This is a genomic window from Moritella sp. F3 (assembly GCF_015082335.1).
Taxonomy (GTDB): domain Bacteria; phylum Pseudomonadota; class Gammaproteobacteria; order Enterobacterales; family Moritellaceae; genus Moritella.
The window spans coordinates 288356-346026 of record NZ_BLRL01000004.1 but is presented as its reverse complement, the minus strand read 5'-3'; the positions used below and the strand labels follow the sequence as shown (position 1 = coordinate 346026).

52 protein-coding genes (2 of these 52 running past the window's edge) are annotated in these 57671 nt (G+C 41.0%); 22 read left to right on the top strand and 30 right to left on the bottom strand.

Going from position 1 to position 57671, the window contains the following annotated elements:
• On the bottom strand, nt 1-1544 hold the 5' portion of the coding sequence (locus JFU56_RS10075; protein WP_198437152.1) for a DNA translocase FtsK. Its footprint begins 1111 nt before the window's first position; 1544 of the gene's 2655 nt are visible here — the first part of the coding sequence; its start codon is at nt 1542-1544; its stop codon lies beyond the left edge, outside the window.
• Between the two features lie 168 nt (nt 1545-1712).
• Nucleotides 1713-2207 carry a leucine-responsive transcriptional regulator Lrp gene (lrp, locus tag JFU56_RS10070; protein WP_019440948.1) on the bottom strand — a complete coding sequence of 165 codons (495 nt, stop codon included), beginning with the start codon at nt 2205-2207 and terminating at the stop codon, nt 1713-1715.
• Between the two features lie 450 nt (nt 2208-2657).
• On the opposite strand from lrp, the gene trxB reads away from it, so the two are divergent.
• From trxB to infA, 4 genes are all read left to right on the top strand, one after another.
• A complete protein-coding gene (trxB, locus tag JFU56_RS10065; protein WP_067040162.1) occupies nt 2658-3614 on the top strand; it encodes a thioredoxin-disulfide reductase in 957 nt (318 codons plus the stop codon).
• A gap of 71 nt (nt 3615-3685) precedes the next feature.
• Nucleotides 3686-4429, top strand: a complete 744-nt coding sequence (gene aat / locus JFU56_RS10060) for a leucyl/phenylalanyl-tRNA--protein transferase (RefSeq protein ID WP_198437151.1) — start codon at nt 3686-3688, stop codon at nt 4427-4429.
• Nucleotides 4426-5109, top strand: a complete 684-nt coding sequence (locus JFU56_RS10055; RefSeq protein WP_198437150.1) for an arginyltransferase — start codon at nt 4426-4428, stop codon at nt 5107-5109. Before aat ends, JFU56_RS10055 begins: the two co-directional genes overlap by 4 nt.
• Before the next feature lie 134 nt (nt 5110-5243).
• The gene (gene infA / locus JFU56_RS10050; RefSeq protein ID WP_006032603.1) at nt 5244-5462 is read left to right on the top strand and encodes a translation initiation factor IF-1; all 219 of its coding nucleotides are present in this window, start codon (nt 5244-5246) and stop codon (nt 5460-5462) included.
• 285 nt (nt 5463-5747) lie between these two features.
• Here the strand turns inward: infA and JFU56_RS10045 are convergent, their stop codons facing one another.
• Nucleotides 5748-6038, bottom strand: coding sequence for a YeaC family protein (locus tag JFU56_RS10045; protein ID WP_019440944.1), 291 nt, complete (start codon nt 6036-6038; stop codon nt 5748-5750).
• A 280-nt stretch (nt 6039-6318) separates the two neighbouring features.
• Nucleotides 6319-7746: a glyceraldehyde-3-phosphate dehydrogenase gene (locus tag JFU56_RS10040; RefSeq protein ID WP_198437149.1), complete on the bottom strand. Its 1428-nt coding sequence runs from the start codon at nt 7744-7746 to the stop codon at nt 6319-6321.
• A gap of 419 nt (nt 7747-8165) precedes the next feature.
• Here JFU56_RS10040 and JFU56_RS10035 point away from each other — a divergent pair, with 419 nt between their 5' ends.
• Entirely contained in the window at nt 8166-9047 is an 882-nt protein-coding gene (locus JFU56_RS10035) for a DUF2989 domain-containing protein (protein WP_198437148.1), read from the top strand.
• Between the two features lie 15 nt (nt 9048-9062).
• Here the strand turns inward: JFU56_RS10035 and JFU56_RS10030 are convergent, their stop codons facing one another.
• Complete coding sequence (locus JFU56_RS10030; RefSeq protein WP_198437147.1) at nt 9063-10367, bottom strand: hypothetical protein; 1305 nt, start codon at nt 10365-10367, stop codon at nt 9063-9065.
• Between the two features lie 544 nt (nt 10368-10911).
• On the opposite strand from JFU56_RS10030, the gene gap reads away from it, so the two are divergent.
• Together gap and JFU56_RS10020 are read left to right on the top strand one after the other, a co-directional pair.
• Nucleotides 10912-11925 (top strand): type I glyceraldehyde-3-phosphate dehydrogenase, encoded by a 1014-nt coding sequence (gene gap / locus JFU56_RS10025; protein ID WP_198437146.1) that lies wholly within the window; start codon nt 10912-10914, stop codon nt 11923-11925.
• Between the two features lie 84 nt (nt 11926-12009).
• Entirely contained in the window at nt 12010-12897 is an 888-nt protein-coding gene (locus JFU56_RS10020; protein ID WP_198437145.1) for a D-hexose-6-phosphate mutarotase, read from the top strand.
• A gap of 90 nt (nt 12898-12987) precedes the next feature.
• On the opposite strand, the gene JFU56_RS10015 is transcribed toward JFU56_RS10020, so the two are convergent.
• On the bottom strand, nt 12988-14193 hold the full coding sequence (locus JFU56_RS10015) for a hypothetical protein (protein WP_198437144.1): 1206 nt from the start codon (nt 14191-14193) through the stop codon (nt 12988-12990).
• A 192-nt stretch (nt 14194-14385) separates the two neighbouring features.
• Complete coding sequence (locus tag JFU56_RS10010; protein ID WP_198437172.1) at nt 14386-17475, bottom strand: FAD-binding and (Fe-S)-binding domain-containing protein; 3090 nt, start codon at nt 17473-17475, stop codon at nt 14386-14388.
• 312 nt (nt 17476-17787) lie between these two features.
• Between JFU56_RS10010 and JFU56_RS10005 the strand changes: the two genes are divergently transcribed.
• Nucleotides 17788-19611, top strand: coding sequence for a formylglycine-generating enzyme family protein (locus JFU56_RS10005; protein ID WP_198437143.1), 1824 nt, complete (start codon nt 17788-17790; stop codon nt 19609-19611).
• Nucleotides 19612-19887: 276 nt separating this feature from the next.
• Nucleotides 19888-20736: a nitrate- and nitrite sensing domain-containing protein gene (locus JFU56_RS10000; protein ID WP_198437142.1), complete on the top strand. Its 849-nt coding sequence runs from the start codon at nt 19888-19890 to the stop codon at nt 20734-20736.
• A gap of 102 nt (nt 20737-20838) precedes the next feature.
• On the opposite strand, the gene ppsA is transcribed toward JFU56_RS10000, so the two are convergent.
• Nucleotides 20839-23214, bottom strand: coding sequence for a phosphoenolpyruvate synthase (gene ppsA / locus JFU56_RS09995; RefSeq protein ID WP_198437141.1), 2376 nt, complete (start codon nt 23212-23214; stop codon nt 20839-20841).
• Between the two features lie 190 nt (nt 23215-23404).
• Here ppsA and JFU56_RS09990 point away from each other — a divergent pair, with 190 nt between their 5' ends.
• Nucleotides 23405-24214: a pyruvate, water dikinase regulatory protein gene (locus JFU56_RS09990; RefSeq protein ID WP_198437140.1), complete on the top strand. Its 810-nt coding sequence runs from the start codon at nt 23405-23407 to the stop codon at nt 24212-24214.
• 80 nt (nt 24215-24294) lie between these two features.
• Here the strand turns inward: JFU56_RS09990 and pabC are convergent, their stop codons facing one another.
• Genes pabC through JFU56_RS09970 form a run of 4 tightly spaced genes read right to left on the bottom strand, consistent with a single transcriptional unit; the run spans nt 24295 to nt 27130 of the window.
• Entirely contained in the window at nt 24295-25194 is a 900-nt protein-coding gene (pabC, locus tag JFU56_RS09985) for an aminodeoxychorismate lyase (protein ID WP_242065934.1), read from the bottom strand.
• Complete coding sequence (locus tag JFU56_RS09980; protein ID WP_242065933.1) at nt 25194-25847, bottom strand: hypothetical protein; 654 nt, start codon at nt 25845-25847, stop codon at nt 25194-25196. The genes pabC and JFU56_RS09980 overlap by 1 nt, the downstream gene beginning before the upstream one ends.
• A complete protein-coding gene (locus JFU56_RS09975) occupies nt 25847-26650 on the bottom strand; it encodes a glycerophosphoryl diester phosphodiesterase (RefSeq protein WP_198437139.1) in 804 nt (267 codons plus the stop codon). Before JFU56_RS09975 ends, JFU56_RS09980 begins: the two co-directional genes overlap by 1 nt.
• 27 nt (nt 26651-26677) lie before the next feature.
• A complete protein-coding gene (locus tag JFU56_RS09970; RefSeq protein WP_198437138.1) occupies nt 26678-27130 on the bottom strand; it encodes a PaaI family thioesterase in 453 nt (150 codons plus the stop codon).
• 237 nt (nt 27131-27367) lie between these two features.
• Here JFU56_RS09970 and JFU56_RS09965 point away from each other — a divergent pair, with 237 nt between their 5' ends.
• A complete protein-coding gene (locus tag JFU56_RS09965) occupies nt 27368-28585 on the top strand; it encodes a pyridoxal phosphate-dependent aminotransferase (RefSeq protein WP_198437137.1) in 1218 nt (405 codons plus the stop codon).
• Nucleotides 28586-28789: 204 nt separating this feature from the next.
• Nucleotides 28790-29368, top strand: coding sequence for a 5'-deoxynucleotidase (gene yfbR, locus JFU56_RS09960; protein ID WP_198437136.1), 579 nt, complete (start codon nt 28790-28792; stop codon nt 29366-29368).
• A gap of 79 nt (nt 29369-29447) precedes the next feature.
• Here the strand turns inward: yfbR and JFU56_RS09955 are convergent, their stop codons facing one another.
• The 6 genes from JFU56_RS09955 to JFU56_RS09930 all read right to left on the bottom strand — a co-directional run bounded on the left by JFU56_RS09955 (nt 29448) and on the right by JFU56_RS09930 (nt 35446).
• Nucleotides 29448-30236, bottom strand: coding sequence for a metal ABC transporter permease (locus JFU56_RS09955; protein ID WP_198437135.1), 789 nt, complete (start codon nt 30234-30236; stop codon nt 29448-29450).
• A 3-nt stretch (nt 30237-30239) separates the two neighbouring features.
• Nucleotides 30240-31151, bottom strand: coding sequence for a metal ABC transporter solute-binding protein, Zn/Mn family (locus JFU56_RS09950; protein WP_198437134.1), 912 nt, complete (start codon nt 31149-31151; stop codon nt 30240-30242).
• Nucleotides 31141-32289: a hypothetical protein gene (locus JFU56_RS09945; RefSeq protein WP_198437133.1), complete on the bottom strand. Its 1149-nt coding sequence runs from the start codon at nt 32287-32289 to the stop codon at nt 31141-31143. Before JFU56_RS09945 ends, JFU56_RS09950 begins: the two co-directional genes overlap by 11 nt.
• Before the next feature lie 221 nt (nt 32290-32510).
• Nucleotides 32511-33341, bottom strand: coding sequence for a DUF4344 domain-containing metallopeptidase (locus JFU56_RS09940; protein WP_242065932.1), 831 nt, complete (start codon nt 33339-33341; stop codon nt 32511-32513).
• Between the two features lie 63 nt (nt 33342-33404).
• A complete protein-coding gene (locus tag JFU56_RS09935) occupies nt 33405-34043 on the bottom strand; it encodes a hypothetical protein (RefSeq protein WP_198437132.1) in 639 nt (212 codons plus the stop codon).
• Between the two features lie 56 nt (nt 34044-34099).
• Nucleotides 34100-35446 (bottom strand): PLP-dependent aminotransferase family protein, encoded by a 1347-nt coding sequence (locus tag JFU56_RS09930; RefSeq protein WP_198437131.1) that lies wholly within the window; start codon nt 35444-35446, stop codon nt 34100-34102.
• A 298-nt stretch (nt 35447-35744) separates the two neighbouring features.
• On the opposite strand from JFU56_RS09930, the gene JFU56_RS09925 reads away from it, so the two are divergent.
• The 3 genes from JFU56_RS09925 to JFU56_RS09915 all read left to right on the top strand — a co-directional run bounded on the left by JFU56_RS09925 (nt 35745) and on the right by JFU56_RS09915 (nt 38028).
• Nucleotides 35745-36527, top strand: a complete 783-nt coding sequence (locus tag JFU56_RS09925) for a TSUP family transporter (RefSeq protein WP_198437130.1) — start codon at nt 35745-35747, stop codon at nt 36525-36527.
• A 73-nt stretch (nt 36528-36600) separates the two neighbouring features.
• Entirely contained in the window at nt 36601-37149 is a 549-nt protein-coding gene (locus JFU56_RS09920; RefSeq protein ID WP_198437129.1) for a hypothetical protein, read from the top strand.
• A 54-nt stretch (nt 37150-37203) separates the two neighbouring features.
• On the top strand, nt 37204-38028 hold the full coding sequence (locus JFU56_RS09915; protein ID WP_198437128.1) for a 4'-phosphopantetheinyl transferase superfamily protein: 825 nt from the start codon (nt 37204-37206) through the stop codon (nt 38026-38028).
• Between the two features lie 2 nt (nt 38029-38030).
• On the opposite strand, the gene JFU56_RS09910 is transcribed toward JFU56_RS09915, so the two are convergent.
• The 4 genes from JFU56_RS09910 to pssA all read right to left on the bottom strand — a co-directional run bounded on the left by JFU56_RS09910 (nt 38031) and on the right by pssA (nt 41279).
• Entirely contained in the window at nt 38031-38672 is a 642-nt protein-coding gene (locus tag JFU56_RS09910; RefSeq protein ID WP_198437127.1) for a M50 family metallopeptidase, read from the bottom strand.
• Nucleotides 38673-38674: 2 nt separating this feature from the next.
• The gene (gene msrA, locus JFU56_RS09905) at nt 38675-39316 is read right to left on the bottom strand and encodes a peptide-methionine (S)-S-oxide reductase MsrA (RefSeq protein WP_198437126.1); all 642 of its coding nucleotides are present in this window, start codon (nt 39314-39316) and stop codon (nt 38675-38677) included.
• Nucleotides 39317-39352: 36 nt separating this feature from the next.
• A complete protein-coding gene (locus JFU56_RS09900) occupies nt 39353-39664 on the bottom strand; it encodes an HlyU family transcriptional regulator (RefSeq protein ID WP_198437125.1) in 312 nt (103 codons plus the stop codon).
• A 265-nt stretch (nt 39665-39929) separates the two neighbouring features.
• Complete coding sequence (gene pssA, locus JFU56_RS09895; protein ID WP_198437124.1) at nt 39930-41279, bottom strand: CDP-diacylglycerol--serine O-phosphatidyltransferase; 1350 nt, start codon at nt 41277-41279, stop codon at nt 39930-39932.
• Between the two features lie 313 nt (nt 41280-41592).
• On the opposite strand from pssA, the gene JFU56_RS09890 reads away from it, so the two are divergent.
• Nucleotides 41593-41856, top strand: coding sequence for a GrxA family glutaredoxin (locus JFU56_RS09890; RefSeq protein ID WP_198437123.1), 264 nt, complete (start codon nt 41593-41595; stop codon nt 41854-41856).
• A 9-nt stretch (nt 41857-41865) separates the two neighbouring features.
• Nucleotides 41866-42519: a pyridoxamine 5'-phosphate oxidase gene (pdxH, locus tag JFU56_RS09885; RefSeq protein WP_198437122.1), complete on the top strand. Its 654-nt coding sequence runs from the start codon at nt 41866-41868 to the stop codon at nt 42517-42519.
• A 73-nt stretch (nt 42520-42592) separates the two neighbouring features.
• On the opposite strand, the gene JFU56_RS09880 is transcribed toward pdxH, so the two are convergent.
• The 3 genes from JFU56_RS09880 to tyrR all read right to left on the bottom strand — a co-directional run bounded on the left by JFU56_RS09880 (nt 42593) and on the right by tyrR (nt 46503).
• Nucleotides 42593-44005, bottom strand: a complete 1413-nt coding sequence (locus JFU56_RS09880; protein WP_198437121.1) for a cobyric acid synthase — start codon at nt 44003-44005, stop codon at nt 42593-42595.
• A gap of 35 nt (nt 44006-44040) precedes the next feature.
• Nucleotides 44041-44748: a DUF3108 domain-containing protein gene (locus JFU56_RS09875; RefSeq protein ID WP_198437120.1), complete on the bottom strand. Its 708-nt coding sequence runs from the start codon at nt 44746-44748 to the stop codon at nt 44041-44043.
• Between the two features lie 186 nt (nt 44749-44934).
• Nucleotides 44935-46503 carry a transcriptional regulator TyrR gene (tyrR, locus tag JFU56_RS09870; RefSeq protein ID WP_198437119.1) on the bottom strand — a complete coding sequence of 523 codons (1569 nt, stop codon included), beginning with the start codon at nt 46501-46503 and terminating at the stop codon, nt 44935-44937.
• A gap of 288 nt (nt 46504-46791) precedes the next feature.
• Here tyrR and sapA point away from each other — a divergent pair, with 288 nt between their 5' ends.
• Genes sapA through JFU56_RS09845 form a run of 5 tightly spaced genes read left to right on the top strand, consistent with a single transcriptional unit; the run spans nt 46792 to nt 52076 of the window.
• Nucleotides 46792-48405 (top strand): ABC transporter substrate-binding protein SapA, encoded by a 1614-nt coding sequence (sapA, locus tag JFU56_RS09865; RefSeq protein WP_198437118.1) that lies wholly within the window; start codon nt 46792-46794, stop codon nt 48403-48405.
• 3 nt (nt 48406-48408) lie between these two features.
• Nucleotides 48409-49374, top strand: coding sequence for an ABC transporter permease subunit (locus JFU56_RS09860; protein ID WP_198437117.1), 966 nt, complete (start codon nt 48409-48411; stop codon nt 49372-49374).
• A complete protein-coding gene (locus JFU56_RS09855) occupies nt 49361-50251 on the top strand; it encodes an ABC transporter permease subunit (protein WP_198437116.1) in 891 nt (296 codons plus the stop codon). Before JFU56_RS09860 ends, JFU56_RS09855 begins: the two co-directional genes overlap by 14 nt.
• On the top strand, nt 50251-51264 hold the full coding sequence (locus tag JFU56_RS09850) for an oligopeptide/dipeptide ABC transporter ATP-binding protein (protein ID WP_198437115.1): 1014 nt from the start codon (nt 50251-50253) through the stop codon (nt 51262-51264). The genes JFU56_RS09855 and JFU56_RS09850 overlap by 1 nt, the downstream gene beginning before the upstream one ends.
• Entirely contained in the window at nt 51249-52076 is an 828-nt protein-coding gene (locus JFU56_RS09845) for an ATP-binding cassette domain-containing protein (RefSeq protein ID WP_198437114.1), read from the top strand. The genes JFU56_RS09850 and JFU56_RS09845 overlap by 16 nt, the downstream gene beginning before the upstream one ends.
• Before the next feature lie 71 nt (nt 52077-52147).
• On the opposite strand, the gene JFU56_RS09840 is transcribed toward JFU56_RS09845, so the two are convergent.
• The 5 genes from JFU56_RS09840 to clpX all read right to left on the bottom strand — a co-directional run.
• Complete coding sequence (locus JFU56_RS09840) at nt 52148-52564, bottom strand: hypothetical protein (RefSeq protein WP_242065939.1); 417 nt, start codon at nt 52562-52564, stop codon at nt 52148-52150.
• A 74-nt stretch (nt 52565-52638) separates the two neighbouring features.
• Nucleotides 52639-54543: a SurA N-terminal domain-containing protein gene (locus JFU56_RS09835; protein WP_198437113.1), complete on the bottom strand. Its 1905-nt coding sequence runs from the start codon at nt 54541-54543 to the stop codon at nt 52639-52641.
• A 91-nt stretch (nt 54544-54634) separates the two neighbouring features.
• Entirely contained in the window at nt 54635-54910 is a 276-nt protein-coding gene (locus JFU56_RS09830; RefSeq protein WP_198437112.1) for an HU family DNA-binding protein, read from the bottom strand.
• A gap of 127 nt (nt 54911-55037) precedes the next feature.
• Complete coding sequence (gene lon, locus JFU56_RS09825; protein WP_198437111.1) at nt 55038-57389, bottom strand: endopeptidase La; 2352 nt, start codon at nt 57387-57389, stop codon at nt 55038-55040.
• A gap of 154 nt (nt 57390-57543) precedes the next feature.
• Nucleotides 57544-57671, bottom strand: the 3' end of a protein-coding gene (gene clpX, locus JFU56_RS09820) for an ATP-dependent protease ATP-binding subunit ClpX (RefSeq protein ID WP_198437110.1). It continues 1147 nt past the right edge of the window; the window shows 128 of its 1275 coding nt (coding positions 1148-1275); the start codon falls outside the window, past its right edge; the stop codon is at nt 57544-57546.

The window sequence follows — 57671 nt, the reverse complement described above, 5'->3', positions numbered from 1 at the left end:
GTTTTTGACTTCGCCTCAGTAAATGAAGGACTCGACATCACATCAGAAAGGAACACTGTTTCTCTGTATTTATTTGGTAATTCCAAACCAATCACCGATTTACCAGGAATCACTTCAACAACACGCACACTCATTGCTGATAATGAACGGGCTAGATCTTTCGATAATGCCGTGATTTTACTGACTTTGATACCCGGCGCTAAATCTAATTCAAAACGCGTAATCACCGGACCTGGATGGACATCAACCACTTTCGCTTTAATATTAAATTCAAGCAGCTTCTCTTCCACTAAATGAGCAACATGATCGAGTTCAGCTTGCGAGATCGGATTGGCTTTTTTATTTGGTTTATCTAATAACTCTAATCCAGGTAACAAGGTCACTGGTTTTTCTTTAAATTGCAGCGGATCTGTTGATACAACTTGGTCACCAACAATTTCAAAACCGCTGCCCGTACCGTTATTATTAATCTTAAATTCAGGTGCGAGTACTGCTGCTGTAGGTTCTGCTACTTGTGTAAGCTCTTGTGTAAAAACGGACGCAGTTTCTTGCATAGGTCCTGCGTCGATTACATCTTCATTTCCGATTGGCTTTTCGATTCGGCTGTTAATTTGTTGAGCGTCATAATCGGCAAGGTAATCGTCATGCAGATTGCTACTGTCTGCCATATCGAAGGTAGATATTGACGGTTCAGATCTTGATGGCACAGAGTCTACAGCTGTAAATGACATATTCATAACGTCATCATGCGCATTAACGCCAGCTACAGCACCATCTACATTTACTTGTTCTTGACTGTCGAATTCACTTGTTAAATGGTTATGCATTTGCTGCATATTGGCTGGTGCGGGACCAGTGGGCTCAGCCTGAGCATCATCATGCTGCGTATCACCTTCCATTTCACTCGTTCGTCTATTTTTAAATTCTGTGGCTTTATCTACACAGTACTGGCAACTATTAATCACTCCGGCGCCAAGCATATCAACGATTGATAACCAAGATATTCCCGTTAACAGGGTAAAACCAATGGCAACAAAACTCAGTAAAATAAGCGTTGAACCGAGTATGCCAAATAATTCACTGATCGCCTGTTCCACAACATCACCGACTAAACCACCCGATGAAAAATGGTAAAGGTCATCAAAGTTAACAGACGCTAAGCCACATACACCGATTAACAGTAATAATGCGCCGATCATACGTAAACCTACGGTGAAAAAGTCAATTTCATCGAGTTGTCTTGGACGCCAAAATATAAACCAAGCTAATGATACAAATGCGAGCGGTATTGCATAAGCATAAAGGCCAAAGGTGAAGAACAAAACATCCCCCATCCACGCACCTAACGAGCCCGCAGCATTCTTAACCGGGCCTTGCCAACTGGTCTGTGACCATGATGGATCGGCGGGATCAAAGCTCACTAATGCGACCATAGCGTAACAAGCGATAAAGGTAGAAAGAATGAATCCGACTTCGAAAACGCGCTGAATACCTGACAATGGTGCAAGGTATTTAGATGGAATGGTTAAATTAAATTTGTTCATCTTGATTTATGACTCTTGAAGGCGACGATGGTACGTTATCTATGAGCTATCAACTTTAAATAAATGCAGGAAACAAAACAAGCGGCAATATGCCGCTTGTTTGATTATTTATCACTTTATTTGCGTTAATCGAGGATTACGCGAAAAGATTATGTGTGTAGAGCTAAATTAACGCGTTTTAATAACTAAACGGTTACTTTGTTTTACTTCTTCCATCACAACATAAGTACGAGTGTCATTCACACCTGGTAAACGTAATAACGTTTCACCTAGTAAACGACGGTAAGCTGACATATCAGATACACGTGTTTTTAATAAATAATCGAAGTCGCCAGATACTAAATGACATTCTTGAATTTCTTCAAGTTCTTGAACAGCTTTGTTGAATTGCTCAAATACATCGGCAGCACCACGGTTAAGTGTGATTTCAACAAAAACAAGCAATGAAGCATCCAGAAACTGTGGATTTAGAATTGCGGTATAGCCTGTAATATATCCTTGGCGTTCTAAGCGTCGTACGCGCTCTAAACATGGCGTAGGGCTTAAGCCTACACGTTTAGACAACTCTACATTGGAAATTCGGCCGTCTTTTTGTAATTCATTAAGAATATTACGGTCGATTCGATCTAGTTCCTTCATTGGTCGAGTTTTTACTTCCATCATTATTTTTTCCGCCCTTTTACGTCCCAGTAAAACTTAGTTTTTCAAATAATCCATTCATTTGAATACGCCATAATTAGGACCCACTTAAAGTGCTAGCTAAATCCTAATCAAAATTATAATAGCCTACAATAATTCAATTTACGAGGCTTATGTTATGTTTCCCCGTCATTCGGGATACATAATATTTACAACAACCCAGCCTGCATAACAATAGGCTAACATCGATGTTTTATCTTACAACCATCGAAATAGACGTTTCGTTGGTTTAAGTAGACACTAACAGAACATTAATTCCATTGAAAGGGCCTATATGCAAAATATATAGCTGAATCGCGGTTTTCATTATTTTTGCATTATTATGCATTTTAAAAATATATTTTTACTCACCTATTTACCCCGCGCCACAAAGTTTTTACAATTGACCACAATTATTGGTATTAAGGAATCGTAATGAGTAATACAAAACACTGCCGTCTACTTATATTAGGCTCAGGTCCAGCAGGATACACCGCAGCGGTTTATGCTGCTCGTGCAAATCTAAACCCAGTAGTAATCACCGGCATGCAGCAAGGTGGTCAGCTGACAACAACAACTGAAGTTGAAAACTGGCCCGGTGATGCTGAAGGTCTAACTGGGCCAGCTCTGATGGAACGTATGAAAGCACACGCTGAACGTTTTGAAGCTGAGATCATTTTTGATCATATCAACGACGTTGATTTATCAGTGCGTCCATTTAAGTTAAAAGGCAATGATGTTGAGTACACGTGCGATGCATTAATCATTTGTACTGGCGCATCAGCAAAATACCTTGGCTTACCTTCAGAAGAAGCATTTAAAGGCCGTGGCGTATCAGCTTGTGCGACCTGTGATGGTTTCTTCTATCGTAACCAGAAAGTGGCGGTTGTTGGTGGTGGTAATACTGCGGTTGAAGAAGCGCTTTACCTATCAAATATCGCGTCTGAAGTGCACTTAATTCACCGCCGTGAAGAATTCCGTAGTGAAAAAATCTTAACGAAGCGCTTACAAGAAAAAGTAGCTAACGGTAATATCACACTACACCTAAACAAAACACTTGATGAAGTATTAGGTGATGAGATGGGTGTAACCGGTGTTCGCATGCGTGATACACGTACTGACGAAACCAACGATCTTGATGTAATGGGCGCCTTTATTGCTATCGGTCATCAGCCAAACACGGATTTATTCACTGATCAATTAACCATGAAAGATGGCTACTTGAAAGTAAATTCAGGCACAGAAGGCTTCGCAACGCAAACCACTATCCCTGGTGTGTTTGCTGCTGGTGACGTATCAGATCACATTTACCGTCAAGCAATCACATCAGCAGGTACAGGCTGTATGGCTGCATTAGATGCTGAACGTTTTCTTGATGGATTAGGCGATTAATCCGTCTATTCTGCTAAGGTGATACGCTCGGTATCACCTTTTTAAGACCTAACTGTTTCAAGACCCCTTATATGCCAATCTACTTACCGACACTAAATCACGACTTAACCGATTTTCCAGCTGTACACAATGCATTAACTGATCCCGACGGCTTACTGGCAATGGGTGGCGATCTTTCTCCACAACGGCTGCTTAACGCCTATCAACGTGGTATCTTTCCTTGGTTTGAAGAGGATCAACCAATACTGTGGTGGTCGCCAAGCCAACGCATGGTATTAAATCCAGGTGATATGCATATATCACGTAGTTTACGTAAGTCTTTTCGTCGCCAAAACTTTACCTTATCGATTAATCATGCTTTTGCAGAAGTCATTGAATCATGTGCACAACCACGGGATTATGCAAGTGATACATGGATAACCGATACCATGCAAGACGCCTATTTACAGTTGCATGATATGGGCTTTGCGCATTCCATTGAAGTATGGCAAGACGGGCTATTAGTGGGAGGGTTATATGGCATATATATTGGTGGTATTTTCTGTGGTGAATCGATGTTTCATACCGTGACTGATGCATCTAAAATCGCCTTCGTCGGCCTGCAGCAACATCTCGGCAGAATTGGCTGTAAATTAATAGATTGCCAATTGCACAATGAGCACCTTGCATCATTAGGGGCAACTGAAATTAGTCGCGAAGCCTTCATCAATCAACTCAACAAACGCAACCCAACAATCAAACCGCAGCAATGGCAGCCTCAAGCGCTTGTATTACACTTAATAAGTAAGGCCAACACACAAGGGACCACTACATGATTAAAGTCGCCTTAACTCCGCCTATGCCTTGCAGTTACTTAGCTGATCAACAAGAACAGATCTTCGTTGTTCAAGATGATGATTTACATAATCAAGCGGGTTATGAAGTATTGCTATTAAACGGTTTTCGTCGCAGTGGCAATGACGTATATCGGCCACACTGTCAACATTGTCAAGCCTGCCAATCAATCCGCATTGATAGTCAGACATTTAAACCCAGTAAAAGCCAAAAACGTTTACTGAATAAAAACAAACACCTTGAAATGCGGGTTAGCCACCAGCCACAAGCGGATTATTATCCCCTATACGAACGTTATATTAATACCCTGCACTGTGACGGCGCGATGTTCCCTGCTAGCCAAACACAGTATGACGGTTTTATTAGTAGCGCATGGTTAACACCGACATTTATTGAATTTTATTCGGAAGATACACTTATTGCCGTCGCAGTAACCGATGTCATGGCAGATAGTATGAGTGCCATGTATTGTTTCTATGATCCCAAGTTCCTCGCCAACTCCTTAGGTACCTATGCGGTCTTGCAGCAACTGGCAATAGCCAAACAAACAGGCAAGAGATGGTTATATCTAGGCTATCAAATAGATCAATGTAGTAAGATGAATTACAAGGTTAAATTTAACCCACATCAGCGCTTGATTGCGGGAGAATGGCAGGCTTAATACCGCCGAAGAGTCAATTATAAAGCGTTTTAAAAATAAAACGTAAATATCTTACCTATAATATATACACACCACCGTAAATCTGGCATCATCTTGCGGTCAAATATAGCTATAATTAAATTTTAAGAGGACTCATGGCAAAAGAAGACAGCATTGAACTACAAGGTACAGTTCTAGATACACTTCCTAACACAATGTTTCGTGTTGAATTAGAAAACGGCCACGTTGTTACTGCGCATATCTCAGGTAAAATGCGTAAAAACTACATCCGAATTCTTACTGGTGATAAAGTAACTGTAGCACTAACACCTTACGATTTATCTAAAGGTCGTATCGTCTTCCGTGCCCGTTAATCACGAGCCTCTAAAAAAACCAGCGTAAGGCTGGTTTTTTTAGGTCTACGATTTACTACATTATCAATGAAAACGTTAATTATTAACGTCCCATATCAGACAGCCTACTATTCGACAACCACTACTCGATAGCCACAAATCAATCACAATAAATCGATAAGTGACTTCTCAATTGCCTAGCGGCTTGAGATACAACTGTATCTGTCCGATATTTTTCTATTTCTATTTCTATTTCTATTTCTATTTCTATTTCTATTTCAGCAAGCATTAAACATCAGCGAATGACTATTCAACATCAACACGTAAGATCTCTTCTTCCTGTGCTGCTTTTTTATCTCTGAACTGTTGTTTTAGTACCGCTTTTTTAAGCATTGCGATCTCGCCATCGGTACCAATTGTAAAATGCTCTGGTTCAGTATTAAAACGCGACTGATACAGCATCACAGCCTGCAGAGAGCTATCTTTTTGTGCTTGTGTCAATACAACACCACTTTCCCACTTACCTAGCTCTACCGCCGTTCTAAGCTTTTCATATACTTCTGGCGTCATGCTTTCAAGTAACTTATCAACTGACATCTTTACGTCCTTGGTTAATGCTCAGGGCATCCCCTGCATAATAATATATACGGCAACACTACTATAAATACGCCGCAATTTAAACTACAACAGCCCTTAGCCATCTTACTGTGCATAGCTTAAGGCTCTTTCTGCGAATAACGTATCGCACTCAAGGTTGCCGATGGATTCATTTTGTTAATAATTGATTGTCATATACAAAGTGCATATACAAAAAAGGAAGCCAATTGGCTTCCTTTTTACAACTATCTTAAATTGATAATTTTAATAAACGCTTAGCTTATGCAAATTCATGCATCTCGATGCCAGCCATTTTTTGCATTACGCGTAATACCTGACAGCTATAACCAAACTCATTATCATACCAAACGTATAAGATTGCACGATTACCTTCAGCAATCGTTGCTAATGAATCCACGATACCAGAGAAACGGCTACCAACCATATCTGTTGATACTAATTCTTTCGATGTACTGAAATCAATTTGGTTGTGCAATGGCGAGCTTAACGACATTTCTTGTAGATAGCTGTTTAGAGATTCTCTTTCAACTTCTTTTTCAAGATTTAAGTTAATGATTGCCATTGATACGTTTGGCGTTGGTACACGGATAGCGTTACCAGTCAGCTTACCTTTTAGTGCAGGTAGTGCTTTTGCTACAGCAGATGCAGCGCCAGTTGACGTTAATACCATGTTCATTGCAGCGCCACGGCCACGACGATCACCTTTGTGGAAGTTATCAATCAAGTTTTGATCATTGGTATATGAATGCACAGTCTCTACGTGACCATTGCTAATACCGTATGCGTCTTGAATTGTTTTTAGTACCGGCGTGATCGCATTCGTTGTACAGCTTGCTGCTGACACGATGTTATCTTCAGGTAAGATATCTGTGTGGTTAACGCCATAAACGATGTTTTTAATATCGCCTTTACCTGGTGCTGTTAATAATACTTTTGCTGCGCCAGGTGCTTTTAAATGCAGACCTAGGCCGTCAGTATCACGCCAAATACCCGTGTTATCGACAACTAATGCATTGTGAATACCGTGTGCAGCGTAATCAATTTGATCAGGACCATTTGAATAAAGGATCTTGATATAAGTACCGTTAGCAATGATTGCATTGTTTTCTTCATCAATATCAATCGTACCATTGAACTGGCCATGTACTGAATCACGACGTAATAGAGATGCGCGTTTCTCAATATCACCAGGACCGCCACGTACAACGATTGCACGTAAACGTAATAAGTTGCTCTCACCTGTTTTATCAACAAGCAGGCGTGCAAGTAGACGACCGATACGACCAAAGCCGTACAGTACAACATCACGAGGTTCAGGTAGAGTATCGCTATTTAATGCAGGTGCTAATTCAGCACGTAAGAATGCGTCGATACCAGTAGAGTCTTCGTTTTCGCCCCAATAGCGAACAGCCAAGCGGCCTATATCAATTTGAGCGTTACTAATCGGTAGTTCACTGATCACTTGTAGTAATGGGAAAGTTTCAGTGAAACGTAAAATACGTCCTTCATGGCGCTTAACTACGCGGTGTGCTTTTTGAAGATCAATTGCTGTTGCATTTTGTAATGGGCGGCCATAAATTAATACCTCAACGCCTTTATTACGATACAGCTTTCCTAACAACGGTAGCATAGACTCTGCGAGTTCTTGGCTCTCTTGCCAATTCAATAAATGACTTTCAGATGGCATCTCTTTTCCCTTTTAATCACAACTACATGTAAGAAACATTTAAACAACAGCCGTATAACCAACAGCTGACATTTAATCAATTTGATAGCTTAATCATACAAAAATAACCGCAAATTTACCAATTAATCATGTGAATTAGGTCTTTTTTTACTTTCCGACTTTCATTCAAAACACAAATATTTAACAATGAAATAGGAACACTTTCACTTTTTGCGCTTGCTCACTTTATAACCGAGGTATTGACTTGCTCAACCGCAAACCAATATTTCATGAATAGTGAATAAATCATAAAGAAAAAAGGCTGTATTATTAAGTCCAGTCCCAAATTGAAGCTTTTAACTCACCCCTACCCCACTCATTAGACAGTGTGAGTAAATCTATGATAGGGTTTCCTCATCTTCTATTTAAGTCTTAATGTTATGTATCGTGTTCGCTTTATTCGTCGTCTAATTCCGACTGTTATTCTAGCAAGTTTACTCATCGCCTGTGATGCCCCTGACAATGTGGCTACGATTTGTGGAAACGATAAGGCGATCTGCGCAGATTTGAATACCGATGAATGGTGTCAGGCAGAAAGAAACGAACTAATCACTAAACGTTTTGCAGCTAAAGAAAATACCAATGACCAAGCACAATATGGATTATTAACCGCGCTTAATAATTTTCAAGAATGTATCAAAATAGCCGCGCTAATTGAGCCAAGAACACACCCCGAGTTAAAAACCCTGCGGGTATCAGCCATGTTGAGTACTTACGATGAACTTATCGCTTTAGAAAAACAGACTCTCAGTAGTAATAACCCATATATTCTCAACTATCACTGGGTCGCTCACAATAACGAAAATGCCAAACGACGCTTTATCGCCTTATCTAAGCAGGAAAATTTCGATGATCCAGCCCTGTATTTCGCTATTGCAAATATTTACGATAACAATAACGCCAAAGCTATCGCTAATTTACTTAAAGGTATAAGCCTCGTTAACCAGGATAATCAGTTCGACAGCCTTCAATTAGACAACTCTCGATTAAAAAATAGCAGCAACATCAGCACCAAACTGCTCTACGCCATTATCACAGCTTACATGCATGAAAGAGATTACGCGCTGGCTTACCTATGGTCGCAGGTAGCTATAATGTCTGATGTGGAAAATATAAACTTAGATCTGTTTAATAAGCATAAAGTAACGCCAAGCGAACGACGCCGTTTAGATTCATTAGCAATAACAGTGGCAGAACAAATAGAAGAACAAGAGTTTACGACTGACAGCTATGCACATACGCTATCAGTCGTTGGGATTTAATCTAGTTATAACCGACTACAACGCTAACAGTTGCACACCGCGAGCGTCTAGATAAGCCGTTAACTCTTCAGGTAACTCAGCATCCGCTTGATAATAACAAGCGCAAGCATGACGCTCACAACTCAATAAAATCATGCTCAATAATTCATTGAATTCATGATTCTGCCAAATACCAGCATCACCAATCGTTAACCATTGTTGCATAATCGATAACGGTTGATTAAGCACAAGTCCCGCAGATTGCATCGTTGTGAAATCAACTAAAGCGCGGAATGCTGCATAGCCATCTTGGCGTAATTGATAGCTGTTTATAGCGTGACTAACAGCCCCCGCTAATACATTATCTAGCTGGCAATGTGCTAATTGATAGTCAGCTAATAACCAATGGGCAAATGAACCAGCATTAGCTGCATCAATCGCAAAATCCATATCGCGTAATAATGACTTACCAGTCAAAGCATTATTCGCCGTCACAACTAGCCATAAGTAAAATGCATAAGCATCACTCTGCGCATCTTGCCATTCAACTGTTTGTGTTTCTTGACGTGTCGCTGTTAGCCCGTCAGTAGCATAAGCTGTTAAGTATTGTGCCAAATGACTTTGCTGCAGTGAAGCACCTGCAATGACAGTCTTCAACGTCAAGGCAAATTCAGTCTGTTTTTTATCGTTATTAAACTGCTGCTGTAATTGTGCAAGTGGTGTAGATACGCTCATAGCGGTAACCACTAAACCAGGCTGCGCGTAAGTCAATAACTGGCTCAGCACTGATTCTGTTGTTGGTAACGCAGTCACTGCCATCGGTAATGCAGTAACAAGAGTCGGGGTTAAGGTCGCAGGCGGATTAACGATCCAGCTTTCGCCCAACGGCTCTTCACTACCCTGGTCAAGAATCAATAATTGATAAGTACCCACCGCGAGCGGTTGCTCAAGGCTAATTTGATAGCTTTGCATTTCCATATCGTGTAAATGATAAATGCCATTTAACGACCATTCGATTGGCGTAAACTCACCGGTTTCAATAACAGCTTGGTTTGCTCTTACTTCCCAAATTAAATCTTCAGTCACGAATTCAATCGGTAAGTGCAGATCAAATTGTATCATTGCCGATTCATCCGCAATGATAACGGGAGGTAATGCACGTAACCAAAATTGCTTAATTTCCTCTTCTAGTTTTAGACCTAATTCATCTGTAAAACCAAAATCAGCCAATGCTTGTGTAATTAACGTAGTCGGTAACGCTTGCTCATCGCCATTGGCATTTAATTCAGTGCAGCTAAGACCAAGCATTTGGCCTAATTGCAGAATATGTTGTGCTGTCATTTGACACCTTAAATAGTGAACCTAGCGCTATTATACCGAATCAATATCAAGATGCGAGATCACCCGACATCAGAATAGGCTAGTCATGTTGTATGATCTCGATTGCTTGATCGTTTTTACACGTTGTTGATACGCCATGCTTGTCTATACTCCATGAAAGCGAAGATTCGTATTATTCAAACAAATTATCCTGATTTAATTTTGAATTTTAAAAATACGATAAAAATAAGACACTTAGTCAGAACATAAACCATATTCAGATGAAACTAAATAACGTCACAGGGAAATATTCATGCCAACATAGCGGATAATCATCTCAATTTGTGATCTCGGTTATTTAGTTTTTGTAAAAACTCGTAATAAATAGAACAAATAAATAGTTAAAAGTGACCTAAATCAGCTAATTTTCGTAAATTTGCAACATTTTGTGATTCAACGCATACATTTTGGTATTTATTCTTGTCTTTTTATCAAAATCTTGTAAATTTACAACCAAGCAAGATTATTAATTCAAACTTTCATTTAAATTTAATGGGTACAAGTTATGACAATTAAAGTAGCAATCAATGGTTATGGTCGAATCGGCAGAAACGTACTTCGTGCATTCTACGAAGGTGGTAAAGAGCAAGACCTAGAAATCGTTGCAATCAACGACCTAGGTGATTCAAAAATCAATGCTCACCTAACTAAATATGATACTGCACATGGTCGTTTCCCTGGTACTGTTGATTTTGATGCTGAAGCACTAATCATCAACGGCGACCGTATCAAGACTTTCTCTGAACGCAACCCGAAAGACTTACCTTGGGCTGAATTAGAAGTTGACGTAGTACTAGAATGTACTGGTATCTTCGCAAGCAAAACTGCATGTCAAGTTCACCTTGATGCAGGCGCTAAGAAAGTACTTATCTCTGCACCTGGTAAAGATGTAGATGCAACTATCGTTTACGGTGTTAACCAAGACGAAATCACTGCAGACATGACTGTTGTTTCAAACGCTTCATGTACTACTAACTGCCTAGCTCCAATTGCTAAACTATTAAATGATACTGTTGGTATCGAAAACGGCATGATGACTACTATCCATGCTTACACAAATGACCAACGCCTATCTGATGTATATCATTCAGATTTATACCGCGCACGTGCAGCGGCAATGAACATGATCCCAACAAGTACTGGTGCAGCAGCAGCAGTTGGCCTAGTAGTTCCTGAACTACAAGGTAAATTCCAAGGTATGGCGGTACGTGTACCAACAATCAACGTATCTCTAGTTGACCTTACTTTCGAAGCTGGTCGTGATACGACTCCTGAAGAAGTTAACCAAATCATCACTGATGCAGTAGCTGCGGATCCAATCCTAGCGCGTGCACTAGCTGTTAACAACGAACCTCTAGTTTCAATCGACTTCAACCACGATGCACACACATCTAACTTTGATGCGACTCAAACTAAAGTTCAAGGCAAACTTGTTAAAGTTATGTCTTGGTACGACAACGAGTGGGGCTTCTCTAACCGTATGTTAGATAACGCTATCCTACTTATGAGCGCTAAATAATCAAACTAGATTAAATAATCTAAGTTAATTGATTTATAATGCTAAAGGCGACCATCAGGTCGCCTTTCCTATTTTGGGGACTTTATGTCATATCGCGATACAATCACAGATCAAATCAAGTTAACTGAACATATTCAGTTGGTTACAAGCAACGGCCTTAAATACCTGCATATTACGCACCCCAAAGCGGTAGCACGTATCAGTTTATTTGGTGCTCACCTGCTTAGCTTTACCCCCGCAAACTCAGCGCCGGTGATCTGGATGAGTGATAATGCTATTTTTAACGGTGTAAAAGCGATCCGCGGTGGCGTTCCTATCTGTTGGCCTTGGTTTGGTCCAGCAAATGAAAGCCCAACGGTACAACCCCTTGCACAAACTAAAGATTACCCATCTCACGGCTTTGCACGTAACAACCATTGGCAATTACTTGATACTCACAGTGATAGCGACACTTGCACTGTGCGTTTACAACTAACACCAAGTCCTGAAATGAAAAGATTATGGCCGCATGATTTTAATCTCATCGCCGAATTTACGCTCAGTGAGTCGTTAACAATTAACCTCACTACGTTAAATACAGGTGATACCAGCTTTGATTATGGCGGTGCGTTACACAGCTATTTCCAAATTTCACAGCCCGATGCAGTACAAGTACATGGTCTAGATAGCAATAATCCAGTGCCGCGAGTATTAACTGGTGATGTGGATATTATTTGTGACAATCCAGCCGCTACAATTACCTTAGAAGATAATCAGCTTCAGCGTAAGCTTGATATTAATAACGAAGGTAATAACGCGATGGTCGTTTGGAACCCTTGGCAAGTAGGTGCGAAAGCGTTTGTAGATATGCCGGATGACGGTTACCAAACTATGTTTTGTTTAGAACCAGCCATTATAGGTAAGAAAGCGGTAACGGTTGCCCCAGGCACAAGCCATACACTGACAACGAGACTCAGTGTGACAGCGCTGTAATTATTGAGCAAGCCCTGTCATTATAAATAGAATGGTGTCATTTCAAGATGAACATCTGGCTTATATAGCAGCATTCATCTTGAAAAGTCATTATCGTTGCGCCAGTGGTGTATCCACACTTTCATCCACTAGTGAGCGCACAGCAAAAATAAGATTATCGACTTGCTGAGAAATACTATACCTACTCATATCTTGACCCGTTAACAAGCGACCGAGCTCTGCAAGTTGACTACGTAAATGTTGATCTTTACGCATTTTATCTTCATCTTTCTGTGAAATTTTCGAGGCCACCGCATCTTTGATGCCACTCACCTGAGATTGAAAGTCCAACGCGGTTAATTCTTCCGTTCCTAAATAACTATTTAACGAACTTAAGTGGTCACGATAATTGATCACTACGCGTTCTGCCGATGTTTCAATTCTTGATTTAACCCAAACAACTTCTTTGGCAATACTCTCCGCTTGTTTTATTTGGATATAAGTGCCGTTTAAATGTTGTTGAATAAGGGTATTATCACGAGGATCTTTTTCAATTAATCGTTCTAAACTATATAATGCATTTAAAGCTTTATTATAGCTTTCAGGTACAAGCTCCTGATCTAAGGAATTAAACTCAGATGTTGGTAAACGCAGGACTTTACGTTTTATCATATCAACTTCAAGACTATTATAATCACGCTCTAACTTGATTTTTTGATGCTCTAACCCTAATCCAGTACCACGACTCTCAATTAAAGCAGCAAACTTAGTCGTCGAATCACGTAATTTCCCGAAACGCGCTTCAAAACCATCAACATCAACACTTTGAATAAACTCATCATGATCACGGATAACCGCTAATAACGGTTCTGTAAGGAGTTTTGCTTGAAATGCTTTATTCATGCGCTGAACAAATAGTTCGGACTCGATTTCAATTTCTTCACTGCCCGAGCTTGAAAACCAACTACCGCCATTCGGCGTGTAATTCTCATACATACTCAGTAATTTTTCACGGTTATTTAACGCTAGCTCAAAATTACTGGGGGCATAATAAGCAAGATCTTGTTTATTACCACGTTGATACAATATCTCCACGGCATTCATTGCAGCATTCACCGTATTCATTTCTTCTGATGCAGCGGCAGATAGAGTAAAGCTATCGCTGTCACCGGTAAACTCGGATAAGGTGACACAGCCCGAGAATAAACTCGTCACCAGCATTAGCCCTGAAAGTTTAAGCGATAATTTGAATTGTCGTAGCGTTGATAATTGGCGTTGCTTAGATAATTGTCGTTGACCTAGCAATGTAATGAGCATGAACATCATCCTTTTGTTCGAGACAGACTGAAATTAGCAAGAACAGCATACGTGGCTGATATTCCAAATGGAGGTCTGAGTCAGGATAAATGCGACAAGGCGTTACAAAACAGCACTTAGCTCAACACTAAGCAGGAAGGAGGCATGAGTAATATTTTTCACATAGCTAATACTACTCATGCTTAATGACGGTTAACCTAGCGCACTGAGTAGCGCTTTAATAGGATGGTTAAGTCGTACTTTGTCCATCCGTTTCACCTGACTACGGCAAGAATAACCCGTGGCCAAACAACGTGAAGCATCGCGCTGTGATATCGCGTGTTTCCAGCTCTGGCTGTAAATAGACTTGGATGCGTCAACATTTTTTGCATCATGACCAAAACTACCAGCCATACCACAGCAACCCGTTGCTACCGTATCTAACGCTAAACCAAAGCCGTTAAATACCTGTTGCCACTCTTGTTCTGCAGTTGGCTTGTTGGTCTTTTCAGTACAATGTGCAAACAGGTAATACGGTTCCGTTTGCTGATTTCCAGCCTTCTCCGCTTGCCCAACAATAGCGTCACGTAGATGCATTTTAGCATTGTCAGTTAACAACCACTCTTGAATAAGCTGAACGCTAAAGTCACCGCGTTTGTCCGCTAAGATTTGTTTATATTCGTCGCGATAACACAGCACGAGTGCAGGCTCAATACCGACCATCGGCATACCCAACTGCTGCAGTTCATTCAAAAACTCTGCTGCTGTTGCTGCCGTTTTAGCAAATTTAGCTAAGAAACCTTTTACATGCTGCGGTTTACCATTCGGTTTAAACGGTAAGATCACCGGTTTCAAGCCTAGTTTTTCAATCAGTGCCACTAATGTCTGCACCAATTCAGCTTCATAAAAGCTGGTAAATGGGTCTTGAACAACCAATACATGCTTGGCTTTATCTTCCGCACTTAATCGCTGTAAAAAAGCTAAGTCAAAGCTTTGCGCATAATGACCACGTAATGATTCCGATAACGTTGGCACACTTAATAACGGAATATCCACCATGCCTATCGTATGCTTAGTCGCCGCTTGCAACCAATCTTGGCCTAACCAGAAATTAAAGAACTTCGGCATCTTCGCCATCATCGGCGTATAACTTTCAGAATAGCCTACCGCAAAGTCTTTAACCGGACGTAAATAACGACTGTGGTATTGATCAATAAAGCGTGATCTAAACTCAGGTACATCCACTTTAACCGGACATTGCACAGTACAGGCTTTACACGCTAAACAGCCTTGCATTACATCCATCACTTCATGCGAGAAATCATAACGGCCACGGGCTTTGTTCCAGCTGTTTTTTAATAGCGTGGTAAATGTGGCCACGCCACCTTGTTGAATAGTCAATTGCTGACCTAATTCATGCTCCGTCATTTCATGGCAAGATAACTGACGTAACCATTCACGCATTAAACCAGCACGGCCTTTTGGTGAATGGCGGCGATCACCGGTGTGCTTAAACGACGGGCACATCGGGCTTTTGGTATCGTAGTTAAAACACAAGCCATTACCATTACAGTCGATTGCTTGCGGAAAGCTTTCGCGTACTGTAACTGGGATTTGGCGATCATACGCGCCACGTTTCGTCGCATCGACTGATACTAATTGCGCATCGCTGTTGATAGGGGTACAAATTTTACCGGGATTGAGACGGTTATCCGGATCAAAGGCGGCTTTGATCTTACGCAGTTCCGTAAATAGCTCATCACCAAAAAACTCGGGGCCATATTCAGAACGGAAACCGCGGCCGTGTTCGCCCCACATCAAGCCTTTATATTTCGCGGTTAATGCCACGACCTTATCTGATATTTCACGTAAGATAACTTCTTGCTGTGGATCTAACATATCTAGCGCGGGACGCACATGTAACACACCCGCATCGACATGACCAAACATGCCGTAATGTAACTTATAGCTATCTAATAACGCTCTGAACTCAACGATATAATCAGCTAAATGTTCAGGCGGTACAGCCGTGTCTTCAGCAAATGCTAATGGTTTTGCTTGCCCTTTGGTTGCGCCTAACAAACCCACCGCTTTTTTACGCATACCATAGATTTTCAGTACATCACTGAGTTCATCACAAATTTGATAACCAATCACACCGCCCTCTCCCGCAGCCATTAAGCGGTCAAGCTCTGCGGTTAGTCCTGTGATTTTTTGTTGTTGAATGTCACCATCGTCTTCGGCAAATTCAACAAAGTTAATCCCCTGCATGTCTTTATTTGGTACATCGGTGATCAATGATTTAACCGAATGCCAAACGATATCTTGCTTGGCTAGGTTTAATACCACTGAATCAACGGTTTCTACCGACAAGGCATTCGCTTTAATTAAAAAGGGAGCATTACGCAGCGCAGAATCAAAGCTGTCGTATTTCACATTAACCAGGCAACGGAATTTAGGAATTGGCGTTAAGTTCAATTTCGCTTCAGTGATAAATGCCAGCGAGCCTTCAGAACCACAAAGGATACGGCCTAAATCAAATGCTTCGGTGTTTTTATCATAGAGGTGTACAAGATCATAACCAGTCAGAAAGCGGTTTAATGCTGGGAAGGTGTCTGTAATTTGTTGTTGCTTATGAGTGATAGTATCAATCACTTGATGGCACACTTTACCCAGGTAATTATCACGCTGCGTTTGTGCCTGTAACTGCTCACGAGACTGACTTGTCGTGATTAATTCAGAGCCATCCATTAATACCGCAGACACACTTAATACGTGGTCACTGGTTTTTCCGTATTTCAATGAGCCTTGACCCGACGCATCCGTGTTAATCATGCCACCAATAGTGGCGCGATTACTGGTCGATAAATCAGGCGAGAAAAAGAAACCATACGGTTTAAGAAATTCATTGAGCTGATCTTTCACTACGCCCGTTTGTACTTGTACCCAGCCTTCCTCAACATTAATATCAATAATGTTGTTCATGTGGCGCGACATGTCGACAATGATACCGTCGGTCAGCGATTGGCCATTGGTACCAGTACCACCACCACGCGGTGAAAAAGTAACAGTTTTAAATTCAGTCTGTAATGACAACGCCGTCATTATCATCAAATCTTGATGATTACGCGGCAGTACCACAGCTTGCGGTAATAACTGGTAAATACTGTTATCTGTCGCAACGGCTAATCGGCTAGCGTACGACTTTTCAATGTCACCACTAAATTCACTGTTCTCTAACGCGCTTAAAAAAGCGAGATATTCTGATTTTACTGCATCCTGATAACTTAATTCGGGGATCATCATCCATTCCCTTGTGACAATTTTTAACTAACTGCATTATAACATGAGTGATTTAATTCATCGCCTATAGATAAAGGCTAAATTGATCTCACTTATAAGTGAAATGTTAAGGCTGTTAATACACATAATGTACATCTACATAAATTACTCAAACTTAGACCAAATATGTGACCTGTTTGCTTGCGGTTTTAGCCCTGAACAAATAACATGGACGAAAAATAATATACTCATCTGACATGTGGGTAATTACAAGATGTAACACAGAATCCGTGTTTTATAACATCAAATAAGCATCTATTAGGAAATAAACAAATGCGCATTGCTTTAATTGCCCTTGCCACCAGCTGTATTCTACTTGGAAACACAGCTCAAGCTACTGAAATAAAACAACAAAAAAACACTGTAGATAACTTGCAAACCGAGCTTGAAAGTATTCAATCAGAATACAGCACATTCATCACATCACTTGCTGTGGTAAATGACAATATAGCACTCGAAAAAGCCAAATTAGCGCAAACAAGAACGCAAGGAAAAGCACTTGTAGGGCAAACAGCTAAAGCATTGGCAGAAATGAATGAACAATATGCACTAATGATTGATAACCCAACACAAGACATTAGTGCGTCGCAAAATGACTATCGTCAGGCAATTCAGCAACAACAGAAAAATAAACAGCTGATTAAAGATTCAGTTGCGCGCTTAGCCCAGCTAAATAAACAGCTATCAGACAAAAATATTGAACGCGTTAGACTGCTAAATCAACGTGAAACAATCAGTGAAGAAATAAATATTGCACGTATTAATCGTCTGACGAATGAAATGCAGAAAACTCAATCTCACAACGTAAGCCAAAGTGTAAGCTGTGATTTGGAAACTTCATTTTCAAAATGTATTACTCGCAGTAATCTATTGAGTAAGCAAAAAGCGTCAAAGACTTATTTAAACAATCTGTTTAGCTCAGTAACTGAAGCTAAGCTAGTCAATAAGCATAAAGCTAATTCTAACGCTCATGTAAAATTGCTAGGCAACAAGGTACTAACGAGCGAATTCAGTGGCCAAGGTACATATAGCTCAACGATGCAGCTAACAATGCAGGGTGTATTACCAAAAAATGAAGCGTGTAATTTATTAAACATCTCGACTCGTTACTGCGCAGAACAAGCTCCATCAGCTAAAAATAATCTCGTAAAAACGGATAAAGGCACATTATACGAACTAACTATTCGTTCTAACCAATATGATGATGAAGTTTTTATTGATGGCGTTAGCTATGGCTCAACCAAATTATCAGTGATGTTGTCACCGGGTGCTCACCATATCGAGGTCAAAAAACCAAACTACATTAATTTTGAGCAAAGCGTAAAGCTGAGAAGTAATACGATGATAAGAGCTGAGTTAGTCAAAGCCAGCGTGTCGTTAAAAAATGGTCAGGCAGTACAAGACTTTTTAGCGTCAGGTGAACGTGGTCCAGAGTTAATCTCAGTACCAGGTGGTCAATTAGCCGCTAGCGAAAATCAAGCTAACGAGCAAGCGATTAAAGCTTTCTCTGTGGGCACAAATCCGATCACCGTTGCCGACTTCAAACGTTTTGTCGCAGCCAGCAACTACACTACCGCTGCAGAATCAGGTAATGGTTGTGTTGAATATGTTGACGGTAAAGAAACATACAATGCCGACTTAAACTGGCGTCAGCCTGGTTTTACACAAACCGATGAGCACCCAGTGGTGTGTATTAATGCTACCGATACCAATGCTTATTTAACTTGGTTATCAAAAGCAACAGGCCAAAAATACCGTTTGCCAAACAATGGCGAGTGGGAATACTCAGCGCGAGCAGGCAGTAGTTACAGCTACTGGTGGGGTAACGATGCTGGTAACTCAAAAGCCAATTGCGCTTATTGTGGTAGCCAGTGGTCGAACAAAAGTACCGCGCCGGTAAAATCATTTAAAGCCAATAGGTTTGGCCTATACGATACCGTCGGTAACGTTTGGGAGCTGACTAGTGGTAATAATCTAGTCGCACGAGGCGGCGCTTGGAACTTCGCGCCTAAACTTGCTCAAGTTGATGTTCGTCTAGAATTAAAACCCGATTTCCGCGCTAACTATGTTGGTTTTAGAGCTCTACGCGAAAACTAAAATCAGCAATATGATAAACCTCGAAAGATATTGACCTAGATATCACTTCAAACGTCCGGTGTAGCACATCGGACGTTTTGCTTTCTAAGACCCTTGCAGATAAAAATTAAATTAACCTCACCGATAACGCCTCACCAAGATAGGGATTCCCCCCTCATATTTCCCAATGTTGGTGCACAACAAGCTAAATTACCCTACCTATCATTGGTACTATACTTGCTTAGTGTTATATACCCAGAATAGTTATATACCCTAGATGGATATAAGGTATGCATTATGAATCAATTATTAACCTTCATACTTAGTGGCACATTATTATTTTGTACCTTGCTTGGCTTTAGCTTTTTATTACTGCAAATGCAGCAGCAACAGCAAAGTCGTCGACAGCTACAAATCGATGGTCTAATTAAGCTAAATGTAATGCGTAAACTGTTAACTCGTATGCAGCAACACCGCGGCTTATCAAATGGTATTTTACATGGGGAAGAGGATCTTAAACCACGATTAATCGCAGTCACTGAAAAGGTGAATCAGCTTAATATCGAGATAGCTGATATGTACCCAGACCTGTCAGACAATGAGCGTTGGCAAGCAATGCGCGATCACTGGCAGCGTTTAGCGGCTGATTACTTCAACCTTAATATTCGCAATAACCTCGAGCAACATAACAAACTCGTCTTGAATTTACTCTACCTTATCAACGATATTGCATTTGATAACAAGCTGCATCAACTCAACAATAATAATAGCGAATCTATCCAGTTTTTATGGCAGGAATTGTTATTTACAGCAGAAAGCATCGCAAAAATACGCGCTATTGGGACAGGGATTGCAGCAGCCAAAGTCTGTACACGCGCAGAACGGATTCGACTTAGCTACCTGTGTCAGTCATTGGAACAAAGTATTAATATTCAAAAAAATCCGGACTATTTATTAAAAATATCTTATCTACTAAAAGTCATTGATACTGAAATCATGATTAGCCGACCAACCATCAAAGCAGATCGCTTTTTTAATATTGCGACAGAGTCTATTGATATGATTTTAATCAGCTTTGACAAACAACTAAATAGTGTTGAACAGCAGTTATATACATCAACCAGCATCAATAAGCATCCCGCATAAACAAAAAGCCCCAAATCAATGTGAATACACACTAACTTAGGGCTCTTTATTTCAATACCAGCACTTAGAACAAGACTTAAATACTGGTTAGCTCACGCGACTTTATTTAGCGTGTTTGTCAGCTAAGTATAACCAAGTGCTTAATACTGTATCAGGGTTAAGTGATACGCTATCAATACCTTGTTCAACTAACCATGCTGCGAAGTCTTCATGATCCGATGGACCTTGACCACAAATCCCTACGTATTTACCGGCTTTCTTAGCCGCTTGAATCGCCATTGAAAGCAATACTTTAACTGCTTCGTTACGTTCATCAAACAGGTGAGAAATGATGCCTGAATCGCGATCTAGACCTAGTGTTAATTGCGTTAAGTCATTTGAACCGATAGAGAAACCATCGAAGTACTGTAGGAACTTGTCCGCAAGTAATGCATTTGATGGTACTTCACACATCATGATAACGCGTAAACCGTTTTCACCACGTTTCAGGCCATGTTCTGCAAGTAAATCGATTACTGATGCTGCTTCGCTTAGTGTACGTACGAATGGCACCATGATTTCAACGTTAGTCAGACCCATGTCGTTACGAACACGTTTCATCGCTTCAGTTTCCAGTGCGAAACAATCGCGGAAATCTTGAGAGATATAACGTGATGCACCACGGAAACCTAACATTGGGTTTTCTTCTTCTGGTTCGAAGAATTCACCACCAACAAGGTTTGCGTATTCGTTTGACTTAAAGTCAGACATACGCACAATTACTTTTTTCGGGTAGAACGCCGCTGCTAGCGTAGAAATACCTTCTTGTAATTTCGCGATGTAGAATTCAACAGGAGACTCATAACCGACAATCATGTCGTTGATTTCAGCTTGTAGCTCAGGCGATTGCTTATCAAAGTTAAGCAATGCTTTCGGGTGAATACCGATCATGCGGTTAATAATGAATTCAAGACGCGCTAGACCAACACCTTCGTTTGGTAATGCCGCGAAATCGAATGCGCGATCAGGGTTACCGACGTTCATCATTACTTTTACTGGAATTTCCGGTAAGTTATCAACTTTCGATGATGTTTCACGGAACGGTAAGATACCTTCATAGATGAAGCCAGTATCACCTTCAGCACAAGATACTGTTAGTTCTTGGCCGTTTACAATAAGGTCAGTCGCGTTACCACAACCTACAACAGCAGGGATACCCATTTCACGTGCAATAATTGCAGCGTGACAAGTACGGCCACCACGGTTTGTTACGATTGCAGAAGCACGTTTCATGATAGGTTCCCAATCTGGGTCAGTCATGTCTGTTACTAATACATCGCCTTCTTGTACTTCATCCATTTGTGCAATTGATGAGATAACTTTAGCTGGACCTGCGCCAATCTTACCGCCGATTGCACGGCCTTCAGAAATAACTGCAGATTTAGCGTCTAAATGGAAACGTACCATAACTTGCTTATCTTCACGGCTACGTACTGTTTCAGGACGTGCTTGAACGATATAAATTTTGCCGTCGATAGCATCTTTAGCCCATTCGATATCCATCGCATGGCCGTAATGTTTTTCGATGATCACAGCTTGTTTCGCGAGTTCCATTACTTCTGCATCGGTAATAGAGAACTGACGAGACTTGCTTGCTTCAACATCAACGATTTGAACTTGCTTGCCATGACCTTCGTCAGCAGAGTAGATCATTTGGATCTGTTTGCTACCGATGTTACGACGTACAACAGCAGGTTTGCCTTTAGCAAGTGTTGGTTTATGAACATAAAATTCATCAGGGTTAACTGCGCCCTGTACAACCATTTCACCAAGACCGTATGAAGACGTAATGAATACCACGTCTTCAAAACCAGATTCAGTATCAATAGAGAACATCACACCAGATGATGCTTCATCACTACGTACCATGCGTTGAATACCCGCAGATAATGCCACGCCACGGTGGTCATAACCAGAATGCACGCGGTAAGAGATTGCACGGTCATTAAATAGTGATGCGAATACATGTTTAATCGCAACAATGATGTTGTCATAACCACGTACGTTTAAGAATGTTTCTTGCTGACCAGCAAATGATGCATCCGGCATATCTTCTGCTGTCGCCGAAGAACGAACAGCAAACGATGCTTGTTCGCCTGCTTCACCAGCTAATACTGCATAGCTTTCAGCAATAGCGGTTTCTAATTCAGGTTGGAAAGGTGTGTCGATGATCCATTGGCGAATTTTCGCGCCAGCTTCTGTTAACGCTGCAATGTTATCAACATCTAGATTATCTAAAAGTGTATAAATTTGGTCATTTACACCACTTTGCTCTAAAAACTCATTAAACGCATCCGCGGTAGTTGCATAACCACCAGGAACTTGCACGCCTGCGCCTGCTAAATTACTGATCATTTCACCTAATGATGCATTTTTGCCGCCAACGCGTTCAACGTCGTTCATTCCAAGTTTTTCGTAACCAATTACGTACTCTATCACGGCAGTTCTCCAGATTTAATCTATCTCAAAAATGATTTTAATTGTGAGCGATATTCGATATTGCTCACATATTATCAATGCAAAATAATCATCTTGCTTTCCTTAGTGTTTTTAATCATACACAGCTATTAATTTCAATGTAAGATACTTAATTAGAAAATTTCATCTGTTTATGAAAAGGATAGAGTAAATGCAAACTGTTTTTTATGTTTCTGATGGCACCGCGATCACCGCTGAAGTCTTTGGTCACGCGCTTCTAAGCCAATTTCCGATCGAATTTGATCAGCATACTTTTCCCTTTATTGAGACTGAAGAAAAAGCAAAAAACGTTACTCAAAAAATCAACGAACATGTGGCGAAAACAGGACAGAAGCCACTAGTGTTTCATTCGATAGTTTCATCTGAAATAAGGACAATCATCGAATCAAATGAAGGTCATTCTCACGACTTTTTAAGTACATTTGTGGCGCCGCTTTCTGAGCAATTAAATATCAAAGCAGAACCAAAATCGCACCGTACCCACAGCTTGAAACTGGATACTTATGATGCCCGTATTGAAGCCGTGAATTACGCCCTCGCAAATGATGATGGTATTACCTGCAAAGATTACGACGATGCAGACTTAATCTTAGTCGGTGTATCCCGTAGTGGCAAAACGCCGACCAGTTTATATCTGGCATTACAGTTTGGGATCAAGACCGCCAACTACCCATTTATTGCCGATGACATGGATGAATTAAAGTTGCCACCAGCATTAAAACGCAATAAACATAAAATATTTGGTCTCACCATCGATGTAAAACGTCTGCAAGATATCCGTGGTGAACGCCTTGCTAACAGTACTTATGCGTCATTACGTCAATGTAAGTTAGAAATCGGGGAAGTAGAATACTTATACCGTAGCGAAAAAATCCCATTTATTAACAGTACGTCATTCTCGGTTGAAGAGATCGCCACTAAGATCTTGGATAAGAAAGGCTTAAAACGTCGTATTTTTTAACTTTTAATTTAGTGTCCTATGACTTAATTAAACCAATATCCTGCACGCTTACATATCATTTTAAGCGTGCAGGATTGTTATCATTCTTGTCGTAATTCTCGCTGTAACAAACGCCATACCGATGAGTCATTGACGGACAGATCATAATAACTCGCATCATTATCACTGTTACCAACATGCTTTAAAACAGCCTTCACAGGCACCACTTCCATCACTGAATTAGTAATAAAAACTTCATCTGCAGCAAGCACATCCGCAACAGCGTAATCTCCCGATTCCAACGGAAAAACCAGCGTATTCAACAAGTTTAAAATATGGGTTTTCATCACTCCTTCAACACCACTGCGTTTGGTGCTCGGGGTATAAACTTTACCGTCTTTCACCCAAAACACGTTAGCAACCGAGGTTTCGATAACATAACCCTCCGTCGAGCACACTAAACCATCAGCCATGTTATGCGCCTCTAGCTCTTGCTTGATCATCACCTGATCCAATCGGTTTAAGGTTTTTAATCCCGCCAATGCCGGATTCACCGTTTGTTGATAGTCACACAGCATTAATTCAATGCCCGACTTTGCCCATTCACAGTAAGTTACTGGCATAGGACGATGTTGTACATACCAATTAGCACTTGAGCAGCCCATAGTACCGTAAACATAACCGTAACCACGACCGCCCTCGCCTCGGGTGATGGTGACTTTTAAAACACCCTTTTGTAATACCTGCGCTTGCTGGGTGATCACCGTGACTAGTTCACCCCATAATTCAAATTCAATGGCTAACACCGCACACGCTTGTTGTAAGCGTGTTACGTGTAAATCCAGTAGTAAGGCTTGTCCTGCGGCTATTTTGATGGTGGTAAAGTGCCCATCACCAAAATTGAAACCACGATCTGCAATTGCAACATCTTGACTGGGTGAGCCATTAATAATCATATGCTGTGCATCCAAGTTACGTTTTTCATTAAAATAGTAGGCCATTAAGGTTTAAGCACTGATTGTATGTTCACTCTGGCTTGCAGTTCAAACTTTTCGTTAAAATAGTCAGAATAATAAATGCTAGATTGGCGTAAAAACTGCCTAAGTAAACGTTTACGGCCTAATTTATACAGCCATAACGGGATGTGCTGGTACTCAGCGCGAATGGCTTTTTCATAGTTAGCATAAATAGCGTCACACTGGCCTAATACGCTTAAATCAATGTCTAGAAATAACGCTTGGTCATGCTCGCTAACTAAACCGGTAAGTACATGACTTGGTTTACTTGGATGTCGCGTTAACAAAATCAGTTCATATACTTGCTGCACTAACGCAGTCGATACCGCCAAATTAGTTAGCGCTGTCACTGCGTATTGCGCACTTTTCTCTTCATTATCACTGCGTCTCACATCATAAATAATATCGTGAAACCAGATCGCCAACGCCACAGCTAACGGATTATCCAATGTAGCCTGCACCTGATCAAACCAAATAAAGCAGGCGTCAATATGGTGAAGGTCGTGATAATACCGATGTGTTTCTTGATAATGTGGTAACAGTCGTGACCAGGACTGCTGCACTTCTGCCAAGCTCAACGAGGTAAAATGTTGCGTCAATAAAGTCTGCCAACGCAGAGCCAAACGCTCTTCCATCATCAATTCCTGTAACAAGGCGGAAACTGCTGGGGAATATCTGAGCAGATGCCTGTCACCCCCCAGTTATACAACTGATTGGCTCGCGCGAGACTATTAACGGTCCACACGTTGACGCTATAGCCTGCCGTAGTCATGACATGAACTTGTTGCTCGGTCAGTCCTTTATCTTTAGGATGCACGAATTCAGCACCAACATACTGCATCGACGTTAACCAATCATTCGGTAATGGTGAAGTAAATAGACAGGCTAAACTGATTTCCGGTGCACGACGTTTTACTTCTGCCAATAATAAATGGTTAAAGCTGGAGATCAGTAATTGCTGCCCTCCCTGCCAATGATGATTGATATCGCGAATAATGCCGTCGATTAATCTGTCTGTCGCGGCTTTATCCGTCCCTGACTTAATTTCTAAGTTCAGGTTCATACCCGTCTCGTTGGTGAATAAGATAAGATCCACCAACGTCGGAATCCGTTCACCGACAAAGTCTAATCCGAACCATGCCCCTGCATCAATATCATCCAGGTCAGTTACCGTTATATCGCGTAATAAACCATTATGGTCGCTGCAGCGGTCAAGCGTTGCATCATGACAAATAACCACCGTACCATCACCGAGCATATCTGCGTCAACTTCAATCCAGGGAACATTGTTGTCCTCGGCCAGTTGAAACGCAGCCAAGGTATTCTCAGGAGCGATAGAAGACGCACCACGATGCCCCATGACCATCTTGCCGGCTTTTTCACTGGCGGATGGATTAAACTGAAATGTATTGGCAATAATTTCAGATGTTGTATTTATCATAAGTGGATCTCGGCTATAAAACAGACTTTACTTTGCAGGGCGAGTAATCACGCACGTCGCAGTACAATGCGCATAAAGCTTGCCGTTAGCATCACGGATATCGCCTTCAGAGATAACAACTGTTTTAGAGATGTTTAATACCTTGCCCGTAGCATGTAGCTCGGTATCTTTTGGGATTGGGCGCACCATTTTAACATTCAGATCTACCGTACCATAACTCTCACCGGCAACCAGTGTGGTATGTGTTGCGCAGCCTGTAACTGAATCGAGTACCGTCGCCGCAAAGCCACCATGAACACCACCCATTGGGTTTAGGTGGCGATCATCAGCTTGTACCTTAAAGTGGATCTGACCTTCGCTTAAATCCACACATTGCATTGGCATTGTGTGACAAATTGAAGGATGTGGGAATATTCCCTCCGCCATTGCTTGTAATATCTCTAGTCCACTCATTTTTGCTGGGTTTAACTGCTGACTCATGCTCTTTCCTTGTCTCATTAACATTATTTTTAGCTGCTGTATTACAACAATATTCTCACAAAACTACCGTAATCCGGCAACCATTGCTGATAATGTTACACCCGAATCTTATCAATTAACAATAGCGCAACAATAAATCGTGTAGATCGCCAAATATCACTTCCAACAATGCCTTATATACGGTACTTTTATTACAGAAAGATTAACAACAAACATAATTAAAGCGGTGGAGACGGGATGTACTCAATAGAAAAATCTCATAAATTAGATAACGTGTGTTACGACATACGTGGGCCAGTATTAAAAGAAGCGAATCGCTTAGAAGAAGAAGGTCATCGAGTAATCAAATTAAACATCGGGAATCCCGCCCCATTTGGTTTTGAAGCCCCAGAAGAAATCGTTAAAGACGTGATCCATAACCTGCCATTGAGCCAAGGTTATTGTGACTCGAAAGGATTATATTCTGCGCGTAAAGCTGTGATGCAGCATTATCAACAGAAAGGTCTATTAGATGTGTCGATTGATGACATTTATCTAGGTAACGGAGTATCTGAGTTAATCATGATGTCGATGCAGGCATTACTGAATAACGGCGATGAAATCTTAGTACCCTCTCCAGATTACCCACTATGGACAGCGGCGATTACCCTTTCAGGCGGTAAAGCAACGCACTATATTTGTGATGAAGAATCTGATTGGTACCCTGATCTAAATGACATTAAAGCGAAGATCACACCGAATACCAAAGGTATTGTATTAATCAATCCGAACAACCCAACGGGTGCTGTTTATAGCAAAGAATTCTTGCTAGAAGTGATTGAAGTGGCGCGTCAAAACAAACTGATTATTTTTGCTGATGAAATCTATGACAAGATCTTATATGACGGTGTTGAACATGTACCTATGTGTACACTGGCGCAAGATATCCTGATTGTGACTTTTAATGGTTTGTCTAAAGCATACCGTATTGCAGGTTTCCGCTCTGGTTGGTTGGTATTAAGTGGTGCCACCCATCTTGCTAAAGACTATATTGCCGGATTGGAAATGCTCGCCTCGATGCGTCTGTGTTCGAATGTACCTATGCAACATGCTATACAAACGGCGTTAGGCGGTTATCAAAGTATTAATGAATTAATTCTACCGGGTGGGCGTTTACTAGAGCAACGTGATTTAGCCTGGAAGATGTTAAATGATATTCCGGGTATCACGTGTGTGAAACCAAAAGGTGCTATGTATCTGTTCCCGAAAATTGATATGGAAATGTACAATATCAAAGACGACCAGAAATTTGCCTTAGACTTGTTACAACAAGAAAAGCTATTAATTGTACAAGGCACAGGTTTTAACTGGGGTCGCCCCGATCACTTCCGCGTCGTATTCTTACCACGTGTTGAAGAACTAACAGTTGCGATTAACAAGCTAGCTAACTTCCTGAAGACTTATCGTCAGGATTAGTTTTAGATTACGATCAAAATACAGAAACAACAAAGGCGCTTAATAGCGCCTTTGTTGTTTCCAAAATCTGATTAGACTTAAGTCATAGATGTAGCTTGTTTAATACTTCACGACCCCCGAACTCATGCTACTGTAATGAAACCGATGACTTACTTACACTTAGCCTGTATTGTCATAAGGTGCCTTTCTTATTTGGAGAACGTTATGAGCCATTTTTTTGCCCACCTCGCCCGCATGAAACTCATTTACCGCTGGCCGTTGATGCGTAACGTCACGCACGAGAATATCGCCGAACACAGCTTACAAGTTGCCATGGTTGCCCATGCGTTAGCGCTGATCGGTAATACTTATTACGGTAAGAGTTATGATCCTGACAAAGCCACGTCGATGGCACTGTTCCACGATACCACCGAAGTGCTCACTGGCGACCTGCCTACCCCAGTGAAGTATTACAACAAAGCCATTATTCGTGAATATAACAAGATTGAATTAGCTGCAGAGCAGACTTTATTAGATATGCTACCGCCTGAGTTAAGAAAAGCTTACGAACCATTATTATCAACGCCAGAGCTAGATCCAACATATAAACAATTAGTTAAAGATGCTGATATTTTATGTGCACACATGAAGTGTATCGAAGAAGAAAGTTGCGGTAATCATGAGTTTTCTAAAGCTAAGATCCGTTGCCAAACGGCATTAGACGAACGCATGACAGATGAGATACGTTATTTCCTTGATGTGTTCTTACCGAGTATTGGTCAGCCGTTTGATGATATGGATTGAAACCTGATAAGCGTAAACAGAACTTAAGTAAAAAAATAGAAAGCCTGATCCTGTTCATGCCCAGAATCAGGCTTTTATTTTATGAAGCGCGAACGCTAATCTTGACCAATGAAAGTTGCAGCAATAAATGAAATAGTACACCAGAGGCAAATAACGTGATCACGATACTTGCACCACTGGGTAAATCATAATGAGCAGACAACACAATGCCCGACATGATCCCGGTAACACCAATGCCCATACTCGCGATAAAAAACCGTATACCTTTTAACGCAGATGCACACAGCGCGGGGATCACCAATAACGCAAATTCAAGGTAAATACCCGTCAACTTCACCGTTATCGGCATCAATATAGCGAAGATAATGTAAAATCCACGTCCTTGCATAAATGCCGGTTTCATTGTAATTAAGGCCAACATCGCCGCTGTAATAATCGCTAACGGCCAAACATCATCCCACGTTGCCCATAACAACTGACCATTTAAGATCCCTTGAATGAAGTCAGCACCATGCGGGTCTTTACTTGCCAACAAAATCGCCAATGACGCCGAAACAGCAAACAAGCTACCGATCATGGGTTCAAGATGCTCTTGATAGTGCTTTGCCATCAAAGCAATTAAGCCACATAGTAATAATGATAATACCCAAGGACCGATCATTTGCCCTAACCAAGTCTCGGGTAATACATCAAAACGACTTAGCCAATACTGACTAAATGCAGCGCCTAATGCAGCAACTTGCGCTACCGCCAAATCAATAAAAATGATCTTACGCGCTAGCACTTGTTGCCCTAATATCACATTACCCACCAGTGCAATCAGTCCACACAATACAGCCGGTGCTAACCAAAGATAATCTGCCAACATAGACTAACCCTTTACTGGTTGTGGTTGTGCTAGTACACGCAACAAGTCATCCAATATCTGGTCATACAGCTCGTCAAGAGTTTGCCCTTTCGATACCGTCAGCGGTAATTGGATCACAGGCTTGTCCGTTTGCTGATGTAACCAGTTTGCTGCGCGCTTATTCTGATGAGAAGAATAAATAATCGCATCAAACGACGCAGGGTCTAACCTGGTCAACGATTGCAAATGTGCCGTCGTCGGTGAAATACCCGGCTTAGGCTCAAGGTCCGCTATCTGCTCCATTCCCAACCAGTCAAACAGGTAACGATAGGTCTCGTGATAACTCACCACTTGTATGCCTCGCAGCGGTTCAGCGCGTTGCTCCCATTCAACTAACTTTTGTCGCCAATGCTCACGGAACTTAACGCCATTAACGAGGTAACTAAATGCATTCGCGGGATCTATACTTTCCAAACGTTTGCTCACAACGCGAGAAATTCGGATCATATCGTTGGCAGCAAACTGCACATGCGGGTTACCATAAGCGTGAATATCCCCCATACTGCGGTCAACATGATGATGCGTATCCAACATGCTAACAATCTCTGACGCATACAGCATACTTTGCTTATTGTTTTGCACTGCCGGATTACTGCTTCGCGCCTGCAGCATAGGTAGCCAACCGACTTCCAATTCAGCACCTGAGCACATAGCCATATCCGCTTGACGCATCTTGGCAATTAAAGACGGCCTAGCTTGTACATAATGCGGATCTTGCAGTGCAGTTGTCGCAGAATAGATGGTTGCTTTGGGTGCATGCGCAGCCAATAAGGCTTTCCATTCTGGCTCACAGACGAAGATATTCAACGCCAGTGCAGGTGCAGACAACATGACCGCACTCACGGTCACGAATAATGTGCTGTTCTTAAAACGCATGAGCACCGTGCGCCCCAAACGTCATCACATATTGCAGCGTGAATACGTTATCTGTGGCTTTGTCTTGGTTTTCAACACGTGTATATTGCGCACGAACAGTCCCAAAGTGTGAAGAGTCCCACGCCACCATCGCATCAATTTCACTGTCGTTCAGCGACGTTAAGTGTGGCTGTGTACTACCGTGATGTACATGTCCTTCGTAACTTTCAGCATCACTGTAGCGCAGACCCGCAGACCAACTTGGTGTAAAGCGATATACACCCGATACATAATAAGCCGCGAGTGTGTCTGGTGCATTTTTTTCACCCTTAAATTTGCTATCCACAATGTCATCTAACAGCATGTACTCAGCAGATAAGGTGAAGTTACTGTATTTATAGTTACCGTTAGGTGCCCATTTCCACACAAAATCAGCGCCATATAGATTAGAGCCCGTCACCGCTGATGCGTGACTGTGATCATGTTCATCATGACCATCAGTACTATGATCATGCTCTTCAAAGTTGTTCACTTTACCATTTTCATTACGTAAGTAACTTAAACCAAACTGCCAACTAGATGATTCAGAAAAATCATCACCAATCTTTAATGTCGTGGTATATACACCGACGGCAGTGGCATCATCCACCGCAGACATTTTGCTACCACTTAACGCTTCAACACCTAGTTTTACATACATGTCAGTAGGTAATACCAGGTTTGCACGTAAACCATCATCGTAATAATGAGAGCCTAAGAAAGTACGATAAGCAACAGGTCGCTCAACGAAACTGTCTGAATGCATGTGTTGATTGTTCATGTAACCGAAGTCAGACAGGAAACGACCACCGCGGATATTAAAGCCATATGGCATCGTTAATGTTTGAATGAATGCTTCTTCTAGTAGCAATTCAGTTTCATCACCATGCGTTTCTAACACCGTCGTTAATACACCGTGGAACTTGTCGTCAATATTCGCGGACATGCTAATTTCGGTGTGGCCGAGGCCAAATCCTTCGCTACGCTCTGAGTTATTACGTTCACCATTTTGATAATAACCATCAAGCACCACACCGATTTGTGGGTTTGACAATGTATTAGCGAACGCTGGTGATACCAAAATGCTGCTGATTGCGAGGGAAACCAATTTCTTCTTCACTGTTTATCTTCCTTAATTGTTATAATATAACACTTCACATTTTGTTATGTTATAACATAACAAAACAAAGGCAAGCGATAAATATAACCGTCTGAAATTTAAACAGTATAAAAATAACGATAAATATTATTAAAATAATGGCGTGAATATGAGCGGTATTTACAGCGAGAATAGCGACGTAATGTGGTGTAATTTAGCTTTTTGATGATCGGGCATGTTATTTATTCAGCAGGTGAACTGTCTATATTTACGCCTGTATCCTCACTTGTAACAGGCGTCATATAAGGCGCTAATAATGTCAGCCAGTTGTTCGCGATCGTGTCATATTCACTGATACAAAAATCACCACGTTCAGTAGAGAAGCCAGTGTCTTTTAACAGGTATGCATAATTCACATCATCACTACCATAAACATGGCAAAGCGTGGCGTAATAACGTTGTAGATCAAGACTGTGTTCGTCCCAGAAATCAGCCTCTTCAAATTCAGTCACCTCATCGCCTTCAAGGTAAAATAATTCTGCCGCGCTAATTGCGATTTCAGCGCCGTTTTCAAAATATTCTATCGACAATACCGCTGCGAGGTTATCTGCAGCATCTTCTTCTTTACCAACAATGGGGAGTTCATGATTAGCGATTAATGCATGGGCAAGTTCATGAAATAACGTATGGATAACAACGTCCATGACAGCTTGATTAATAGCTGCGGGATCTGTCTTGCCATTATCATCATCAGCGTAATTAACAGCCTTGAAACGCAGCTCGACTTCGTCTAAAAAAGTATAAGGAATGAGAATGTAATTAGTCGCAGGGTCGTATAACGGGCCATCATCACCACCAAAGACAATCGTTAACGGTTGCTCAAAAATAAACTCTGAATTCATTAAACTCAGTGTATCTTGAATACTGCTATCTGACTGCAACCTTTTTACGATAGATTGCAGCTGGATATCACTAGTCTGCTGATAACGCACAATAACATTATCAGCAGCCACACTCACGCTAGAGAAAAGGACTGTCAGAGCAAATAACCACCCACGTTGATAACCTTGCATACCTTTCTCCTTACCGCTTAATAGACTTTAATAATAGGTAGCATTAATCCCTCATAATAAGGATTAATTACCAATAATAGGCGTCCAGTTAAATTCAGCATTGTAGCTATTACAATCAAATAAGTTAGCTTCAGCATTCGCTACATAGACTTGTTTCTTCGCTGAGGTCGGGTAATCAAGATATGACGAACATGTGGCGCTTTGCCCCGTGCCGATAACCACTTTTGCACCCGCTTTTAAACTGCACAAGGTCATTTTATCTAACGGCGACCATTGATAGCATATTTGATAATCACTGCGATATTGGGCTATTTGTCCACGTGGACTTTTAAGTGCCCACCACTCCCCGAATTCACTTGCTGAATTGCTGCTATTCCAAGCGCGAAACAACATAATTTGTGTATTCTGCTTAGCTACATACACCTGACCCTGACAGAGTTTGCCTTCATCCGGTTCACCGATAGATTGTGCTAACAGTGCGGGATCTGATACAGCGGTAAACTTACGACTAAATTCGACTGGTAACTCCATGTCACCAGCACACTCAGCGGCAGATATCGGCGTTGCTTCTGGTGCTAGTAGTAATACCGGGGTAACCGCATCCGCAGGATCTATAACTGGTGCTATCGGATCTTTCTTTTCTAATAAGACACAGCCAGAACAACTTAAAATAAGTATGCCCGTTATCGTATTTTTCAACATAAACTCTCCTTAGTCCAATGTCGTATTATTCACTTATATCGCAGTAGGTTAAGTAATTAAAACAGGAAGTGTGAACCTTGCCCATCTTTGAGTAGGTTCGCTAGCAATACAATACCTTGCTGAAAGCGTTGTTCGTCATTTATCGCCATTAACGATAATCGAATATGGTTACTTTTATCACTCTGTTGCGAGAAATAACCGCCACTGCTCACCAATAATTGTTGGTTTTTGGCTTCCATAACCAAGTGTTCTTGTCGCCAATGTTCAGGTAGTTGGATCCAGACATGATAACTGGTCGACTGACTGCTGCTGACTAAAAATCCAAATTGCTCTGCCACAAAGCTTTGACGCTGTTTGGCCAATTGTTTTTGTTGGTTAGCCATAGCAAATGCAACACCAGAATTAATCAACTGCGTGGCCACAGCAAAGTTAAGCGGTGACGCTAGCCAAATAGACGTGCGAATACATGCGCCAACTCTGCGGATCTCACTTTTTGGTGCTTTGATAAAGGCACAACGTAACGCCGGGCTAATCGCTTTTGACAAACTGGTAATGTGAAAACTTTTTTCCGGAATATAGTTACCGATAGCAGGGAGAGTCGTTTCATTTAAGAAGCCATAAATATCATCTTCTAATAACCAAATATCACCAGCGCGGATCACTTTAGCAATCGCTTCTCTACGCGCTTTCGGCATTGTCACACCCGTTGGGTTTTGATGTGACGGCACGATGACAACTACTTTCGGTTTATCGCTAAGCATAGCTTGTTTAAGCGCAACCGGGCACATGCCTTTATCGTCCATCGCAACTTCGACAATACGACGACCCAATAAATTAACGATAGAGAGAATACCAGGGTAAGTAAATGCTTCAACGGCAATACAATCACCCGGATTGGTATAAGTCTGGATCAAAATATCCAATGCATTCTGCGCACCACTGGCAAGCAGTATTTGCTCTGGATCTGATACTGACAAACCAAATTCTGTCGCCCATTTCATCCCCGCTTGTCGATGCGCTAAATGTCCTGAGTGCTCAATATAACCCAATAGTTCACTCGATAATGTCGCATAGGTTTGTTGAAATGCGGCCTGTAGTGGTAACACATTATATTCTAAACACGGCTGTAGAATAGAAAAGTTATAATCCACATCATCCTCTGGTGCTTGAATAACTGTTTCCAATTCTGAATCACCACAGACAAACGTGCCACGACCAACAAAGGATTCCACTTTGTTTTTATCTGCCAATAATTTGTAGGCTTTAGACACTGTTGTTGGCGTCGTTTCAAGCTCATCAGCGAGCACTCGATGCGGCGGTAATTTAGTATTCGCGGGATACACACCGGTATTAATTCTAGCTTCAATGGTTTCGGCGATCTGTCGAAACTTTATATCACTCATTAACTTGCCTCTAATGAACACTGAAAAAACATAATCTAACTCCCCTTAGTTTACCTTGCTGAAATAAAACATACAGTGCTAGATCCATTACTCCTCTCTATTTATCTATTCATAAAAGCATTGTTTCATAAAAGCATAGTTGTTAATTAATTGTATGAATGTAATTGACATACCACACCATAATGCAATACCGTACCAATTGACATATGTCATTGTGATTTTTACATTTTAGATCCAATTAGGATCTGTAAAGATCAACAAGGGTGGCTAAATTATTTATACCGACGGGAGAATAACAATGGAAATTTTTGGTTCAGATATTACGCTGTGGATACTGTTAGCGTTAATGGCATCCGCACTTGCAGCTGGCTTTATTGATAGCGTGGCAGGCGGTGGAGGCCTGATACTCCTGCCTTCATTCATCTTAGCGGGGTTACCACCACAACTTGCTTTAGGGCAAGAAAAAATAGTCAGCACACTCGGTACCATTGCTGCGATCCGAAACTTTGTCAAAAACAAAAAGGTCATTTGGAATGCGGTGGCATCAGGGATCCCCGCTGGACTAGTGGGCGCTTACTTAGGCGCTGAAGCGATCCTCTACTTTGATCCTGATACGGTCGGCAAGATAATCCTAGGTATGTTACCTATCGGCATCATCATCTCTTTTATTCCCAAGCAAGATAATCACCAGAGTGAACAAGTCATTAATACTAAGGTTATCTATTTTGGCGTGCCATTAGCCGTATTTGTGATTGGTTTTTATGATGGTTTCTTTGGACCTGGGACGGGCAGTTTCTTGATCTTGGTTTTGCACTACTTATTAAAATTTGACTTGGTCTCGGCGTCAGCAAACTCAAAGCTCTTCAACTTCTCGTCTAATATAGGGGCATTAATTGCGTTTATGTTAGCGGGTAAATTGCTTTATATGCTAGCGCTTCCTTTAGTGGTGATGAACCTGATTGGTAACCATTTAGGCAGTGCATCAGCAATGAAATTTGGCCCTGACTTTGTACGTAAGACATTATCCGTATCGCTGATGTTATTGATGACGTCATTAGGTTATAAGTTTCTTCTGGTATAGCTGTTTTCAACTATAATTATAAGATTCTGCACTGAAGTTATTATCATGCCATTGAGCTGTAAGGATGGTTACCATGTTAAGACATTACTATATCGTCGACTCGCTGGATGAAGTCGAGATAATCGAACATGAATTACAATCCTATGGCATAGATAAAAACCATATCCATACTTTAACTAATGATGATAAATCCTTAGTACATCATCACTTATACGAAGTGGATAACTCACTGAAGAAAGGCTTAATTAAGCCTGGTGATATCGGCGCTGCAATTGGCATTGTGTGCGCAGCCACCATCTTGCTACTGACTTACTTTCAAGGCTGGTATCTTGGTCCACTGGGTGGTATGCCACTTATCATATTCGCCTTACTGGTACTGGTTTTTTGCACTTGGGAAGGTGAGCACATGAGTATTCAACTGCCCAATATTAATAGCCTGTCATTCAAGCAATCCCTCGAAAATGGCAAGACTATCTTATTTATCGACATCGAACAACAACAAGAATTAACCATTAATAAAATTATGATATCCCACCCCACTTTAAAACCAGAGGGAATGACAACAACGACGCCAGAATGGTTGATCCGACAGCAAAAAAAATGGCAAGGTTTACTGAAGTAACAGACAGAGATTGTTATACTTTGCGCCCACAGCACTATAACGGTCTCAGCTTGCATGCCACACACAGCCCTATTCTTTCGTCAGCAATTAACATTTAGTTCGCATAACGACTTGCTAATCAATGCAGATGCACCAATGAATGTTTACTTCTTTAACAGTAACAACATTGCTAGCGAACAGATCACGGCACTGGCTTCACAGTATTTACAGCCACAAGAACGAACGATATTAGCCAAGCGTAAACAGCTGCAAGCAAAGCAAGAATACCTCGCGAGTCGTTTTATTATTAAGGCCTATGCGAGCCAATACTTCGGCTATGATTTTGACTCTCTGACCGTACTATTCGATGATAAAGATACTTGCTTAAAGGTTTATCAGCATAACAAAATCGTCGCGTTACATAGCTGTATATCACACTCACACGGCAACGTACTCGTCGCGCTTGTACCGAGCCAACAGTCTGCATTTAAATCAATACAACTGGGGGTCGATTTAGAATGGCTATCGACCAAACGATCACTCGAAAAAGTCGCTAAACATTATTACCATCGTGAAGAATTACGCGCTTGTATGAGTCAAGCTGAAGATGTTTCTGAACAGATTAGTAAGGAAGTGCATGCTGAGGCGTTATATCGTATATGGACGCTAAAAGAGGCGTTAGCTAAAGCCATAAAACAGCCGATAGCGACGTTATTACGTGATAATGTGTTTGAGTATTGCCAATCGTTGAATGTACGTTCTGGTCGTTATGAAGTTCATGATGAAGTCACTAGCAAGACGTTTGATATTAGCATCATCAGTGATATTGAGCTCACTGATAATGCCCATATTCAGATACTAGCCAACACGGTAGTCGATACAGTGTCGTGTCATAGCTAAAATCAAGATTTACGCAGCGTTAAATAAATAAAATATAAACTTGCGACAAACCACAGACCGCCCCACATAAAGGTCGCGCCGCCCATTTCATTCGCTAACATACGGGCGTCAGATAACGAGCCACTATGTACGATGGTATCTTGCCAAATGTCGATAGGCACATAAATCATGCTAGCGCTGGCAAACACTAATAATACCGTTTGCTTGATTGCCGCATTGGCATACTTTAACAATGCCATGATCGTCAACGCTATAACTGCCGCAAAACCTATGGTATATAAAGTGCCACCGAAGAACACAGCAACCAGTAACATAGTGATAGCCAATAACGCTAAACTAATATCGGTGGTTTTCCGACGACTGCTGGCTACATAAAATAACAAGCCAAACAGTAATGAACCTAAATAACCAGCACTCAAAATAATAAACCGTGAGCCGCCCATAGAGCGAACGTGGCCACTTTGATAAGCTGACACGACAAACTCCACCACTTTACCGCCTGTAAGCCAAGTAGCTAACGCATGACTTAACTCATGCAAAAACACCACCAAAATCTTCAGTGGTGCAATTAGCGCACTTTGCCACATAAAAGCGAGAACCGTGAATACCAGTATAAATAGAATTCGTCTATCTCTCGCGATCATGATTAATTACTCGGGTAACAAATACCACTGCCGCCTAAGCCACAATAGCCTTGTGGATTTTTAGCTAAGTATTGTTGATGTTCTGCTTCAGCATAATAAAATGGTGCTGCCATATCAATTTCAGTCGTGATCGTTTCCGTGCTACCGCTATCTAACAATGCTTGCTGATAATGCGCAGCAGATGCTTTTGCTTCAGCCAATTGCTGCGGCGAACTGCAGTACAAGGCCGAGCGATATTGCGTCCCCTTATCATTACCTTGACGCATGCCTTGAGTGGGTTGATGGTTTTCCCAAAACAAGATCAACAATTCTGCATAGCTAATCACTTCAGGGTTAAAAACCACTAGCACCACTTCGGTGTGACCCGTTTGACCCGTGCAAACTTGCTGATAACGTGGATGCACAGTGTAGCCACCTTGATAACCCACTGCGGTTGTTACTACGCCGGGGATTGACCAGAACAAACGTTCTGCGCCCCAAAAACAGCCCATTGCGAAATAGCAGGCTTGATATGGTTCAGCAAACGGCGGGACCATTTTGGTACCTGCGACATAATGAAACGCATCAACCGATATTGCCGTCGGATTATCTGACAGCGCATCTGATTTACTAACCATAGTTAACTTATTTTTTTCAAAAAACATAGTGAACTCCAACGGTAATGAGTCAAAAGACAGTGTTTACTTAAACATGCTATCGCCGACTTGATCGATGAATAACTTGCACTTTTGTAACGTGATCTGTTCAGCTTGCTGCTTATTCATGCACACATCAGAACGAATAAATTGGTGTTTTAAATTATCCGCTTCTTCGTCTCCAGTCACTGGTTTTTCAATTAACCCAGCGACACGATACTGACCGCTTTCTTCTTGTGGCATGACAAAAATAAGATACTCATTGTAATGTACCGGTTCAACATTTGGTGTGTTGTCGGCAGTTTTAGTATCCGAATCCGTAGAAGCAGAAAAAAATCGTTTTAATAATCCGAGCATAAGTCACAGCCAATATAATTGTTTAATAGTTAATCAGAGTATAATCAGCTAGCTAGAACAGAGCAATAGCCTTATACAGAATGAAACTAATTTACCCTTATCTTATTTTCATCATAATATGATTTGAGTCGCAATATAATTATAATAGAAATGTTATCTAAAGCGTATTATGAGTGGATTCCAGGCCGCTAGAAACAACAAAGGCTTGTTACTGCAATAGTAACAAGCCTTTGTGAATATCATTTAGCGTTTAACAATCGCTATATTACAAGATACGTTTTAACAACATATCCAAGCGCGTGGTTTTAATACGGCGCATAAATTTCTGCACAGGAGCTGGATAGTCCGACATACTTTCTAAATCAGAAAGGTGCTTAATGCGACGGGTATTTTTCATCACATGCTCTTGCTCGGCTTGCAGAGTATCTTTCAATAACTGCTTAGTATCATGAATCAACAGACCATTTTCAAGGTCTAAACCCCAAGCGCGAGGGTTTAAGTTATTACCTGTTAATAGATGATACTTATAATCACAACACAAGCCTTTAAGGTGGAAGCTGTTGCCTTCATCAGTCCATAAACGCACATTAAGCAAACCTTGATCGATATAAGGTTGGCAAGCTTTTACAAACTTATGTAAATACGTTTCATAGATATAAGGCAGTGCTGATATCACTTTAAACGGTTCTTCCGGTGGAATGAAAAAATCATTCGCGGTTTTATCACCGATAACCAAGGTTACTTTTACATTACGTTTTAATAGACGCTTAATATCTTTCGATATTGATAGCGGTAAATTAAAGTAAGGTGTAAAAATAGTTACTTCACTTTCAACTGCGCGTAGCAAGTTAGTGATGGTTTGGTTTAATTTATTACCATGACGACCAAAACCTGAAATAGGCGTGATACCCACTTCATTACTTTCTGGTGTGGTATTAATATAATGATACTGCGCACTACGTAATGTATGTTTGAATTGACGAATATCTTGCTTCAAGGCTTTGCTTGTAGGGATAGACTCATCATCAAGTCGGGTCACCGCGTTTTGACTGACAAAGTAATCTTCTAAATACGCGACCATCGAATCTGCTAATGCAGGGTTATACAATACATGGTAACGATCACAACGGTATTTTTCTGCTTGATGCAGATAGATATCATTAATACTCGCGCCACTGTACAACACGTTATCATCAAAGATGAAGCCTTTGAGGTGCAATACACCCAGTACTTCTTTACCTTTAACAGGCACACCTAGGATCGTCACTTTATCGCCTAGTCTTTTGCGCATGTCTTTATACAAGTCGGCATTACCGCCATGTTCTTTCTGGCCAATAAGACCACGTTGTGCTCGATGAAAGTCAACGAACACTTTAATAACTAAGCCAGGGTTGTTTACTCGAGCCTGGTACAGCGCATTAAGTACTTCTTTACCTGCATCGTCATCTTGAAGATACAAAGCCGAAAGATAAATACGTTTCGAAGATGAAGCAATTAAATCTAATATTTTTGCTTTAAAATCACGCGCTGAAAATAAAACATCAATATGCCCTGCCGACATCGGCAGTTGCTTTAAGTTGGTAATCGTAGATTGATAAAACTCTAATGATTTCATATGTCGTTTCAAGCTGATTTATAAAAGTTAATAGATAATTATCACCGATCCCCATCATGATTGCTATTTATCTCTGCAATTATTAGAACTCAGTGCTGAAAAATTACATTTCTTAACAAAAGTTATACCGATAATGTTAAATTTGTCATCAATAGCTAATTCCTATTGATGATTATTAAATAAACAATTTCATTTTATTTCAGAAAAACATATCATGTAGGCATATAGAGTGAATTCACTCACTAGCAACTGGTACTTGATAATAGAGTACATATCGCGTGCTAAGCAATTTTTTACCCGGAGTTTTTATATTATGTTTACAGTTATCTTTGGTCGTCCTGGTTGCCCTTTCTGTGTACGTGCAAAACAAATTGCAGAAACATTAAAAGCTGAAAATGAAGATTTTGATTACAACTATATCGATATGCTTGCAGAAGGTATCAGCAAAGCTGACCTAGAAAAATCAGCTGGCGTTCCTGTTAATACAGTGCCACAAATTTTTGTTGACGAAAAACACGTTGGCGGTTGTACTGAATTTGAACAGTTCGCTAAAGCAAACTTGGGTCTATACGCATAAGGCTCAGCCATGTCGTTATTAAATAAGATCCGTTGTGCATTTACCTTAGGGCAAGGCGTATTAGTCGACTTGCCCGACCTTGATCCAAGTGTTGATCCATTTGAGCAGTTCCAAAACTGGTTCAAAGCGGCGCAAGACTGTGGCATTGTCTTACCTGAGTCCATGACAGTATCAACTGTTGATGCTAATGGGTTTCCTTCATGCCGTGTGGTGTTACTGAAAGAATTAACTAAAGAAGGCTTTGTTTTCTTTACTAATTACGAAAGTCGAAAAGGCCAAGAGCTAGCTCAAAACCCACATATCGCAATCACATTCCACTGGAATATTTTACAGCGTCAGGTACGTATTCAGGGTGTGGTCGAAAAGATCTCAGCTGAAGACTCTAACACTTATTTCCAATCTCGTGGACGTGGTAGCCGAATTGGCGCGTGGGCATCAAGACAAAGTGCAGTGATCTCTTCTCGCAAAATCCTCGAACAACAAGTTAAAGATGTGACGAGTGAATTTGCGGATAAAGAAGTGCCGTTACCTGAATTTTGGGGTGGTTACCTGGTAAAGCCAAGCAGTATTGAATTCTGGCAAGGTAAAGCCGACCGCTTACATGATCGCTTTAGTTATGTGAAAGATGGCAATGATTGGCGTGTTGATCGCCTAGCTCCTTAACTTAGCTAAAACGCAGTGAAAATAAAAAATAAAGCAGGTAACTCCAGTTACCTGCTTTATTTTTATCTACAATTTATAACCAATTCAATTTCTCGAACATATCACCAACACGGTTTAGTTCCGCATCCAAACTTACCGCATGATCGTCTGCTTCACCAACCCAGCCTAAATTACCTAAAAACTGATTAATAAAGCCTTTGTTATCAAATAACCCATGTAAATAACAGCCATAGATATTACCTTGCTGCCAGCCTAAATCGGTTTCAATAAAACTTTTACAGCGCGCGTTTTTAGTCTCGTCACTGCCATTACATATTCTGGTTTTACCATGGTGTATTTCATACCCAGATAACTTAAAACCTTGCCAATCAATATCACGTTGTTTAGTGGTTTTAGTCTGTGCATGCGCGGTGATAATAGGCAATAACCCTAACCCTTGTTCATCACCACCTTCAATATGATGCGGGTCAAGGATCTGCTCGCCAAGTAATTGCATACCGCCACAAATACCAAAGATTGGTTGACCACGCTGTGCGGCCTTGCTGATTTCGTTAGCTAATCCCGATTCCCGTAGGTGTAATAAGCTCGCTGCCGTATTTTTGCTACCCGGTAATATAATGGCGTCAAAGTCAGCCAATGATTGCCCATCACGCAGTGGGACAACACTGACATTATCTTGATTGATTAAGTTATCAAACTCATCCATGTTGGCGGCATAAGGGTAAGCGATTAAAGCGATATTAATCTGACCACTTTTAAATTCAGCACGGTGATGCAAGGTATCTTCTTCCGGTAAGCGGTGCGGGAAATAATGAATATTGGCTACTGTCGGTACGCCAGTTTTATCTTCTAGCCACTCCATCGCATTACCCAAGAGTAATGGGTCACCACGGAATTTATTTAACACAAAGCCTTTAATCAGCTTTTGTTCTTCCTCGGCAAGGCACATATAAGTACCAAGTAAATGAGCAAATGCGCCGCCTTTATCAATATCTGCAACAAGATATACATCTGCATTGCAGGACAGCGCTACACTCATATTGACGATATCACTGGCGCGTAAGTTTACTTCCGCCGGACTACCAGCGCCTTCAATAACAATTTGCTGAAAATCTTGCTGTAAATCACCAAGTGCTTTTTCAACATGCTCAAAAAGGTGCGACTTGCGTTCCATCCACGGAATGTTACTTAGCTCAGGCGCAGGTTTACCATTAAGGATCAGTTGGCTTTGAGTATCAGCGCAGGGTTTGAGTAACACAGGATTCATGCGGACATCAGGTTGTACTTTAGCGGCAATGGCTTGCAAGTATTGCGCACGGCCAATTTCAGCACCTTGCGCTGTTACGGCGGCGTTATTACTCATATTTTGTGCTTTGAAAGGCGCTACACTGACACCACGATTAGCAAACATACGGCATAATCCGGCGACAACGAAACTTTTACCGGCGTCGCTAGTACACCCCATAATCATGATTGGCTTTGTCATTTTATCTTCTTGAATTAAATATTAAGTGTAAGTGGTTACTGAAAAGTAAGATCGGTGAGTTTTAAATACGATTTACGTACGCCATGTTTATATACTTCAACTTGCGCAAGCTGGTAATCTAATTTGGGCACAAACCAATAATAAGTCGCACGGTTTTTCTTCTTTTTAACTTCTTTGACTTTAACCGCTGTCATATCGCCAAATATCGTATTGATGGTCTCTTCTTGTACGACTTCAAAGGCAATGGTTTCTAGTTTTTTTTCAAAAACCCATTCGTAACTAAATGCGGTTTTACCTAACTTAAGGTCATTTTGCACGACAATCGTCATTGCCCCCACATCCATCACATCTGGCTTTGCTTTTATTTCGACATGACCATCTTCAAAATCCATTAAAATGTCACCATTATCCTCAAAAGAGGCTGATGAAACATCGCCAAAGCCCATTACCGATGTTTCATGTTCGTAACGGTCAGTGGTTAATACGTTATCTTTAAAATCAAACCACGAATTATTGGTGTAGTCACCAGTGCCAAATAATACGCTTGCTTGCGTTGTCAGTTTGTAGCTATCACCATTTAAACGGCGCAATGTACGCTCACCGCTACCAAATCTGACATCTTTGTAATACACCGCATATTTAGCTTGGAAAGGATAGATTTTGGCTTGGGCTGAAGATACGGTCATCGCGTAAGTCCCTATACTCAATATAATCGTGTAAACAAATTTGGTAAATACCGTCATTCTCTGAACTCCCTCAAGTAGCTCCCATTGGTCAGATGCGAACCCTGACTTTTTTGGTCTATAAGCCTTAATAATTTTAGTCTATTTGACTTATAAATCTTAATATTTAAGCTCTATAAGTACATTTTTATATAACCACAGCCGCGGCGCAGTAATATTTTTAGCGATTATTATTTTTAACAATTACTATTTCTTCGTAATTTGATAATCACGTAACTTATTGGCAATCGCGGTATGTGATACCCCTAAGCGCTTTGCCAATTGGCGAGTACTTGGATAAGACGGATAAAGACGCTGTAACAACAGTTTTTCAAAGCGCTTGCAGGCCTCATCGAGTGAACCATCAAACAAGGCTTCATCAAAACTGCTATTTTTAGTCGTCGGTAAGTTTAAATCACATGGATTTAGTACATCGCCTTCAAGTAACGTCAGTGCGTGATACAACACATTACGTAATTCACGTACGTTGCCAGGCCAAGGGTAAGATTGTAATAACTCCAATACATTACGGCTTAACTGCGGCTTAGTACGCTGAAGCTCATGACTAAAGACACTGCAGAACGAATGACAAAGCGGAATAATATCTTCTTTACGTTCACGTAGCGCAGGTACTGTCATCGATAATACATTCAAACGGTAATACAGATCTTGGCGGAACTTGCCGTCGCTAATTAGCTGCGGTAAATCATTTTGCGTGGTACAAAAAATACGAACATCAACACGCACTTCTTGTTCATCACCAACGCGGCGGAAACAACCCGTTTCAAGTAACCGTAAGAACTTAGTTTGCAAGTACGGTGACATGTCACCGATTTCATCTAACAGTACCGAGCCTTCATTGGCTAATTCAAAAATACCGCGTTTGGTTTCCCCCTCATCAGTGACGACACCAAACAGTTCTGACTCTGCAACTGCGTCAGGTACAGCAGCACAGTTAAGCGCTAAAAATTGATGTTGTGAGCGCCCACTCGCTTGATGGCATGCTTTCGCAATCAGTTCTTTGCCCGCACCAGTTTCCCCCAAAATCATTAAGGGCGCATCCAATCTGGCTAATTTTTTTGCGGTGTTGATTAAGACATTCATTTTATCGCTTTTAGCGTGGATCTCATCAAATGCGGCAAACTGAAAGGTACGCAGGAAATTAAATTGCTTACCAATGCGGTCAACAGATTTTAAGATGATCACCGCACCAACTAATTCATCTGGTTTGACGGCTACAGCGGCTTTCGATAATGCCACTTGATTGATATCACTGCTAATACTCAAGGGGAGAATATCGCCAAGAAAATCCTCATCTAACAGAGTCAGTTTTTGTGTTTGTGCGCAGACTTCTTCTGATTCTAGCCATTTGGCAATGGAGAACCCTTTAACGAAATTGCTAATGCAGTTACCTTTCACCTGAGACTCCAAAAGCCCAAGCGCAGTTAAAGCAGGTGTATTAACCAAAGACACGAGGCCTTTTACATCCACCGAAAACACAATATCAGGCAAATTCGTCATCAAGGTTTGAATTTCTTGGTGCTCTAGTTCAGAGGGTAGATAACTCACAGTTTTAACGTCGCACACGCCACTAATACGACGAAGATTAGCCATCAACGCCTGTAAGTCAGAGAATTCGAGATTCGGTGATTTAATAAATATCCGATCTGGTTGTTGGATTTCAATCGCAGATAAATTAATGTCTCGCGCTAAAAAACAATCAAGGATCTCTCGACTGATACCAACTCTATCTTCACAAACTAATTCCAAACGCATTACTGTAACCACCATAAAATACTATGCGTTTATAATAGCATGTAAACAGCGCTATCAACGCCAACAAAATGTAGTAAGTCATATTACGAACAGATGCATTGACTATATAATAAATCCTTGGTTAGGCTGTTAAATAACATCCAATCACAATAAAACAAGCTGATATAATTCGACTTTTACTTCATATTTAAAAAAATTTAACTATTATGGTGTAAAAGCGCCAGATTAACTTGGTTGAACATTGCCTTAATGATAAATTAGCAAGGTAAGTAATCGTGATAAAACAATATGCCTATTCTAAATTTGATTAAAAATATACTGCCTTTAACCGTTCTCTTGTTGTTAACAGCATGCGGTGAGCCCCCGCCAATAAAACAGAACGGTCTGTCTTACTGTACCGAGGGTAGCCCCAGTTCATTTAATCCACAAACTGCCACATCAAATGTGACCCTGGATGCAACGACGAGTCAACTCTACAACCGTTTGCTATTTATTGATCCTAATACGCAGCAATTCAAAGCCGGTTTAGCCATTGACTGGGAAGTATCTGAAGATCGTCTCTCGTATCGCTTTTTCTTGCGTAAAAACGTACGTTTTCACCAAACGGATTACTTTACGCCGACGCGTCCGTTTAATGCCGATGATGTCATTTTCAGCTTTGCACGAATATTAGATAAGACGCATCCTTATCATGACGTTTCAAAAGATGGCTATCCATTTTTTGAGGGGATTGAACTCGACCAGCAGATCCAATCACTCGTTAAGATTGATGACTACACCATTGAATTTAAGCTCGCGTTACCAGATTCTTCGTTTATTGCTAATTTAGCCAGCGATTTTAGCGTTATATTATCTGCTGAATATGGCGACACCTTGATCGCGTTAAACAAAAAAGCCGATATTGATAACCTGCCGATAGGTACAGGTCCTTTTAAGTTTAAAGAATATCGCACAGATAACTTTATTCGCTATCAGCAACACGCGGACTACTGGGGCGAAAATTCGAAAATTGAACAATTAATTTTTGATATCACCCCTAATTCATCATCACGATTAGCCAAATTACTCACTCAAGAATGCGATATAATGGCCTATCCGGCGGCAAGCCAGGTAGAGATGATCAGTGAACATGACCGTGTGAAAATATCGGTTGAGACTGGTTTAAACGTGGCTTACTGGGCTTTTAATACTGAAAAAGCCCCCTTTAACAATCCTAAAATACGTCGTGCGCTTGCTCACACCATCAATCAAGAAACCTTATTACAAGCGGTTTATTACAATACCGGTGTTAACGCCAAATCAATTTTACCACCTGTCTCTTGGGCCTATAATCCCTACCTTAAGAGCTATAAATACAATCTTGCTTATGCCCGTCAGTTAATCACTGAAGCGGGTTATCCAAATGGTTTCAAGATGAATATTATGGCGTTAAAATCATCACAAGTTTATAATCCCGATGCTGTGAAGATGGCAGAGCTGATTCAATCAGAATTAGCACAAATTGGTATCGAGGTAAAAATAATTAAATATGAGTGGCAGCTCATGGAAAAGAAATTACAACAAGGTGAATATGATAGTTACCTATTAGGTTGGGTGGCCGATAATAATGATCCAGATAACTTCTTCCGTTTCCAACTGAGTTGCAACGCGATTAACACTGGTTCTAATTATACTCGCTGGTGTAACTCCGAATTTGATGACTTGATTAACCAAGCCGTCACAGAAACAGAATACATTGAACGCGTGACGCTCTATTATCGCGCCCAAGAAATTATTCAACAAGAATTACCACTGATTCCATTAGCACACTCATTACGCTTACACGCCTATACCTCGGGACTGAAAGGCGTTGAAACAACCGCTTTCGGTGGCATCAATTTCATTAATACAGTACGGCAGTAATTTATGTTTTTTTATATTATAAGACGCATTAACCTACTCGTTATCACGGTCACTGCATTAACGGTCATTGGCTTTTATCTACGTAGCCGAGTGCCGGGTGACTTAGCGTTAGACGGTAATATATTCAGTAATTACGTGGATTATTTACTCGCTATTATGCAAGGTGACTTGGGCGTAACAAGTGGAACTGGACAACCGGTACTAGATGAAATATTGATAGTGTTTCCCGCGACGTTAGAGCTCTGCTTTAGTGCCTTTATTCTGTCTATTATGATTGGTGTACCGATTGGCACAATTGCAGGTATGCAACGCGGCAGTTCACTTGATAGCACTATCATGGGCATCTCACTGTTTATCTTTTCAATACCGGTATTCTGGTTAGCGTCATTAGTGATGATGTACTTTGCCTTAAATTGGAATTGGCTGCCTGTAACAGGTCGACTCAACTTACTCTATGATATTGATTCAGTTACCGGCTTCATGCTTATTGATACGCTGATTTCTGATAACCCGCATAGTCAAGATGCATTTTACGATGCGCTTAAGCATTTATTGTTGCCAACCATTGTATTAGCGACCGTACCGACGACCGAAGTTATCCGCCAAATGCGTAATCACGTCAGTGATGTAATGAAGCAAAAATACATTAAAGCTGCCGCAAGCAAAGGCTTGAGTAAGACTGAAATTATTATGCGTCACGTACTACGTAACGCAATCCCCAATATGATCCCGCATTTAGGCCTGCAATTCAGTACCGTATTAACCACTGCGATGGTCACTGAAGCGGTATTCTCATGGCCCGGTATTGGCCGTTGGTTAATCAATAGCATTTATCAACAAGACCATGCCGCGATCCAAGGCGGTATGTTAACAGTGGCTATTTTTGTGGTGACCGCCAATGTATTAACCGAAATATTAACGGTTGTTATTCATCCAATTCGCAGGAAAGAACTTTATGCCCAACATTAATATCTTTGCGGATGAACATATTCTGTCTCCTGCAGAACAAACCTGGAAACATTATTCATCCCAGCAAATTGCAATGGCCGCTTTATGGGCACTAGGCTTGTTATGTTTCCTCATGGTTTTTGCGCCGTTGATTGCGCCACACGAACCCGATATACGCCAAGCTAGTTTACTGTTACAGCCACCATCATGGGATGAACAAGGCACTGTTGATTATTTCTTTGGGACTGATGATTTAGGTCGCGATGTATTATCTCGGTTATTATATGGTTTACGCTTAACGTTTGGTAACGCACTGCTAATTAGTGTTATCGCGTTAGTTATAGGGACGACAATCGGCATTACAGCCGCGATAAGCCGTGGCCTGCTATCGAGTACCTTGCATCATATAATGGACACAGCGTTATCGATCCCATCACTATTATTAGCGATCATCTTTATCTCTGTGCTTGGGCCTGGCTTAGACCACAGCTTGTTAGCGATTCTACTAGCTTCTATCCCGCAATTTATTCGTGGCGTATACCTGTCGGTTTACCAAGAACTGCAGAAAGAATACATTATTGCCCTCAAACTCGATGGTGCAAATAACTACCGTATTATTCGCTATGGTGTATTTCCAAATATCATCGAAACACTGGTTAACTTACTTACCCGCGCGATCTCGTCAGCTATAATTGATATTAGTGCATTAGGTTTTTTAGGCTTAGGCGCACAGCGTCCCCTTTCTGAATGGGGCACGATGCTATCCGGTGCAACCGATCTAGTATTCATTGCACCTTGGACAGTGGTACTGCCTGGACTCGCTATTCTAGTGACTATTTTCATTGTAAACGTCGTTGGTGAAAGTTTAAGACAATCCGTCATTGCGGGAGTTGATTAATGGCACTGCTCGATATCCGAAATCTCACGATTGAGATCGAAACACCGCAAGGTACATTAAAAGCGGTAGATAAATTTAACATTACCCTAAGTGATGGTGAAGTACGTGGGCTGGTAGGTGAATCAGGCTCAGGGAAAAGTCTGGTTGCAAAAGCAATTATGGGCATTACTAAAGACAACTGGCGGGTACGAGCGGATCGCTTACGACTGGGGGATATTGATTTACTCAATTTAACCCCAGTGCAGCGCCGCCGAGTCATGGGTAAAGAAATTGGCATGATTTTTCAAGATGCAGCCGCCCATTTGGACCCATCAGAAAAAGCCGGCGATCAACTTGCTGAAGCCATACCCTGTGATCAGTTTACTGGTCATTTTTGGCAACGTTTTAATTGGCGTAAAAAACAAGCCATTGCCCTATTACATAAAGTGGGTGTAAAAGATCATAAAAAGGTGATGAACAGTTACCCTTTTGAGCTCTCTGAGGGCCTTTGCCAAAAAGTAATGATAGCGATGGCGATTGCCAAAAAACCGCGTCTATTAATTGCTGATGAACCGACAACGGCAATGGAACCCAAAACTCAGAATCAAATATTACGCTTATTAGATAAATTAAATAAGTTATCCCACACAACCATCTTGCTGATCAGCCACGATTTAGAAACAGTAAGTCTATTAGCAGACAATATGACCGTGATGTACTGTGGTCAAATGGTTGAAAGTGGTACTCGAGAGCAAGTATTTAATCATACGCATCACCCTTATACTGATGCGTTGTTACGGGCAAACCCCGACTTTAGCCGCGTGCCACACAAAGCTCGTTTAAATACCTTGGCGGGTCAAGTGCCACTATTACATCACCTACCCATTGGTTGCCGACTAGGGCCGCGCTGCCCTAACGCACAAAAAAACTGTGTGATAACACCGCCAATGCAAAAAATAAAAGGCCATATGTTTAGTTGTCACTTCCCGTTAAATGCTGATGAATTAAAGAGTAAAAAATGCCAGAAGAAATAATTAATAGTGCATCCGCAACGCGTGTTCAGCCTTTATTACGGGTGGAGAAATTAGGCAAAACCTATATCAACCCGACCGGTTTTTTTAAGCGTCAGGAAGTCGTTGCTGTTAATGACATTTCATTTAGTTTAAATCGAGGTGAAACACTGGCAATTATTGGTGAAACAGGCTCAGGGAAATCAACCCTCGCACGATTATTAGCAGGAGTCATACCACCTACCACAGGTCATATCTATGTTGATGGCTGTAAACTTGATGCGGGTAACTCCGATTTACGCTGTCGTTCGATTCGTATGGTATTTCAAGACCCTGAGACATCGCTTAACCCGCGAACCAGTGTGGGACAAATCTTAGATGCACCGCTGCAATTGAATACCGATATGTCAGTGGCTAAGCGTACTGAGAAAATAACCGATACATTACGCCTAGTAGGCTTGTTACCTGAATATGCGACCTTCTATCCACCAATGCTATCAAGTGGACAAAAACAGCGTATCGCGTTAGCTAGAGCGCTTATTTTAAACCCCAAAATTATCATTGCCGATGATACCTTATCGACACTGGATATTTCGTTGCGCTCACAGATGATTAATTTAATGCTAGAGCTGCAAAGAACAATCGGTATCTCTTATATCGTCGTTACCCATAACATGGGCTTAGTGAAGCATATAAGCGATAAAATGATTGTTATGCATCAAGGAGAATGTATCGAGCAGGGAAATAGTGAACAACTTTTCTCTAATCCTACAGCGGCATTGTGCGGACAAATATTATCGAATCAATATAATATGAAAAAGAGTAACTGTAAGTAATGAGCCGTCATAGCTGATAACCATCACCAGCCGATATTATTGAGTTATATTGTCGGGCTACATTGTTGACATTAATTGTAGCGGTTAATCTGACTTTGCTCTAATGCTTCTTTCATATTTTTCATCGCCTTTGCACGCATGAAAAAACGCCATGTTTGGCGTGGCACCCGCTGCTTAATCATATTATCACTTACTAATAAATACTCTGTGCTTGCTAGATTCGTTATTACCGTCACCTTCTGACGTGATATATCAAATTCGGCAGGCACATGACTGCCATCTTTAAACATACCGAACTCCGTGAACACCAATCGCTCAGGCTTCCCATAGATATCATCTGTCGATACCCACTCACCTAAAAGCGGATTGTCTTTAGGTAAATAAAGCCATACGCCAGCCGATAAGATCAGTACAGTTATAACCAGGGCAATAATATATTTAATCATAATGCTCGCTTCTAATAACAAAAAATCTCGGTGCAATATCATCACACCGAGATCCTATTAACTCACTTAACACAGACAAAGTTACCGTCTGGCTAGTCCTGTTATTACGTTATGCTTTACTCTGCAACAGCAGGGTAAGAAACATCAGCAGCTTTAATCAGCGTTTGTATCAACATCTCATAGTCAGCTTGCGCATTGATGTTTTTCAACGTATCCGCTAAACGAGTTGCTTCTTCAGCATTCGTTTCAGCATCACGTACAGACGTGAATTTAAGCAAGGTTACATCACCATTTAGCGATGTTTCTGTTGCTACGCTTGCTTGTTCTGCAACAGGTTTAGGCATTGAGAATAATTTACTCAATACTTTAAAGTCTGCTTTTGTATAATCAAAACGGCTTAACCATTCCGGCGCAGTGAAGTTTGCATCGACACTTGCTAGTTCCGTCGTCACATTTTCACCAGCATTAATTTTAGCTGACACAGTATCCATAAAGCTCAATGCTTTTTGCTCTGCTTTAGTCGCTGTTAAACGAGCCACGATTTCAGCATTAACATCTGCTAATGGTTTTGTCGTTTGCGGCTTGTATTCATTAAGACGAACGACAATGCTTTGTGTATCAGATAGATTAATGATTTCAGAGTTTAACGCTTCCGCAATAAAGTCCTGGTCAAATAATGTGCTCACAATTTTCTGATCATTTAATGGTGCAGGAATAGCGTCTGCTGAGAACTGCTCTGTAGAAACAATTGTTAAACCAGTTTCTTCAGATGCAACGTCCAGTGAATCAGGCACTTCGAATGCTTGTTCCGCTAACTGCTCAGCTAACTCATCAAAACGTGATACCGCTTGCTCATTCTTCAAACGTGTTTCAATCGTTGCTTTAACATCAGCAAATGCTTTCACTTTACCCGGTTCAACAGCAAGTAGCTTAATGATGTGGAAACCAAAATCACTACGTACTAGCTCTGTTGTCACATCACCATCATTCACAAGTGCAAATGCAGCTGTTTCGAATGCAGGATCCATGATGTCTTTTTCTAACCAATCTAATTCACCGCCATTTTCACCGCTGAACGTATCATCAGATGATGATTTCGCTAACTCAGCAAAATCTGCGCCTGATTGGATTTGTGTTAGTAAATCTTGAGCTTTCTGTTCTGCAGCTGATTCATCATCATTAAATGCCACAAGGATATGCGCCACTTTACGCTTATCTTCTTGTGCATAAGATGATTGATGTTCATTGTAGTAATTTTCAGCATCGTCAGCAGCTAATTGAATATCAGCACTGATATCCTTCATATCCACTAAAATGTAATCTACAGATGCTTGCTGCTGTGTCTGGAAAGCACCTGTGTTTGCATTGTAATAGTCACTTACTTCAGCGTCAGTAACGACAATATCAGCAGCGAATTTATTTGCTGGCACGATAAGCTGGCTCAGTTGACGTTGTTGATTTTGTAATGCCGCTAATTGCTGTACTTCATTTGGCAAACTAAACTCAGAGTTTACAAGAGCGTCAGTTAATTGTTGCTGAGCAAAATCAGTACGTAAGCGTTCAACAAATTGCGCAGGTGTCATACCACTTTGACGTAGTAAGCTAATATAACGTTCATCATTGAAAACACCATCAGTTTGAAATTCTTGCATTGCAAAAATATAACCACGGATTTTTTCATCGCCAATACGTAATGCTAAGTCATCTGTCATTTGCTGTAATAGATTTTGCGCAACTAACGTATTAAGAGACTGTTGACGTACTTGATTTTGAAATGCTGGTTGTTCCCAACGCGCGGCAAATGATTCGCCTTGTTGCGACTCTAAACGAGAACGATCTGTTCTCACTTGATTTTCGAGTGCTTGTGTTGAAATATCAACACCATTCACTGTTGCCGCAGATTGAGCGCCACCAGTACCAAGATAGCTACTTACACCAGCAAGGGCGAATGTAACGATCACTGCACCTAAAATAATCTTAGCACCCGGTCCTTGTGAACCTTCGCGAAATTTCTCTAACATAATTGTATTCTCTAAACTGCAATACAGTAAATAACAATAAAAACGCACCTAATGGTGCGGCTTTACTCAATAATGATTAATAACGAATAGCTTATGCTTTTAATGCATCTTTCAACAATTTCCCAGCTTTAAATACTGGCAGTTTCGATGCTGCTATTTGAATTTCTTCGCCTGTTTGTGGGTTACGGCCAGTACGTGCCGCACGATCTCGTACGCTAAAAGTACCAAAGCCCACTAGCGTAACAGAGTCTTCTTTTTCAAGTGTTTCTGTTACCGATTCGATCATTGCATCAATAGCACGACCAGCAGCAGCTTTAGAAATATCAGCTTTAGCGGCAACACTGTCTATCAGTTGAGCTTTATTCACTTTCTTCCCCTAATCTTAGTTATCTATATACTAGAATATAAATAGAACTAACGTTTATAGCGTTTATAACAAGGTTAAAGTGACTATTCAAGTCTGAATAGACACTCTAACCTATAAAACCATTACACTATTTTGATACCACTTCGAAAGCATCCGGATGATTTTCTAGCGCAAGCACCAGAACTTCTTCAATCCAACGTACCGGATGGATCTCAAGATCACCTATCACGTTTGCTGGAATTTCTTCTAGGTCACGTTCATTTTCTTTCGGGATCAAGACACGCTTAATACCACCACGGTGTGCAGCAAGTAATTTCTCTTTCAAGCCACCGATAGGTAATACTTCACCTCGTAACGTGATTTCACCTGTCATTGCAACGTTTGCACGTACAGGGTTACCCGTTAAGCTTGATACAAGTGCAGTACACATAGCGACACCAGCACTTGGGCCATCTTTTGGTGTAGCGCCTTCAGGTACGTGTACATGAATATCACGTTTTTCGTAGAAGTCGTTATTAATGCGTAACTTTTCAGCACGAGCACGAACAACTGTCATCGCTGCCTGAATAGACTCTTGCATCACTTCACCTAATGAACCAGTGTAGTTAAGCTTGCCTTTACCAGGAACAGAGGTGGTTTCAATCGTCAGTAAATCACCGCCGACTTCAGTCCACGCTAGACCAGTTACTTGACCAATACGGCTTTCACTCTCAGTTTTACCGAAATCAAAGCGTTGTACGCCTAAATATTCAGATAAGTTATCTTCATTGATAACCACTGACTTAAGTGTTTTATTCAATAAGATCTGCTTAACTGCTTTACGGCATAACTTTGAAATTTCACGTTCAAGTGAACGCACGCCCGCTTCACGAGTGTAATAACGGATAATGCCCATTATTGCGCTATCTTCAATCGTAATTTCTTTCGCTTTTAAGCCATTTCGCTCAATTTGCTTGTCCAGCAAATGCTGTTTAGCAATATTCAGTTTTTCATCTTCGGTATAACCCGATAAACGAATCACTTCCATACGATCAAGTAATGGACCAGGAATATTCATTGAGTTTGATGTTGCAACAAACATCACGTCAGACAAATCATAATCAACTTCAAGATAATGATCGTTAAACGTTGTATTTTGTTCTGGGTCTAATACTTCCAGTAATGCCGATGCAGGATCACCACGCATATCCGATGCCATCTTATCAATTTCATCTAATAAGAATAATGGGTTGCGTACTTCAACTTTCGCCATTTTCTGGATAAGTTTACCCGGCATAGAACCGATATAAGTACGGCGATGACCACGGATTTCCGCTTCATCACGTACACCACCCAGTGCCATACGAACATACTTACGGCCTGTTGCTTTAGCAATCGATTGACCTAACGATGTTTTACCAACACCAGGAGGACCAACAAGACAAAGGATCGGACCTTTAAGCTTATTAACACGGCTTTGCACTGCGAGATATTCTAAAATACGTTCTTTTACTTTATCCAAACCAAAGTGGTCTGCATCAAGCACTTCTAACGCTTTACCAATGTCTTTTTTAACTTTTGAACGTTTCTTCCAAGGAACTGAAACCATCCAATCGATATAACTACGCACTACAGTTGCTTCTGCAGACATAGGAGACATCATTTTTAATTTATTTAACTCAGCAATGGTTTTAGCTTTTGGTTCAGCAGGCATTTGTGCTTGCTCAATTTTTTCAGCTAATTGTTCAAATTCATCAACACCATCTTCAGACTCACCAAGCTCTTTTTGAATCGCTTTCATTTGCTCATTCAAATAGTATTCGCGCTGGCTTTTTTCCATCTGTTTTTTAACACGTGTACGAATTTTCTTTTCAACGTGTAATAGGTCGATTTCAGATTCCATTTGTGCCATTAGGAACTCAAGACGCTCTGCAACGTTGCTTAGCTCTAACACCACTTGCTTGTCTTCTAATTTCAACGGCATATGTGCTGCCATTGTATCTGCAAGACGCGCAGCTTCGTCGATCGCCGTTACTGATGTTAATACTTCAGCAGGGATCTTTTTGTTTAGCTTGATGTAACCTTCAAACTGACCAATCGCAGATCGAATTAGTACTTCTTCTTCATCGTCAGAGACAGACTCAGAGATCATATATTCAATTTCAGCTTGGAAGTAATCATCGCCATCACTCAAGCTATTTAATTTAGCTCGCTGTGTGCCTTCGACTAATACTTTAACAGTACCATCAGGCAATTTTAACATTTGTAAAATATTAGCGACTGTACCCACGTTGTTTAGGTCTTCAACTTGGGGATCATCTTGAGCTGCATCTTTTTGTGCAACTAAAAATATTTGTTTATCTGTATCCATTGCGGCTTCAAGACAACGAATTGACTTTTCTCGGCCAATAAACAAAGGAATTACCATGTGGGGATAAACCACAACATCACGCAATGGTAATACAGGGATATTCACGCTTTCCGTACGCTCAAAACTCATCTTGTCCTCACTTATAAAACTGGACTAAGGGCTAATATTGAATATATAGGGGTTATTACTCAACAATCAATGCTAGGAGCTTAAATTATGAAAAATAATATAAAAAAAGGGGCATTGCGCCCCTTTTTAACAGTAAGTGTTTAAAAATCTAACACTAGTCTGCTGATACTGCTTTATTTTCAGTATTTTCATAAATCAAAATTGGTGCTGATTCTTCTTTAATTACAGATTCATCAATCACAACTTTGCTAATATCTTCAACTGAAGGAAGATCATACATAG

Excerpts from the sequence above, each read along its gene's own strand:
- JFU56_RS09910 (WP_198437127.1), bottom strand. The coding sequence starts at position 38,672 with ATGATCGCGAGAGATAGACGAATTCTATTTATACTGGTATTCACGGTT.
- JFU56_RS09835 (WP_198437113.1), bottom strand. The coding sequence starts at position 54,543 with ATGTTAGAGAAATTTCGCGAAGGTTCACAAGGACCGGGTGCTAAGATT.
- JFU56_RS09990 (WP_198437140.1), top strand. The coding sequence starts at position 23,405 with ATGCAAACTGTTTTTTATGTTTCTGATGGCACCGCGATCACCGCTGAA.
- JFU56_RS09940 (WP_242065932.1), bottom strand. The coding sequence starts at position 33,341 with ATGCAAGGTTATCAACGTGGGTGGTTATTTGCTCTGACAGTCCTTTTC.
- JFU56_RS09890 (WP_198437123.1), top strand. The coding sequence starts at position 41,593 with ATGTTTACAGTTATCTTTGGTCGTCCTGGTTGCCCTTTCTGTGTACGT.
- JFU56_RS09920 (WP_198437129.1), top strand. The coding sequence starts at position 36,601 with ATGTTAAGACATTACTATATCGTCGACTCGCTGGATGAAGTCGAGATA.
- JFU56_RS09875 (WP_198437120.1), bottom strand. The coding sequence starts at position 44,748 with ATGACGGTATTTACCAAATTTGTTTACACGATTATATTGAGTATAGGG.
- JFU56_RS10020 (WP_198437145.1), top strand. The coding sequence starts at position 12,010 with ATGTCATATCGCGATACAATCACAGATCAAATCAAGTTAACTGAACAT.
- JFU56_RS09975 (WP_198437139.1), bottom strand. The coding sequence starts at position 26,650 with ATGATAAATACAACATCTGAAATTATTGCCAATACATTTCAGTTTAAT.
- JFU56_RS10005 (WP_198437143.1), top strand. The coding sequence starts at position 17,788 with ATGCGCATTGCTTTAATTGCCCTTGCCACCAGCTGTATTCTACTTGGA.
- JFU56_RS10000 (WP_198437142.1), top strand. The coding sequence starts at position 19,888 with ATGAATCAATTATTAACCTTCATACTTAGTGGCACATTATTATTTTGT.
- tyrR (WP_198437119.1), bottom strand. The coding sequence starts at position 46,503 with ATGCGTTTGGAATTAGTTTGTGAAGATAGAGTTGGTATCAGTCGAGAG.
- JFU56_RS10035 (WP_198437148.1), top strand. The coding sequence starts at position 8,166 with ATGTATCGTGTTCGCTTTATTCGTCGTCTAATTCCGACTGTTATTCTA.
- JFU56_RS09980 (WP_242065933.1), bottom strand. The coding sequence starts at position 25,847 with ATGATGGAAGAGCGTTTGGCTCTGCGTTGGCAGACTTTATTGACGCAA.
- gap (WP_198437146.1), top strand. The coding sequence starts at position 10,912 with ATGACAATTAAAGTAGCAATCAATGGTTATGGTCGAATCGGCAGAAAC.
- JFU56_RS09950 (WP_198437134.1), bottom strand. The coding sequence starts at position 31,151 with ATGCGTTTTAAGAACAGCACATTATTCGTGACCGTGAGTGCGGTCATG.
- JFU56_RS09845 (WP_198437114.1), top strand. The coding sequence starts at position 51,249 with ATGCCAGAAGAAATAATTAATAGTGCATCCGCAACGCGTGTTCAGCCT.
- JFU56_RS09965 (WP_198437137.1), top strand. The coding sequence starts at position 27,368 with ATGTACTCAATAGAAAAATCTCATAAATTAGATAACGTGTGTTACGAC.
- lon (WP_198437111.1), bottom strand. The coding sequence starts at position 57,389 with ATGAGTTTTGAGCGTACGGAAAGCGTGAATATCCCTGTATTACCATTG.
- JFU56_RS09915 (WP_198437128.1), top strand. The coding sequence starts at position 37,204 with ATGCCACACACAGCCCTATTCTTTCGTCAGCAATTAACATTTAGTTCG.
- pabC (WP_242065934.1), bottom strand. The coding sequence starts at position 25,194 with ATGGCCTACTATTTTAATGAAAAACGTAACTTGGATGCACAGCATATG.
- pdxH (WP_198437122.1), top strand. The coding sequence starts at position 41,866 with ATGTCGTTATTAAATAAGATCCGTTGTGCATTTACCTTAGGGCAAGGC.
- JFU56_RS10055 (WP_198437150.1), top strand. The coding sequence starts at position 4,426 with ATGATTAAAGTCGCCTTAACTCCGCCTATGCCTTGCAGTTACTTAGCT.
- JFU56_RS09930 (WP_198437131.1), bottom strand. The coding sequence starts at position 35,446 with ATGAGTGATATAAAGTTTCGACAGATCGCCGAAACCATTGAAGCTAGA.
- JFU56_RS10015 (WP_198437144.1), bottom strand. The coding sequence starts at position 14,193 with ATGCTCATTACATTGCTAGGTCAACGACAATTATCTAAGCAACGCCAA.
- JFU56_RS10045 (WP_019440944.1), bottom strand. The coding sequence starts at position 6,038 with ATGTCAGTTGATAAGTTACTTGAAAGCATGACGCCAGAAGTATATGAA.
- lrp (WP_019440948.1), bottom strand. The coding sequence starts at position 2,207 with ATGATGGAAGTAAAAACTCGACCAATGAAGGAACTAGATCGAATCGAC.
- JFU56_RS09855 (WP_198437116.1), top strand. The coding sequence starts at position 49,361 with ATGCCCAACATTAATATCTTTGCGGATGAACATATTCTGTCTCCTGCA.
- yfbR (WP_198437136.1), top strand. The coding sequence starts at position 28,790 with ATGAGCCATTTTTTTGCCCACCTCGCCCGCATGAAACTCATTTACCGC.
- JFU56_RS10030 (WP_198437147.1), bottom strand. The coding sequence starts at position 10,367 with ATGACAGCACAACATATTCTGCAATTAGGCCAAATGCTTGGTCTTAGC.
- JFU56_RS09900 (WP_198437125.1), bottom strand. The coding sequence starts at position 39,664 with ATGCTCGGATTATTAAAACGATTTTTTTCTGCTTCTACGGATTCGGAT.
- aat (WP_198437151.1), top strand. The coding sequence starts at position 3,686 with ATGCCAATCTACTTACCGACACTAAATCACGACTTAACCGATTTTCCA.
- JFU56_RS10040 (WP_198437149.1), bottom strand. The coding sequence starts at position 7,746 with ATGCCATCTGAAAGTCATTTATTGAATTGGCAAGAGAGCCAAGAACTC.
- JFU56_RS09955 (WP_198437135.1), bottom strand. The coding sequence starts at position 30,236 with ATGTTGGCAGATTATCTTTGGTTAGCACCGGCTGTATTGTGTGGACTG.
- JFU56_RS09880 (WP_198437121.1), bottom strand. The coding sequence starts at position 44,005 with ATGACAAAGCCAATCATGATTATGGGGTGTACTAGCGACGCCGGTAAA.
- JFU56_RS09860 (WP_198437117.1), top strand. The coding sequence starts at position 48,409 with ATGTTTTTTTATATTATAAGACGCATTAACCTACTCGTTATCACGGTC.
- sapA (WP_198437118.1), top strand. The coding sequence starts at position 46,792 with ATGCCTATTCTAAATTTGATTAAAAATATACTGCCTTTAACCGTTCTC.
- JFU56_RS09925 (WP_198437130.1), top strand. The coding sequence starts at position 35,745 with ATGGAAATTTTTGGTTCAGATATTACGCTGTGGATACTGTTAGCGTTA.
- infA (WP_006032603.1), top strand. The coding sequence starts at position 5,244 with ATGGCAAAAGAAGACAGCATTGAACTACAAGGTACAGTTCTAGATACA.
- JFU56_RS09850 (WP_198437115.1), top strand. The coding sequence starts at position 50,251 with ATGGCACTGCTCGATATCCGAAATCTCACGATTGAGATCGAAACACCG.
- JFU56_RS10010 (WP_198437172.1), bottom strand. The coding sequence starts at position 17,475 with ATGATCCCCGAATTAAGTTATCAGGATGCAGTAAAATCAGAATATCTC.
- JFU56_RS09970 (WP_198437138.1), bottom strand. The coding sequence starts at position 27,130 with ATGAGTCAGCAGTTAAACCCAGCAAAAATGAGTGGACTAGAGATATTA.
- pssA (WP_198437124.1), bottom strand. The coding sequence starts at position 41,279 with ATGAAATCATTAGAGTTTTATCAATCTACGATTACCAACTTAAAGCAA.
- msrA (WP_198437126.1), bottom strand. The coding sequence starts at position 39,316 with ATGTTTTTTGAAAAAAATAAGTTAACTATGGTTAGTAAATCAGATGCG.
- JFU56_RS09840 (WP_242065939.1), bottom strand. The coding sequence starts at position 52,564 with ATGATATTGCACCGAGATTTTTTGTTATTAGAAGCGAGCATTATGATT.
- trxB (WP_067040162.1), top strand. The coding sequence starts at position 2,658 with ATGAGTAATACAAAACACTGCCGTCTACTTATATTAGGCTCAGGTCCA.
- JFU56_RS09935 (WP_198437132.1), bottom strand. The coding sequence starts at position 34,043 with ATGTTGAAAAATACGATAACGGGCATACTTATTTTAAGTTGTTCTGGC.